Consider the following 57,671-nt stretch of genomic DNA (forward strand, 5'->3'; position numbering starts at 1 on the left):
TCAGCCGAGCGAGCCGCAGCCTTGCCCGACTGGCTGCACACCTACAACCATCACCGCAGCCACACCGCACTCGGCGGACAACCCCCGATCACCCGGGTCGCCGTCAGCAACCGTGCTGGGCACTACAGCTAGGCGAGCACCGCGCAGTCCTGTCGGGGACGGCGCAGTGCGTCCGCCAGCACGGTGACGGGGCGGGGACGGCCCAGGTGGAAGCCCTGGCCGTGGCGGACGCCCAGGCCCTGCAGGGCGGCGTGCTCCCGGGCGTGCTCGATCCCCTCGGCGACCAGGGTGGCGCCGATGCGGTCGGCGAAGAGCACGAGGCTGCTCACGAGGGAGGCCCGGGCGGGGTCGGTGTCGACGCCCCCCACCAGGGCACGGTCCAGCTTGATGACGTCCGGGGCGAGGTTGAGGATGTGCTGCAGGGACGCGAACCCGGAGCCGGCGTCGTCGACCGCGAGGCGGACCCCCGACCAGCGCAGCCGGTTCAACGGAGCGGCCAGGACGTCGTAGTCGGCGACCGGGACGTGCTCGGTCAGCTCGATCACCAGCCGCTCGGTGGGACCAGAGGTGATCAACTCGACCAGCCGCGGTGACGCGAGAGTCGCCGGGGAGGCGTTGAGCGACAGGTACAGGTCCGGAGGCAGCCGGTCCAGGGTGGCCACGGCCCGCTCGATGGCCGCGAGCTCGAGCTCCGCCCCGAGTCCGACGGCGGTGGCGTCGGCGAACCACGCCTCCGGCCCCTGCCGGACGTGGGCGGGGAAGCGGGACAGGGCCTCCGCGCCCACCGCCTGCCCGGTGGTCAGGTCCACGATCGGCTGGACCACCACGCTGGGCCCACCGTCGCGGAGCACCTGCTCCACCCGCTCCCGCCGTGCGCGGGCGACCTGCTGCCCCGCCAGGACGGCGGCGTGCTCCTCGGTGACGTCGCGGATGGAGGAGACGACGTACTCGACCTCACCGGAGGGCGCCAGCACCGGGTCGGTGTTCAGCGACAGCCACCTGAGCTCCCCCCCGACGTGGACGCCGACGACGCGGCCGCGGATGCCCACGCCGGCGTGGACGGTGGCGGCGGTCGGCCGCTGGTCGGCCGGCCACGGGGTGCCGTCGGGCCGCAGCGCCGACCGCAGCTCGTGGAGCGCCTGACCGTGCAACTGGTCCGCGGTGAGACCGAGGACGCGGCGTGCCGCTGAGTTGCTGGTGATCACGCGACCCTCGGGATCCTGCAGCAGCACGCCTTCGACGATGTTGTCGAGCAGGGTGGCCTGGAGGCGCTCCAGCCGCGAGGTCTCCGCCAGCAGCCGCCGCAACTGCTCGGCGTCCGCATCCGCCCCGGGTCGCACCGCGCGGAACCTCCTCACCGCTCCCCCTCCGGACGAGCCGTCGACGGCCCCACCGGCTCGCGGACGGGTCCACGGGCGCGGCGGGACGAGACAGGGACGGCCGACACGATCACCTGACCGTCATCGGCTCCACCGCACGGCACCTGGAGCCTCGCCAACCCCCAGGGGTGACGGTCGGCCGGGCCCGGGGAGGAGCCGAGACGCGACGCGGCCCCGGGGTCGGAACCCCGGGGCCGCGTCGTCGTGCCGGTGGGCAAGGGGGGAGTTGAACCCCCACGTCCTCTCGGACACACGGACCTGAACCGTGCGCGTCTGCCATTCCGCCACTTGCCCTGGCGAGGAAGAACCCTAGCAGCACCTCTGCGGACACCCGAGGAGGGGGGCACCCCCGCCCCGCGCCGACGCGCCGCGCCCGGGGCGTCGGGAGGTCACCGGCCGGTCCGCCGCCGCGCACCCGGCTACGATCAACGATGGCAGATCGGGACGTCCGCGCGAGCGCAAGGGAGCGACTGTGGGTGTGCTGCAGCGCTTCGAGCGGCGGCTGGAGGGGATGGTCGGGCTGGCCTTCGCCCGGCTCTTCAAGGGCAAGGTGCACCCGGCGGAGATCGCCAAGGCCCTGACCCGCGAGGCCGACGAGCAGCGCAGCGTCATGGGCGAGGGCCGGGTGCTGGCGCCCAACGTCTACGACGTCCGGCTGGGCCCGACCGACTACGACCACCTCGCCGAGTGGTCCGAGCAGCTGGCCGCCCAGCTCGCCGACATGGTCTCCGAGCACATCGACGCCGAGGGCTACCAGGTCTTCGACGCCGTCCAGGTGCGGCTGGAGCGCGACGAGGCGCTGCCCACCGGCGTCTTCGAGGTCAGCTCGCACGTCGCCGACCCCGCGCGTCCCGGCAGCCGCGCCGACGACGTCCCCACGCCGCTGCCCACCGGCGGCGTCCCGCCGCTGCCCCCGCTGCAGGGACGGATGGCCACCGACACCGGCCGGCAGCAGCCGTCGTCGGTGGTCGGGCGGGCCGGCACCCGGCCCGGTGTCACCCACGTCCTGCTGGTCGACGGCCCGGGCACCCGGCACGAGCTGACCACCGGCCGCAACGTCATCGGCCGCGGCACCGACGCCGACATCCGGCTGCCGGACACCGGGGTGAGCCGCAGGCACGTCGACGTCGTCCTCGACGGGGCCACCGCGATCGCCGAGGACCTCGGCTCCACCAACGGCACCCTGGTCAACGGCCGCCGGATCACCCGGCAGCCGCTGTCGGACGGCGACGTGATCCGCATCGGCCACTCGGTGCTGGTGTACCGGCAGGACGGCGCGTGAAGCAGGTTCTGCGATGACCGCCGAGATCGTGTTGCAGATCTTCCGCTTCGGCTTCCTGCTGCTGCTGTGGCTGTTCATCTTCGCCGCGTTCCGGGTGGTGCGCGCCGACTTGTTCGGCGGCCGGGCCGGCCGGGTGGCGTCGGTGCCCCCGCGCGCGGCCGCCGGCAAGAAGAGGAACCGCGGGCCCAAGACCCTGGTCGTCACCGCCGGGCCGCTCTCCGGCACCAAGATCACCCTGGGTGAGCAGCCGATCCTCATCGGCCGGGCCGACGACTCCACCCTCGTGCTCACCGACGACTTCGCCAGCTCCCGCCACGCCCGGCTCACCAACCGCGGCGGCCAGTGGTACGTCGAGGACCTCGGCTCCACCAACGGCACCTACCTCGACCAGCAGCGCGTGCAGGGCCCGCTGCTGATCGCCCCCGGTCAGCCGATCCGGATCGGCCAGACGGCCCTGGAGCTGCGTTCATGACCCTCGTGCTGCGCTACGCGGCCCGGTCCGACCGCGGCCTGGTCCGCGGCAACAACCAGGACTCGGTGTACGCCGGTCCCCGGCTGCTCGCCGTCGCCGACGGCATGGGCGGGCACGCCGCCGGCGACGTCGCCAGCAAGGTCGTCATCGCCGCCCTGGAGCACCTGGACGACGACGCCCCGTCCGGCGACATGCTGCAGGCGATGCGGGAGGCCGTCTTCGACGGCAGCGAGCACCTGCGCGAGGTGATCCGCGAGTCCCCGCAGCTGGAGGGCATGGGGACGACGCTGACCGCCGTCCTGTTCGCCGGTGGCCGGCTGGCCCTGTGCCACATCGGCGACTCCCGCGCCTACCTGCTGCGCGACGGCGTGCTCACCCAGATCACCCACGACGACACGTTCGTGCAGACGCTGATCGACGACGGCCGGATCACGCCGGAGGAGGCCAACCACCACCCCCAGCGCTCCCTGCTGCTGCGCGCGCTGAACGGGCAGGAGGTCGACCCCTACCTGTCGATGCGCGAGGCGCGCGCCGGCGACCGCTACCTGCTGTGCTCCGACGGCCTGTCCGGCGTCGTGAGCGAGGAGACCCTCGCCGCCGCCCTGCTCGACCCCGACCCCCAGGCGACCGCCGACCGGCTCATCGAGCTGGCGTTGCGCAGCGGCGGGCCGGACAACATCACCGTCATCGTCGCCGACGTCGTCGAGGACGGCGGGCACGGCACCGCGCCGGTGGACCCCGTGGTCGACGGCGCGGCCGGCGACAACATCGGTCAGCGCGAGGTCGACCCCCGATCGGCGGCCGGGCGCGCGGCGCTGCACGATCCGCCCCCGACGCCGCCGACGCCGTCCGGCGCGGGCGCCGGCATGGTCGCGGCTCCACCACCGGGACGCCGCCGGCGCCGGCTGCTGTGGGGCCTGGGCGCGCTGCTGCTGGGGGCCGCGGTGCTGGTCGGCGTGTACCTGTGGCTGCTGTCGAACTGGTTCGTCGGCGTCGAGGACACCTCCGCCGGCGAGCGGGTCACCGTCTTCCGCGGCATCGACACCGCCCTGCTCGGCGTCGACCTCAACCGCGTGGCCGACGTGACCGACCTGGCCGTCGGTGACCTCCCCCAGGCCAATGCGAGCAAGGTCCGCCGGGGCATCGAGGCCACCGACGGCGACCACGCCGACCGGATCGTCGCGATGCTGCGCGCGCAGCGGCTGCCCGTGTGCCCGAGCGAGGACGACAGCAGCCGGTCCCTGCCCACCCCCACCCCCACTCCGACCCCGGCTCCCGACGGCGTCCCGGCACCCGGCGGGCTCGTGCCGCCGGCCGTCCCGGCGGAGACGACCCCCGAGGCCACCGTGTCCGAGCGGTCGACGCCGGCGCCCGAGCCCGGAGTGGACTGCCGGGAGGCGAAGTGACGACCGGCCCCTCCACGGACCCCCGTGCGAACGCGGCGGGTGCGGCCCCGCCGAAGCGGCGGAACACCGAGCTGGCACTGCTGGCCTTCGCCGTCGTCATCACGCTCGTCGCGCAGGGCATCGTCGACCTGACCATCACCGGGTCACTGCGCCCGGAGCTGCTCACCTTCGGCGGGTGGTTCACCGCGCTGTGGGCCGTCGTGCACGTCGTCGTCCGCCGGTGGGCGCCCTACGCCGACCCGCTGCTGCTGCCCGCGGTGGCGCTGCTGACCGGCCTCGGGCTGTCGGTCATCCACCGCCTGGACCTCGCCGCCGAGCAGATCGACAGCAGCACCACGCGCGAGGACGCCCCCGTCCAGCTGGTCTGGGCCACCCTCGGCATCGTCCTGTTCGTCACCGTCCTGGTGGTGCTGCGCGACCACCGGGTGCTCTCCCGGTTCGCCTACACGCTGGCCCTGGTCGGCCTGGTGCTCCTCGCGATCCCCGCGGTGCTGCCCTCCTCGATGTCGGAGGTCAACGGCGCCAAGATCTGGATCCGGCTCGCGGGCTTCAGCATCCAGCCCGGTGAGTTCGCCAAGATCTGCCTGATCGTCTTCTTCGCCGCCTACCTGGTCGACAAGCGCGACGTCCTCGCGCTGGCCAGCCGCCGGGTGGCCGGCCTGGAGCTGCCCCGCGCCCGCGACCTCGGGCCGGTGCTGGTGGCCTGGGCGCTGTCGATCCTCGTGCTGGTCTTCGAGCGCGACCTGGGCAGCTCGCTGCTGCTGTTCGGCATCTTCGTGGTGATGCTCTACGTCGCCACCGAGCGCGCCAGCTGGCTGCTCATCGGCCTCGGCCTGTTCGCCGGCGCCGCGCTCATCGCCTACTCGGTGTTCACCCACGTCCAGTCCCGCGTCGACGTCTGGCTGAGCCCCTTCGAGTACCGGGACGGCTCCGGCTACCAGCTCGTGCAGTCGCTGTTCGGGCTCGGCACCGGCGGCCTGTTCGGCGCCGGCCTCGGCGGCGGACGCCCGGACCAGGTGCCGGTCGCCAAGAGCGACTTCATCGCCGCGGCCATCGGCGAGGAGCTCGGGCTCTTCGGCCTCGTCGCGGTGATCATCGTCTACCTGGTCCTGGTCGAGCGCGGGCTGCGCACCTCGCTGATCGTCCGCGACGCCTTCGGCAAGCTGCTCGCCGCGGGCCTGTCCTTCGCCATCGCCTGGCAGGTGTTCGTCGTCCTCGGCGGGGTGACCGGCCTGCTGCCGCTGACCGGCCTCACCACCCCGTTCCTCGCCTACGGCGGGTCCTCGCTGGTGGCCAACTTCGTGCTGGTCGCCGTCCTGGTGCGGATCAGTGACGCCGCCCGCCGTCCGGCCGCCCCCGCCGGGCCGCCGAAGCCGGCGCTGGGCGACGCGCCCACCGAGGTGGTGACGCCGTGAACGCACCCCTGCGCCGGGTCGCCATCAGCGTGCTCGTGCTGTTCACGCTGCTGATCATCAACGTCAACTACATCCAGGTGGTCCGCTCCGACGAGTTGCGCACCGACCCGGGCAACACCCGGGTGCTGTCGGAGGAGTACGACCGCGAGCGCGGCTCGATCGTCGTCGCGGGCACCGAGATCGCCACCTCGGTGGCCACCGACGACCGGCTGACCTATCTGCGGCAGTACCCGCAGGGGGAGCTGTACGCGCCGGTCACCGGCTACTACTCGCTGGTCTACGGCAACGCCCAGACCGAGCGGTCGATGAACGACTTCCTCGCCGGCAACGACGCCCGCCTGTTCGCCCGGCGGCTCGCCGACCTGTTCACCGGCCGCGACCCCTCCGGCGGCGACGTCGTCCTCACCCTCGACCCCGCCGTCCAGGAGGCCGCGATGGCCGGCCTCGAGGGCGTGACCGGCGCGGTCGTCGCCCTGGACCCCTCCACCGGCGCGGTGCTGGGCATGGCCAGCACGCCGACGTACGACCCGAACCTGCTCTCCAGCCACGACCCGCAGGCGATCCGGGACTACTGGGCGCAACTCAACGACGCCGACCGCGATCCCCGGCTGAACCGGGCGATCGGCGACAACTACCCGCCGGGGTCGGTGTTCAAGGTGGTCGTCTCGGCGGCCGCGCTGGCCACCGGGGAGTACACGCCGGACACCGTGATCCCGGCGCCGGACACGCTGACCCTGCCCGGCACCAACACCGAGCTGGAGAACTTCGGCGGCTCCCGCTGCAGCAGCACCGGCGAGCAGCCGCTGATCGACGCGCTGACCATCTCCTGCAACACCGCCTTCGCCCAGCTCGGCATCGACCTCGGCGAGGACCGGGTGCGCGAGATGGCCGAGGCGTTCGGGATGGACGGCGAGCGGCGGGAGATCCCGCTGACCGTGGAAGCCAGCACCATCGGCGACCCGGAGAACGACGCGCAGCTCGGCGTGAGCTCGATCGGCCAGCAGGACGTGGTGGTGACCCCGCTGCAGGCGGCGATGATCGCCGCCGCGGTGGCCAACGACGGCACGCTCATGCAGCCGTACCTGGTCGACCAGCTGCGCGCCCCCGACCTCAGCGTCATCGACGAGACCGACCCGGAGGAGCTGAGCCAGCCGGTCACCCCCGAGGTGGCCGGCCAGCTGACCGAGATGATGGAGAGCGTCGTCGCCAACGGCTCCGGCCGGGCCGCCCGCATCCCCGGCGTCACCGTCGCCGGCAAGACCGGGACGGCGGAGAACGCCGGCCCCGACCACAACTGGTTCGTCGGGTTCGCCCCGGCCGACGACCCGCAGATCGCCGTCGCGGTCTTCGTGGCCAACGGCGGGGGTACGGGTGGGGACGTGTCCGCCCCCATCGCCCGTGAGGTCATGCAGGCCCACCTGGACGGGCAGGGCGGCTGATGGCCCTGTCCACCGGCACGATCCTCGCCGGCCGCTACGAGATCACCGCCCCGATCGCGACCGGCGGGATGGGCGAGGTGTGGCGGGCCCGCGACCGGGTGCTCGACCGCGTCGTCGCCGCCAAGGTGCTGCGCAGCGAGTTCACCGGCGACCCCAGCTTCGTGGCGCGGTTCCGCAACGAGGCGCGGCACACCGCGGCGCTGAGCCACCCGAACATCGCCTCGGTCTACGACTACGGCGAGACCGACGACGAGCGCGGCGGCCAGCTGGCGTTCCTCGTCATGGAGCTGGTCGAGGGCAAGCCGCTGGTGACGATCCTCCACGAGGAGGGCAAGCTCCCGGTCGACTGGACGCTGCACGTGCTGGGCCAGTCCGCCGACGGCCTGTCGGCGGCGCACAAGGCCGGCGTCGTGCACCGCGACATCAAGCCGGGCAACCTGATCGTCCGGCCCGACGGCGTCGTCAAGCTGACCGACTTCGGCATCGCCCGCGCCCGGGACGCCACACCGCTGACCCGCACCGGCATGGTCGTCGGCACCGCCCAGTACCTCTCCCCCGAGCAGGCCCAGGGCTTCGAGGTCACCGCCGCCTCCGACGTCTACTCCCTCGGTGTGGTCGGGTACGAGTGCCTGACCGGCGGCCGCCCCTTCGACGGCACCTCCCAGGTGGCCGTGGCCCTGGCGCACATCAACCGCCCGCCGCCGCCGCTGCCGGGCCACGTGCCGGCCGCGGTGCGGCTGCTGATCGAGCGGGCCCTGGCCAAGGACCCCGCCGACCGGTTCCCCGACGGCGGTGCGTTCGCCGCCGCCATCCGCTCGGTGGCCGCGGGGAGCGGCCTGTCGGCTCCCGGGTCCGGCGGTCCGGCCACACCGGCCGCAGGGCGTCCGCGCCCCGGGCCCGTCGCCGCGGTCCCCGTTCCCGCGCCGGCGGAGCCCGCGACGGCCCAGACCGAGCTCGTCACCGACGTGTCCGACAGCCGCACCCAGGTGCTCGGCGCCGCCTCTGCCGGCGGCACCGGCGGCCCGGGGACGGCGCCGGGGACCATGCCGCCGCTGCGGCGACCGGCCGAGGACGACGGCACCTGGGACGGGCCCCGCCACGCGGAGCCGTCCCGCGGCCGCAACCGGTGGGTGTGGGTGGTCGCCAGCCTGCTGCTGCTCGCGCTGCTCGGTGGCGGCACCTGGTTCCTGCTCTCCGGCGACGGCGACCCCTCGGCGGCCGACCCGCAGCAGACCAGCGCACCGGCCACCAGCACCTCCACGGCGGCGGGCACGTTCACCGTCAACACCGACGAGTTCATCGGGCAGAACGTCGACGACGTCGAGGAGTACCTGGTCGGCAACGGCCTGCAGGTCAGCCAGCGCGAGGCGACCGCCGCGCAGGTGACCGCGCCGGGCCGGGCCTTCGACGCCGACGACGTCGTCGCCTCCGAACCGGCCAACGAGGCCGTGCCCCTGGGCACCGTCGTCACGCTGTACTACGCACCCGACGACTACGCGCCCGACACCACCGACGAGAGCGACCCGAGCGAGACCCAGCCCCAGCCGACGACGGCGGTGCCCACCACGACGACACCCAGCCGGACGACCACGGCGCCCGGCAACACGTCGAGCAGCAGTCAGGGCAACGGCCAGGGGAACGGCAACGGCGGCAATCCGGGGGAGAACCAGGACCCGGGCGGTGAGCGGGACGGGGACGAGGGGGATGAGGCGCCCGCCAACCCGCCGGGCGGGAACCTCCCGGGAGACCCAGCACCGACGGCGACCGAGCCTTCCGTTCCCGCGACCGGGACGGGGAACGCCCAGCCGGCACCGGGCGCCGCGGGTGCGACGGAGTGATCCCGCTCCCCCGCGGCTCCCGGATCGGGGTCGTCCCAGCGGTTAGGCTCCCCGCCGGCCCACCCGTCCGCCGCGTCCGCCCGTTGCCCGACTCCCCCTGGACGCCGGACCGCACCGCCCGAGAGGACCCCCGATGACCACGCCGCAGGTGCTCGGAGAGCGCTACGAGATCGGCGGGGTGCTCGGCCGCGGAGGCATGGCCGAGGTGCACCGGGGCCGTGACCTGCGGCTGGGCCGCGAGGTGGCCGTCAAGGTGCTGCGCAGCGACCTGGCCCGCGACCCGTCGTTCCAGGTCCGCTTCCGGCGCGAGGCACAGGCCGCGGCCTCGCTGAACCACCCGGCGATCGTCGCGGTCTACGACACCGGCGAGGACCGCTCGCCCAGCGGCGCCACCCCGTACATCGTCATGGAGTACGTCGAGGGCCAGACCCTGCGTGACGTGCTGCGCAGCGAGGGGGTGCTCTCCCCCGAGCGGGCCATGAGCCTGTCCGCCGACATCTGCGGGGCCCTGGACTTCAGCCACCGCAACGGCATCGTGCACCGCGACGTGAAGCCCGGGAACGTGATGATCACGCCGCAGGGCTCGGTCAAGGTCATGGACTTCGGCATCGCGCGCGCGGTCTCCGACTCCGCCGCCACGATGACCTCGACCGCCGCGGTCATCGGCACCGCCCAGTACCTCTCCCCCGAGCAGGCCCGCGGTGAGGGCGTCGACGCCCGTTCCGACGTCTACTCGGTCGGCTGCCTGCTCTACGAGCTGGTCACCGGCGCGCCGCCGTTCACCGGCGACTCCCCGGTCGCGGTGGCCTACCAGCACGTCCGCGAGGACCCCCGCCTGCCGTCGTCGATCAACCCGGCGATACCGCCGGAGCTCGACGCGATCCTGCTCAAGGCGATGAGCAAGAACCCGGCCAACCGCTACCAGTCGGCCGCGGACATGCGCAACGACCTGCTCCGTGCACTGGCCGGCCAGCGGGTCGAGGCCACGCCGGTCATGAACGACGCCGAGAAGACCACCATCCTCGGCGCGCCCCCCGGCTACGGCGGCGGCGACTGGGACGAGGGCGACGACGAGGCGGCCCGGAAGCGGAAGCGCACGCGGGTGGTCATCGCCGTCGTCGCCGCCGTCCTGCTGCTCGGCGGCGTGATCACCGCGGCCCTGCTGCTCAACTCCGGCGACGACCCGGAGACCCCGGCCGCCCAGCAGGTCGCCGTGCCCACCCTGGTCGACCTGCCGCGGGCCGACGCGGAGGCCGCCATCACCGACGCCGGCCTGGTCGTGGGCGACGTGACCACCGAGATCACCAACGACGACTCCCAGGTGGGCAACGTCGTCTCCAGCACCCCCGCCAGCGGTGCGCGGGTCGACGAGGGCAGCGAGGTCGACCTCGTCGTCGGCGCGGCCCCGGACAGCGTCGCCGTCCCGCCGGTGGTCAACCTGGACGAGGACGACGCGCGGACCGCCCTGGAGAACGCCGGTTTCACGGGGAACGTCAACCGCGACGCCGTCGACTCCCTCGAGCCGGAGGGCATCGTCGTCCTCGTCGACCCCGAGCAGGGCACCCAGGTGCCGCCGGACACGACGATCACGCTGTCGGTGTCCGACGGGGACGCCGAGGTGCGCGACGTGGTGGGCCAGCAGCAGGACGCCGCCGTCCAGGCCCTGCGCGGGGACGGGTTCACCAACGTCCGGCCGGAGCAGGTCGAGGACGAGCAGCCCGCCGGCACCGTCGTCGCCATGTCGCCGGCGGCGGGCAGCCAGGCGACCGCGGACACCGAGATCACCCTGCGGGTCTCCAGCGGCCCCGCGGAGCCGGAGACGGTCACCGTGCCGAACGTCGTCGACCAGCAGCAGTCGGCGGCGACCAGTGCGCTGCAGGGGCTCGGACTGGTCGTGAACGTGGTCCAGCAGGACGCTCCCGACCCGGCCGACGTCGGCCTGGTGATCGCCCAGAGCCCGTCGGCCGACGCCGAGGTGGAGCCGGGCTCGACGGTGACCATCACCGTCGGCCGGGCGCCCCAGGGCGGCGGCGGCACCGGTGACGGCACCGGTGGCGGCGGCTGAGCCACGAACCGACCGCACCGACGGCGAAGGGCCCCTCCCGAGCGGGAGGGGCCCTTCGCCGTGTCGGGGGACTCAGGCGGGGGTGGCGACCGTCGTGAGCCGGCGCACGGCCGCGGCGGCCGCCTCGACCGCGGCGGGGTCGGGGGCCATCCCGCAGGTCTCCAGCCACGTGGCGAGCATCCGGTGCCCGCCCTCGGTGAGCACCGACTCGGGGTGGAACTGCACGCCCTCGATGGGCAGCTCCCGGTGGCGCAGGGCCATCACGATCCCCGACGGCGTCTCCCCGGTCACCTCGAGCTCGTCGGGCACCGTGGCGCGCTCGACGGCCAGCGAGTGGTACCGGGTGGCGGTGAACGGCGAGGGCAGCCCGGCGAGGACGCCGGCGCCGGTGTGCACCACCTGGCTGGTCTTGCCGTGCAGCAGCTCCGGCGCCCGCACCACCTCGGCACCGAAGGCCTCGGCGATCGCCTGGTGGCCCAGGCACACCCCGAGGACGGGCGTGCCGGCGTCCGCGGCGGCCCGCACCATGGGCACCGTCACCCCGGCGCCGGACGGCGTCCCGGGGCCGGGGGAGAGCAGCACCCCGGCGACGTCGAGGTCGGCGAGCTCGTCGACGGTGACGGCGTCGTTGCGGCGGACGATGCAGCGCACGCCCAGCTGACCCAGGTACTGGACCAGGTTGTAGACGAAGCTGTCGAAGTTGTCGACGACGAGGACGGGGCGGTTCACGCTCCCTGTGTACCAGGCAGACCCCGTGCTCCCCACCACTCGCGGACTGGCAGCGGGACCCCGCACGGGGCCTCACTCAGTCCTCGGTGGCGGTGGCGTGCTCCATGGCCAGCGTGCCCTCGTAGGCCGGCACCGTCAGAGACGGGCGGTCGCGCACGTCGAAGCCGAGGCCGAAGTCCTCGACCGCCTGCTGGAACACCGCCACCTGCGGCGAGGCGGCCAGCTGGGCGCGGATCGCGGTGGTGTCCCCGACCGCGGTGACCACGAACGGGGGCGAGTACGTGCGGCCCTCCAGGAGCAGCACGTTGCCGACGCAGCGGACGGCGCTGGTGGCGATCAGCCGCCGGTCCATGATCGCGACGCCGTCGGCCCCGGCGGCCCACACCGCGTTCACCACCGCCTGCACGTCGGACTGGTGGATGACCACGTCGTCCGGGCGGGCGCCGATCGGCAGCGAGCCGTCCGGCCGGCGGGGCGCGTCGTCCAGGACGATCTCCACACCGCGGCCGCTGAGCGCGACCAGGCCCGCCGACAGCTCGGCGCCGTCGTCCTGGGCCTGGGCGGCGGCCACCGCGCCGTCCCGGGAGGCGGCCTGGTCGGTCAGCGCCTGCGTCTGGTCGCGCAGCGCCGCCAGCTGCTGCTGCTGGGCCCGGAGGACCTCCTCCCGGGCCCCGATCAGCGCCGACAGCTCGGTGACCTCCCCGCCGCGCAGGTCGGTGCCGCCGGCGGTCTGGCTGGAGGTGGCGAACAGCAGCCCGGCGAGGAGCGCCACGACGGGCACCAGCGCCGCCCACGCGGCGCCACGGCGGTGCCCCGGACGGGTCAGGGTGCGGGCTCCGGCCACGGTCGCAGCTTAGGCTGGAGTTCTGTCACGGCCGGCAGCGACGAACCGGCCCCGGAGGGAGTTCGCACGGTGCCCAAGTCCAAGGTGCGCAAGAAGTCGGTCTACACGCCGCCGCAGGGCACGCTGCAAGCCGGGACGCCGGCCGCACGGGCCGCCACGCCCAGCCCCCGCTGGTACGCGCCGCTGATGGTCGTCCTCATGCTGCTGGGGCTCCTGTGGATCGTCGTCTTCTACGTCGCCGGCGACCGGATCGGCGTGATGAACGGCCTCGGGCCGTGGAACTTCGCCATCGGGTTCGGCCTCATGGTCGCCGGCCTGGTGATGTCGATGCGCTGGCGCTGAAGAAGGACCCCCTCCTCCCCACCCCTGGCACGCTCGGGGCGGGCCCGGGGAGGGGGCCGCACGACCCTCACGAGGCCCTCGTCCCCACCCGGGGACGGGGGCCGTTGTCATGTGAGCGCCCGAACACCCACCGTGTTGTTCACAGGTGCCGCTGTGCACAGCCGATCGCTGCGTCCACAGGTCGACAAAGCGCGATACCCCCAGAGTTGTCCACCGTGTGTGGAGAACGGATGTTCGATCGAACTCCGCTGACCTGCGGTTTCCCCACGGGTGAGGCGGATGTGACGCGAAGGGCACCCGAGTAACTACATGCCTGTGACTCCATCCCCAGCTGTGCACACAGCTGTGGACGAATCGACTTGGCGGCAGGCTCAGGGCGGCGGCCGCACCGCGTCCCTACCCAGCGCCCGGCACTCCGACACGCGATCTGACCACGGGAGATGTCCCGGTCTCCCCGTTCCTCCACAGAGACGGCGACGGCCCCCGGTCCGCAGGGGGACCGGGGGCCGTCGTGGGGAACTGTGGATCAGGCGTCGATCAGCTCCAGGATCGTCGCGTTCGCCATCCCGCCGCCCTCGCACATCGTCTGCAGGCCGTAGCGGGTGCCCGTGGCCAGCATGCTGTGGACGAGCGTGGTCATGATGCGGGCGCCGGAGCCGCCGAGCGGGTGGCCGAGCGCGATCGCGCCGCCCCGGGGGTTGACCCGGTCCAGGTCGGCCCCGGTCTCCACCTGCCAGGCCAGCGGCACCGGCGCGAACGCCTCGTTCACCTCGAACAGGCCGATGTCGTCGATCGACAGCCCGGAGCGCTGCAGCACCTTGTGGGTGGCCGGGATCGGCGCGGTGAGCATGATGACCGGGTCGTCGCCGGCCATGACCGTGGTGTGCACGCGGACCAGCGGGCGCAGGCCGAGCTCGCGGGCCTTCTCCGAGGTGGTCACCAGCAGCGCGGCCGAGCCGTCGGAGATCTGGCTGGCGTTGCCCGCGCTGATGACGCCGTCGGCCTTGAAGGGGGTCTTCAGCGACGCCAGCCTCTCCAGCGTGCCCCCCGGCCGCACGCCCTCGTCGGCCCGCACCACGGTGCCGTCGGGGGTGGTGACCGGCGCGATCTCCTCGTCGAAGGCGCCGTCGGCCTGGGCCTTGGCGGCCTTCTCGTGGGAGGCGAGGGAGAACTCGTCGAGCCGGGTGCGGGAGAAGCCCCACCGCTCGGCGATCATCTCGGCGCCGACGCCCTGGTTGGGGGCCACGCCGTAGCGCTCCATGAACCGCGGGCCGAGGGGACGGCCGGCCGTGCCGTCGCCCACCGAGGAACCCATCGGCACCCGGCTCATCGACTCCACACCACCGGCGACGACGACGTCGGCCTGGCCGCTGACGACGCTGGCCGCCGCGAAGGCCACCGCCTGCTGGCTGGAGCCGCACTGCCGGTCGATGGTCGTGCCGGGCACCGTCTCGGGCCAGCCCGCGGCCAGCGCCGCGTTGCGGGCCACGTTGTACGTCTGCTCGCCGATCTGGCTCACGCAGCCCCAGATGACGTCGTCGACCACGGCCGGGTCGATGCCGGTGCGTGCCACCAGCGCCTCCAGCACGTGCGCTGAGAGGTCGACGGCGTGCACACCGGACAACCCCCCGCCCCGCTTGCCCACCGGGGTCCGCACGGCGGCACAGATGACGGCATCTCGCATGACCACTCCTCGTCGACGTGGGCGGCGTCACGCCCCTCCGGCGATGGTAGGACGTCCACGCACCCGCTCCGAAGGCCCGGCTGGGAGGCTGGACGGGTGCAGTGGTCCACACGGCCGGCGGAGACCGTCGCCCTCGCCGTCGCGGGGGTGGTGCTGGCCGTGCTCGCCGTGCTGCTGGACCCGGTGGGCCGGGTGCTGGTCGGCGCGGCCGCCGTCCTGCTGCTGCTCCTGGCGCTGCGCGACCGCGTGCTGCGGCCGCGGCTGGCCACCGATCCCGACGGGCTCCTCGTCCGCCGGCTGACCGGCACGCTGGAGCTGCCGTGGGCGCTGCTGCGGGTGCGGGTGCGCGAGACCCGGCGTTGGGGCGTGCGGTCGCGGCTGCTGGAGCTGGACACCGCCGTCGGCGCGGACGACGACGGGGTGCTCGTCCTGCTCGGGCGCCGCGACCTCGGCACCGACCCGGAGGACGTCGCCCGCGCCCTGCTCGAGCTGCCGCCGGCCGGCGCCGAGGCCGGCGGCCGCTAGCCCAGGACGGCGATGGTCGGCACGGTCAGCGCCACCACGACCAGGGCCGCGGCCAGGAGCATGAGCCCCAGCACCTGCAGCTCGGTCCGCCGGCGGGCCAGGACGACGATGCCGGTGGCGGCGAACCCGGCGACCAGCCCGCCGAGGTGGCCGAGCAGGGAGACGCCGGGCAGGAAGCTGATGACCACGTTGATCGCCAGCAGCGTGAGCAGGCCCCGCAGGTCCTGCCTGCGGGCGATCATCACGACCGCCAGGCCGCCCAGCAGGCCGTAGATGGCCGCCGAGGCGCCGGCGACCGCCCGCCCCGGGTCGCCGAACAGCTGCAGCGCCACCGCCCCGCCGAGCAGCGAGACGAGGTAGACGACGAGGTAGCGCCAGCGGCCGAGCTGCCGCTCCAGCTCCGAGCCGAACACCAGCAGCGCGAGCATGTTCAGCGCCAGGTGGACGAGCCCGATGTGCAGGAACGCAGCGGTGAGCAGCCGCCAGTCCTCCCCCAGCTGGACCAGGATCGGGATCTGCGCCAGCCGGGCGAACAGGGGCGAGAACTGGTTGTCCAGTGGGTTGGCCCCGACGAGACCCGCGGAGACCGCCGTCGCGACGAACATGGCCACGTTGAGCCCGATGAGGCTCACGGTGACCAGCCCGAACCGGCGGCTCGCCCGGCGCAGCAGGGGCGCCTGGCGGGGCCGGCGCACGTCGGCCTGCCCGTCGCGGACGCACTGGGGGCACTGGAACCCGACCGAGGCCGGGGTCATGCACTCCGGGCAGATCGGCCGTCCGCAGCGCGTGCAGGAGATGCGGGTCGGCCGGTCGGGGTGCCGGTAGCAGGTGGTCGTCGGGGGCGCCGGCTGCGGCTGGCCGGCGCCCCCGTCGTCGGGTCCGGTGGTCAGCTGCGCTGCACCTCGACCGACTGCAGGACGACGTCCTCGACCGGCCGGTCACCGCGGGCGGTGGGCACCTTGGCGATGCGGTCGACGACGTCGCGGCTGGCCTGGTCGGCCACCTCGCCGAAGATCGTGTGCTTGCCGGTCAGCCACGTGGTCGGGGCGACCGTGATGAAGAACTGGGAGCCGTTGGTGCCGGGGCCGGCGTTGGCCATGGCCAGCAGGTACGGCTTGGTGAAGGCCAGCTCGGGGTGGATCTCGTCGCCGAACTTGTAGCCGGGGCCACCGATGCCCTGACCGAGCGGGTCGCCGCCCTGGATCATGAAGCCGTCGATGATCCGGTGGAAGACGGTGCCGTCGTAGAGCCGGTCGGTCGTCTTCTCGCGGGTCTGCGGGTGGGTCCACTCCCGGCGGCCCTCGGCGAGGTCGGCGAAGTTCGCGACCGTCTTCGGGGCGTGGTCGGGGAACAGGTCCACGGTGATGTCGCCGTGGTTGGTGTGCAGCACGGCGCGGCGTGCGGGAGTCGATTCGGTCACGACGCCCACTCTCCCACTGGTCCGCTCCCCGCGGACCGCGGGGAGCGGACCGTGGCCCCGTGCAGGGCCCCGCCGCGGGCCCGCGAGTGGCGGGCACGGGGGTCCTCCTACATGCGCAGCACCTCGGCGACGTCGAGGTTGCGGAAGGACGCCTCGCCCTCGGTGGCCTCCTGCATCCGCTTGGCGAACTCGGCGGTCACCGGGTGCTCGGAGTTCCGCATCGCCGAGGCGTGGTCGGGGAAGGCCACGATCTCGACGTAGGTGTCGAGCCGGTCGCGGTCGGCGGCCACGATGCCCCACCGGGCGGTCGCCTCCCGGCCCATGCGCTCCCGCCACTGCTCGGCCAGCCGGCGGAACTCGTCGAGGCCGCGGGCGCGGAACTCGATGAACTGGAGGAACGAGCCCTGCTCGGCCAGCAGGGCCTCCTCGTCGCGCATCGCGGCACGGATCCCGTCGCGCAGCTCGGCGTCGTCGGTGTGCCCGTGCGCGCTGACCGCGTGGGCGACCGCGAGCTCGAGGACCTCGTCCTCCTCGCCCGAGATCTGGACGGTGCAGTCGTAGTCGCTCGGCACCGTCCGGCAGTCGATCGTCTTCCGCGCCATGGCTGCTCCTCGTCGCGAGCCCTGGCCCGCCCGGCCGGTGGGCCACGAGCGGGGCCGACAGTGACGCCGCACAGGCGCGGCGTCCAGTGACGGAGGTCCCTGCGGCCGTGGACGACCCGGGGCGGCGTCGTCGGCGTTCCGGCGTCGGCCGCTCCGGGGAGGCTCCCGTGACGTCGCTGCCCGGATCCTGGCGATCACGGTTCCCGTCGGGCTGCGGATGGCGTTCTCCGCGGGCGACGGCGCACGGGGGGCCGGACCGGACCCGGAGCCGGCCGGCGCGGCGCCGGCGGGCGTCCGTGACGCGGTGACCTCCGGCCGGCCGGCGGGGCCGGGAGCGTGGAGACGAGGGGAATCGAACCCCTAACCCCCGCCTTGCAAAGGCGGTGCTCTGCCAATTGAGCTACGTCCCCGGGACGGGGCGGGTGCCCCGGTGGGTCAGCGTGCGGTGGGGGTGCTGACCGCCTGCGGGCCGCGGGTGGCCTCGGCCCACAGGTCGGCCTCGGTCCGGCCGGCGGACCGCTTGCGGACGAGGGCCAGGGCCGCTGCCCCGGCTGCCGCCAGCGCCAGCTTCTTCAGCACGCGGTGTACCTCCTCGACGGGAGTTCCCCGGCTCCGCCCTGCGGAGTGGGCCGGCCCGTCCGGAGGACGGGCCGGGTGGCGCGCTGGGCGCCGGGACACGGGTGGGCCTGGGAGGACTTGAACCTCCGGCCTCATCCTTATCAGGGATGCGCTCTAACCGCCTGAGCTACAGGCCCGTGAACCTCGAACAGCGTACCTGGCCCGTCCGAGGCGGTCGGAGGGGGGTCGGCCCCCCTCCGCTCAGTCGCGTTCGGACAGGGTGACCTCGAGGCCGCCGACCAGGTCCGAGCACATGTTGTAGATGAACGCCGCGACCGTGCACAGCGCGGTCATGAGCACGATGTTGATCGCGCCGATGACCGCCGCCCCGCCGAACACGATGCCCGGGGTGATGACCTCGGTGCTGCCGTCGGCGCCGGAGGCGGTACCGAGCTGGCCGAAGAGGTCGTTGAGCGTGTCGAAGACGCCGAGGCCGGAGAGCACGCCGTACAGGACGCCGACGGCGACCATCCAGATGAAGAACATCGCGATGGACAGCACCAGTGAGATCTTCAGCGCCGACCAGGTGTCGATGTGCCGCAACTGCAGCCGGGCACGGCGCGGGCCGCGGGCCGGCTTCTGCTTGCCCGGCTTGCCGGCGGACCCCGTGGCGGGGGCCGCCGTCGCGGCAGCCGGGGCGGCCTTCGTCGCGACGACGCCGGTGCCGGCGCCCGTGGCCGGAGCCGGCGCGGCGGCCGGGGGCTCGGTGGCGTCCGGCGTGGCGGGCGGGACGGTGACCGGAGCCGATGCGACCGGTGCGGTGCCGTCGGCCGGGGAGACCCGCTGGGTGCCCGTGCCGGGTGCGGAGGGGGCGGCCGTGGCCGGGGACCCCCCGTCGGCGGCGGGCTGCTGGCCGGTCGGCGCCTTCGTCGACGCGGTGGCGCCCCCAGGCCGGGACCCGGTGCGCACCGAACCCTGCGTCCGGTCGCTCATGCGAGTCTCCCGTTCCCCAGCGGCCCTCGCCGCTCCCTCGTACCCGAGTGTCCCGGCTCGCGGCCAGGGGCGCCCGGGCGCCGGTCAGATCTGTGGTGGTGTGACCGGAGGAGGAGCGGCACACCGGCCCGCGGGCCCGGCCGCCGCGCCCCCTCCGTCATCACGTCCAGACTAGGCGGCTGGCTCGTCGTTGTCCGTCGTCCGCGCGATCGCCACGATCGACACGTCTTCCGGCAAGTTCATGAGCTTGACACCCATGGTGGCGCGGTCCTTGTTGTGCCGCACCCCGTTGACCGGCGTCCGGATCACCCCGCCGCCGGAGGTGATCGCGTACAGCTCGTCGCCCAGCCGCACCGCCAGGGCACCGACGAGGGAGCCCTTGCGCGCCTTGGGGTCGGCGGTGAGCACGCCCTTCCCGCCGCGGCCCTGGTTCGGGTAGTTCTCGATTCCGGTCCGCTTGGCGAAACCGCGCTCGGTGGCGACGAGGACGTCGACGCCCTCCTCGACCACGATCATCGACAGCAGCTGGTCGTCGGGGGCCAGCGAGATGCCCCGGACGCCCTCGGTCGCCCGCCCCATCGGCCGCAGCGCGGCGTCGTCGGCCTTGAACCGGATCGACATCGCCTTGCGGGTGACCAGCAGCAGGTCCTGCTCGGGGTCGATCAGCGCGGCGCCGACCAGCTCGTCGCCGTCGCGCAGGTTGATGGCGATCACGCCGCCGCTGCGCGGGGAGTCGAAGTCGGTCAGCCGGGTCTTCTTCACCTGCCCGTTGGCGGTGGCGAGCACCAGGTACGGGGCGACCGAGTAGTCCTTGATCTGCATGACCTGGGCGATCCGCTCGTCGGGCTGGAACGCCAGGATGTTGGCCACGTGCGCGCCGCGGGCGGTGCGGTTGGCCTCGGGCAGCTCGTAGGCCTTGGCCCGGTAGACCCGGCCCTTGTTGGTGAAGAACAGGATCCAGTCGTGGGTGGAGCCCACGAAGAAGTGGTCGACGATGTCGTCCTGCTTCAGGGCCGCACCCATGACGCCCTTGCCGCCACGCCGCTGCGACCGGTAGAGGTCGCTCTTGGTCCGCTTGGCGTAGCCGGTGCGGGTGATGGTGACGACGACCTCCTCCTCGGCGATGAGGTCCTCCATGGAGACGTCGCCGTCGTTGGCCACGAACTTCGTGCGCCGGTCGTCGCCGTACTTCTCCACGATCTCGGCGAGCTCGTCACGGATGATCTGCCGCTGCCGCTCGGGGGAGTCGAGGATCGCCTGCAGGTCGGCGATGCGGGCCTCGAGCTCGGCCAGCTCGTCGAGGATCCGCTGCCGCTCCAGGGCCGCCAGCCGGCGCAGCTGCATGTCGAGGATCGCGGTGGCCTGGATCTCGTCGATGTCGAGGAGGTCCATGAGGCCACCGCGGGCGGCGTCGGCCGACGGGCTGTTGCGGATCAGCGCGATGACCGCGTCGAGCTGGTCGAGGGCCTTGGCCAGACCGCGCAGGATGTGCGCGCGCTCCTCGGCCTTGCGCAGCCGGTAGCGGGTCCGCCGCTGGATGACCTCGACCTGGTGGGCCACGTAGTAGCGGATCAGCTCGTCCAGGCGCAGCGTCCGCGGGACGCCGTCGACGATGGAGAGCATGTTGCAGCCGAACGTGGTCTGCAGCTGGGTGTGCTTGTAGAGGTTGTTCAGCACGACCTTGGCGACGGCGTCCCGGCGCAGGGTGATGACCAGGCGGCGGCCGACGCGGTCGGAGGACTCGTCGGCGATCTCGCTGATGCCCTGCAGCCGGCCGTCCTTGACCGCCTCGGCGATCGCCTCGGCCAGGTTGTCGGGGTTCACCTGGTAGGGCAGCTCGGTGACGACCAGCTGCACCCTGCCCTTGGCGTCCTCCTCGACGGTGACGACCGCGCGCATGCGCACCGAGCCGCGGCCGGTGCGGTAGGCGTCCTCGATCCCCTCCCGGCCGACGATCAGGCCGGCGGTCGGGAAGTCGGGACCGGGGATGCGCTGCATGCAGGCGGTGAGCGCCTCCTCCGGCTCCGCGTCCGGGTGGTCGAGCATCCAGAACACCGCCTCCGCGACCTCGCGGAGGTTGTGCGGCGGCATGTTGGTGGCCATGCCGACGGCGATGCCGGCCGAGCCGTTGATCAGCAGGTTCGGGATGCGCCCCGGCAGGACCAGCGGCTCCTGGTTCTTGCCGTCGTAGTTGGGCTGGAAGTCGACGGTCTCCTCGTCGATGTTGGCCAGCATCTCCATGGCCAGCGGCGTCAGCCGGGCCTCGGTGTAGCGCATGGCCGCGGCCGGGTCGTTGCCCGGGGAGCCGAAGTTGCCCTGCCCGTCGATGAGCGGGTAGCGCATCGACCACGGCTGGGCCAGCCGGACGAGGGCGTCGTAGATCGCCGAGTCGCCGTGGGGGTGGTAGTTACCCATGACCTCGCCGACGACGCGGGCGCACTTGACGTAGCCGCGGTCGGGGCGGAAGCCCTGGTCGTACATCGCGTACAGCACGCGCCGGTGCACGGGCTTGAGGCCGTCACGGACCTCCGGCAGCGCGCGGCCGACGATGACCGACATCGCGTAGTCGATGTAGCTGCGCTGCATCTCCTGCTGGAGGTCGACCGGCTCGATGCGGTCGCGGGCAGGGGTCTCGGTCACGTTTCAGGTCCTCATGGGTCGGTGCGAAGGATGTGGAGTCCGCGCGGTGGCCCCGTCCAGAGGCTCGCCGCGAGCATGCGAGCGGTGAGGGGGACGGGGTCCTTCTTCAGACGTCGAGGAAGCGGACGTCCTTGGCGTTGCGGGTGATGAAGCTGCGGCGGGCCTCGACGTCCTCGCCCATGAGCACGCTGAACAGCTCGTCGGCGGTCGCGGCGTCCTCGAGGGTGACCTGCAGCAGGATGCGCGTCTCCGGGTTCATCGTGGTGTCCCACAGCTCGGTCGCGTTCATCTCGCCGAGGCCCTTGAAGCGCTGGATCGCGTCGTCCTTGGGCAGCTTGCGGCCGGCCTCGGCACCGGCCTTGAGGACGGCGTCGCGCTCCTTGTCGCTGTAGACGTACTCGTCCCCGATCTTGCCGCCCCACTTGATCTTGTACAGCGGCGGCTGGGCCAGGTAGACGTAGCCGGCCTCGACCAGCGGCCGCATGAAGCGGAACAGCAGGGTCAGCAGCAGGGTGCGGATGTGCTGGCCGTCGACGTCGGCGTCGGCCATCAGCACGATCTTGTGGTACCGCAGCTTCGAGACGTCGAACTCGTCGTGGATGCCGGTGCCGAAGGCGGTGATCATCGACTGGACCTCGGTGTTCTTGAGGACCCGGTCGATGCGCGCCTTCTCGACGTTGATGATCTTGCCGCGGATCGGCAGGATCGCCTGGAACATCGAGTCGCGGCCGGACTTCGCCGAACCACCGGCGGAGTCACCCTCGACGATGTAGATCTCCGAGGCCCGCGGGTCGGTGGAGCGGCAGTCGGCCAGCTTGCCCGGCAGCGAGTTGTTGCTCAGCAGGTTCTTGCGGGCCAGCTTGCGGGCGTCCTGCGCCGCACGCCGGGCCCGGGCCGCCGACGAGGCCTTGTTGATGATCGTCTTGGCCTCGGTCGGGTTGGCCTCGAACCAGTGCGCGATCTGCTCGTTGCAGACCTTCTGGACGAAGCCCTTGACCTCAGTGTTGCCGAGCTTGGTCTTCGTCTGGCCCTCGAACTGCGGGTCGCCGATCTTCACCGAGACGATGGCGGCCAGGCCCTCGCGGATGTCCTCACCCGTGAGCTTGTCGTCCTTGGCCTTGAAGAGCTTCTTCTCCTCGGCGTACCGGTTGACGATCGAGGTCAGCGCGGTGCGGAAGCCCTCCTCGTGGGTGCCGCCCTCGTGCGTGTTGATCGTGTTCGCGAAGGAGTAGACCGACTCGGAGTACGCGTCGGACCACTGCATCGCGACGTCGACGCTCATCCGCATGTCGTTCTTGCCGGTGCCCTCGGCGCCGAAGCTGATGATCGACCGGTGGATCGGCGTCTTCTTGGCGTTGATGTGCTTGACGTAGTCCTCGAGGCCGCCGTCGTAGCGGTAGGTGATCTCGGTGGCCTCGAACGCCTTCGCCTCGGCGCCCGGCTCGGGGGCGGCCTCGGCGAGGGTGACCTCCTCGGCCATGCCGGTCTCGGCCTTGCCGTGACCGGGCCGCTCGTCGCGCAGCACGATGGTCAGGCCCTTGTTGAGGAAGGCCATCTCCTGCAGCCGGCGGCTGATCGTGTCGAACGAGTAGGTCGTCGTCTCGAAGATGTCGCCGTCGGCCCAGAACGTCGTGGTGGTGCCGCGCCCCTTGGTGGGGCCCACCTTCTCGAGCGGGCCCGGCTTGGCCATGTCGTAGTGCTGGTACCACTCGAAGCCGTCCCGCTTGATGCGGACGTCGAGCTTCGTGGACAGCGCGTTGACGACGGTGACGCCGACGCCGTGCAGGCCGCCGGAGACCGCGTAGCTCTTGCCGTCGAACTTGCCGCCGGCGTGCAGCACGGTGAGGACGACCTCGACCGTGGGGCGCTTCTCGACCGGGTGCATGTCGACCGGGATGCCACGGCCGTTGTCCTCCACCCGGACGCCGCCGTCGGCGAGCAGGGTGACCTTCACGGTGTCGCAGTGGCCGGCGAGGGCCTCGTCGACGGAGTTGTCGACGACCTCCCACACCATGTGGTGCAGACCCCGCTCACCGGTGGAGCCGATGTACATGCCGGGGCGCTTGCGCACGGCCTCGAGGCCCTCGAGCACCGTGATCGAGCTGCCGGAGTACGCGTTGTCAGTCTGGGGTCGAGCGACCACGTGGGGCCCTTCTGTCGCGCAACCGGCGCACGGCTCCCCGGCCTCGCGGGCGGGGGGCTGGACGCGGACGGCGTCGCGCCCTGAGGGCGCAGAACGACGCTGAGCCGGTTGCTGGCGGTTTCTCGTTCCCAGGATACCGGGTGGTACGACAGGAATGCCGCCGTCCACGCCCTGAGGCGGTTCCTGCGCCACTCGCGGTTCGTTCGCCACCCCCGATGGTGGGTCCCGGGGTCGACATGCCGTCCCCGGCTGTCTGGTGACCCGACGGCGCGGCCCCCTGCAGTGCCCCCGCCGCCGGCCCCGTCCAGGGCCCCGCTCCTGGCGCGGCGTGGGTGGGGCGGAGGGGGGCGGGGGTCCCGTCTCTCAGTTGACGGGGCCGCCCTTGGTGAACCGGTCGGGGTCCAGCAACGGGACGGCGGGGCCGGTCCGGCGGTTGATGAGCACCGTGACGCCCCAGAGGACGACGCCGATGACCAGCAGCACCCCGGCGATCCGGTACTGCTCGGCGGGCCGGCCGGCCCACGGCGTGGCGAGGAAACCGCAGGCCAGGGCCCCGACGACGGGCAGCACGGTGGGAGTGCGGAAGTGGTCCTCGTCCACCTCGTCCTTGCGCAGCACCAGGACGGCGACGTTGACGACGGTGAAGACGACCAGCAGCAGCAGCGCCGTCGTCCCGCCGAGGGCCGGCACGGCGCCGACGAAGGTGATGAGGCCGAAGGCGAGCGCGGTGGTGAACAGGATCGCGGTCGTGGGGGTGCGCCGCCGCGGGTGCACCCGGCCCAGCAGCGGGGGCAGCACGTGCTGGCGGCTCATCCCGTAGACCAGCCGGCTGGCCATGAGCATGTTGATCAGCGCCGAGTTGGCGACGGCGAACATGGTGATGACGCCGAAGATGCCGATCGGGAAGCCGGGGGCGCCGGCCTGGACGACCTGCAGCAGCGGCGTGTCGCCCTCGCTGAGGTCGTCGGCCGGCACCAGCGCGATCGCCGAGATCGACACCAGCACGTAGATGAGCCCGGTCAGGCACAGGCCGGCGAGCAGCACCTTGGGGAAGATCCGCCGCGGGTGCTTGCACTCCTCGGCCATGTTGACCGAGTCCTCGAACCCGACCATCGCGAAGAAGGCCAGCCCGGTCGCCGCGATGACCCCGCCGAGCACCGAGCGCTCCCCGGTGTCGAACTCGGTCACGCGCGAGAAGTCGCCCTCCCCGATGCCCAGCGCCCAGACGCCGACCCCGATGACGATCAGCAGGCCGGAGAGCTCCACGCAGGTCAGCACCACGTTGGCCTTGACGCTCTCCCCCACGCCGCGGTGGTTGACCAGGGCGACCAGCGCCATGAACCCCAGGCCGATGAGGGTGATCCCGATGCCGTCCTCGATGTCGAGGCCCAGGACGCTCGCCGCGTTCGCGCTGAACGCCCGGGCGGCGGTGGACGCCGACGTGATGCCGGAGCTCATGACCGCGAAGGCGACCAGGAACGTGACGAAGTGGATGCCGAACGCCTTGTGCGTGTAGAGCGCCGCACCGGCCGCCTGCGGGTACTTGGTCACGAGCTCCAGGTAGCTGAAGGCGGTGACCAGCGCCACCAGGAACGCGACGAGGAACGGCAGCCACACGACACCGCCCACCTGGGCGGCGACCTGCCCGGTCAGCGCGTAGATCCCGGTGCCGAGGATGTCGCCGACGATGAACAGCAGCAGCAAGCCGGGCCCCATGACCCGCTTGAGGGTGGGCTGACCGTCCTCGGTCCGGTCGCGTGCCTCGGTGGTGTCGGCCATGAGGGGCCTCCTGCTCGGCCGGTTGTGGGTGGCGACCGCCGTTGGTCCAGGTGCTGTCGATCGTGGCGGGTGGCGGTCCCGCCCGCGACCCGAGCACGGCGCCCCGGGACGGCCGACACTCGGGGCATGGCCGAGTCCGACGCCGCGAAGACCTGCCTCGTCACCGGGGCCACCGGCTACATCGGGGGCCGGCTGGTGCCCGAGCTGCTCGCCGCCGGCCACCGGGTGCGGGTCATGACGCGCTCGCCGGAGCGGCTGCGCGACCACCCGTGGGCCGGCCGGGTGGAGGTGGCCCGCGCCGACGCCGGGGACGCCGAGGCGGTCGCGGCCGCCTGCGCCGGGGTCGACGTCGTCTACTACCTGGTCCACGCGCTGGGCAGCGGCCGGGAGTTCGAGGAGACCGACCGGCGGACGGCGGGGGTCGTGGCGCGTGCCGCCCGGGCGGCCGGGGTGGGCCGGCTGGTCTACCTGGGCGGGCTCGAGCCGGCCGACGAGGAGCTGTCCCCGCACCTGCGCTCGCGCGCGGAGGTGGCGCGGATCCTGCTCGACTCCGGCGTCCCGACCGTCGTCCTGCGGGCCGCGGTGGTGCTCGGCTCGGGCTCGGCGTCGTTCGAGATGCTGCGGTACCTGACCGAGCGGCTGCCGGTGATGGTCACGCCGCGGTGGGTGCACAGCCGCATCCAGCCGATCGCGATCCGCGACGTGCTGCGCTACCTGGTCGGCTGCGCCACCCTGCCGGCCGACGTCCACCGGTGCTTCGACATCGGCGGGCCCGACGTCATGGACTACGCCGCGATGATGCAGCGGTTCGCGGCCGTGGCCGGGCTGCCGCGGCGGCGGATCCTGCCGGTGCCGCTGTTCACCCCGTCGCTGTCCAGCCACTGGGTCGGGCTGGTCACGCCGGTGCCGGCCGGCATCGCCCGTCCGCTGGTGGAGTCCCTGCGCAACACCGTGGTCTGCCGCGAGCACGACATCGCGGCCTACGTCCCGGACCCGGCCGAGGGGCTGCTCGGCTTCGACGAGGCGGTGCGGCTGGCCATCCAGCGGGTCCGGGAGGCCGCGGTGGACACCCGCTGGTCCTCGGCGTCGGTGCCCGGGGCGCCGTCGGACCCGCTGCCCACCGACCCCGACTGGGCCGGTGGCAGCCTCTACGTCGACGAGCGCACCCGCGCGACCGACGCCGCGCCGTCCGCCCTGTGGCGGGTGGTCGAGGGGATCGGCGGCGAGAACGGCTGGTACTCGTTCCCCCTCGCCTGGGAGGTCCGCGGCTGGCTGGACCGGGCGGTCGGCGGGGTGGGACTGCGCCGGGGACGGCGCTCGCCGTCGCGGCTCTACGTCGGCGACGCCCTGGACTTCTGGCGGGTCGAGGAGATCGAGCCCGGCCGGCTGCTGCGGCTGCGCGCCGAGATGCGGGTGCCCGGGCTGGCCTGGCTGGAGTTCCACGTGGAACAGGAGGGCGGGCGCACCCGGCTGCGGCAGAAGGCCACCTTCAAGCCGAACGGGTTGTTCGGGCACGTGTACTGGTGGGCACTCGTGCCGTTCCACGGCTTCGTGTTCGGCGGCATGCTGCGCAACGTCTGCCGGGAGGCCGAGGCGCTCGGCGAGGCGCGCGCCGCGGCCTGAGCAGGTGCGCTGAGGCGGAGGTGCGCGGCCGGGAACCGGGCCTCGGCGCACCCGCTCGGCATGGCGCCGGCTACACGAGCAGCTGGGCGGCGGCGAGCTCGCGGTAGAGCGGGCTGGAGTCGACCAGCTCGGCGTGCGTGCCCCGGGCGACCACACGGCCGCCGTCGAGCACCACGATCTGGTCGCTGTCCAGCACCGTCGACAGCCGGTGGGCCACGACGAGCAGCGCGCGGTCCTCGGCCGCCGCGGCGAGGGTCTGCCGCAGCAGCTGCTCGTTGCGGGCGTCGAGGCTGGCGGTCGGCTCGTCGAGCAGCAGCAGCGCCGGCCGGGCCAGCAGCGAGCGGGCGATCGCCAGCCGCTGCCGCTCCCCACCCGAGAGCAGCACGCCCTCGTCCCCCACCGGGACGTCGAGCCCGCGCGGCGAGCGCTGCACCACGTCGGTGAGCCCGACGTCGGCCAGCACCGCCCACAGCTCCGGGTCGGTGGCGTCCGGGGCGGCCAGCAGCAGGTTGTCGCGCACCGAGCCGGCCAGCACCGGGGCCTCCTGCTCGACGTAGCCCAGCCGCGCCCGCAGCCCGGCCCGTGGCAGGTCGCGCACGTCGGTGCCGGCCCACCGGATCGCCCCACCGGTCAGCGGGTAGAAGCCCTCGACCAGCGCCAGCACCGTCGACTTGCCCGCGCCCGACGGCCCGACCAGCGCCACCCGGCTGCCGGCCGGCACCGCCAGCGACACCCCGCGCAGCACCTCGGTGCCGTCCGCGTAGGCGAAGGAGACGTCGTCCAGCTCGAGCAGCGGCACCTCCCGGGACGGCGGCCCCGGCGGGACCGCGACGGCGGCACCGCCCCGCTCCGGCCGGGCGTCCTCCTCCGGCGCCAGGCCGAGCACCTCCTGGATGCGGGCGAGCGCGCCCAGGCCGGTCTGCAGCTGGGTCCACGCCCCGATCGCCTGGCCCAGCGGCATGACCAGCAGGAACAGGTACAGGACGAACGCGACCAGGTCGGCGACGGCGATCGAGCCCGCGGCCACCCGGTATCCGCCGAGCCCCAGGACGGCGAGGAACGCACCCTGGACCGCGATCGAGCCCGCCGGGGAGACCAGCGCCTCCAGCCGGGCCACCCGCACCCCGGCCGCGTGGGCCCGGCCCGCGCCGGCGCCGACGACGTCGACCTCGCGGGTGGTGGCGCCGCTCGCACGGATGGTGCGGACCGCCGACAGGGCCCGCTCCACCGCGGCGCTCATCGCGCCGACCTCCTCCTGCGCCTGCCGCGACAGCCGGCGCACGCCCCGGGTCACCGAGGCGACGACGGCCACGCCGACGGCGACCGCGACGACGGTGACCAGCAGCAGCCAGCCGTCGACCAGCGCCATCGCCACGAGGGCACCGACGCCGACCACGACCGACCCGGCGATGTCGACGACGCCGGAGGTGACGGTGGCGCGCAGGAGCGTGGTGTCCGCTCCCACCCGCGACATGAGGTCCCCGGTGCGCCGCCGGTCGTACTCGGCGATCGGCAGCCGCAGCAGCCGGTCGGCCACCGTCCGGCGGGTGGTGAGCACCACGCCCTCGGCGGTGCGCTGGAGCAGGTACTGCTGGAACGCCGACAGCGCCGAGGCGGCCACGAGGACGAGGACCAGCGTGACCACCGCGGGCAGCAGCGCCCGGCCGGCCCCGACCGCCTCGATGACCCGCGCCACCAGCGCCGGCTGGGCCAGCGCGCCGGCGGCCGCCACCAGGGACAGCGCGGCGGCGCCGAGCAGCGGTCCGCGGTGCGGGCGCAGCAGTGGGAGCAGCTCCCGCACCCCCGCCGCCGGGGCCGCCACCTGGCCGGGATCGGCGGCGGCTCCCGTGGCCGGATCGGCGGCCGGTTCCGCGCCGGGAGCGGCGGCCTGCGCGGCGCCGGCGGCGTCGCTCACGAGCCGGCGGTGAGGGCGCCGACGATCGCGGTCAGCAGGCGTGCGTGGTGCTCGATGAGCTCGGGCCGGTGGCCGTCGGGCCGGATCGCGGCGACGAAGCCGCCCTCCCAGGCGGCGCCCTGACCGGGCGACGTCCAGAACTCGTCACCGTCGTCGGTGTTGAGCAGCAGGCCGCGCACCGTCGCGTCCGCCACCAGCCGGCGGGTCACCGGACCGTCCTCGGCGGCCAGCAGCACCCACCGCGCGTCGAACTCCGGGTCGCCGCTCGGCACCTGCACCAGGCCGCCGGTGCGGTGCTTCCAGAAGCGGGCGGGCGAGAGCCGCAGCGACGGGACGGGGACGAGCACCGGCGCGGCGGTGACCGCGTACTCCGGCACCGCGTACCGGCCCGAGGCGTACAGGACGTCGAACGCGACGAGCTCGGTGGAGCCGTAGCGGCCGCGCATCACCCCGGCCGGCCGGTGGTCCTTGGTCGCCCGGACCGGCGCGGAGGCGACCAGCCCGGCGAGGGCGGCGTCCTCGGGGCCGGTGCCGTCGGAGATCGCCCAGCCGTGCTGGACCGCCCAGCCCTGCGCACCGACCGGATCGCCCTGGTAGGCGAAGACCCGTTCCACCTCGCCGGGCTGCCGCGGCCGCCGGCTGCCGAACAGGCCCCCGCGCGCCGGCTGGTCCACCGGTGGCGGACCCCACGGCGTCCGGTCGTCGTCCGGCGGGACGGGGGCGGAGGCGCCGGAGGGAGCCGGCCGGGCCGGCTCCGCGGCCGGCAGGTCCCAGCCCGGCGGCTGCCAGGGGGCGCCGTCGTCCGGCGACTGCGCGGGACCGTCGGCCGGCCGCCCGGGGGACCGTGCGGCGTCCCCCTCGCCCAGGTGGGACGGCTCCCGCCAGCCGCTGCCGTCGTCGTGCCGGTCGTCGAAGCCGTCGCGGTCGCGCGGGCTGCTCATCGCTGCATCGTCCTCCCGGAGCGGCCCGCCTCGGACCGGCTCCTATCCGTACGTGTCCCGGGGCCCCCGCCCGCGGACCGACCGCGGGCCCTTCTTCCAGCTCGGGGCCGTCGGTCCGACAACGCGCAGGCGGGTCACGACGTCCCCGCCCACCGAGGCGCGCAGCCGGCCGAGGATCGTCGGGGCGAGCAGCCGCAGCTGGGTCGCCCACGCGGTGGACTCGGCGACGACCAGCAGCTCACCCTCCGTGAGGGTCTGCGGGGTGCAGTGCGCGGCGATGTCCGGCCCGACCAGCGCCGACCAGCGGCCGAAGACGGCGCCGACCTTGGTGTGGGCGCTCCAGTCCTGCGCGGTGACCAGCGAGTCGACCAGCCGGCCCAGCGGCTGCGGGTCGTCGTCCCCCGGCCGGGGGCCGGTCCAGGCCCGGCGCGGCCCGGCGATCCGCCGCCGCGTCGGGCGAGGCCGGGCGGCCGAGGCAGCGCGCGCGGCCTCCAGCGCCGCGCGGGCGATGTCGCTGGGCCGGGACGGCGGGTCAGCGGTCACCGGACCTCCTCCTCGAGCACCGCGGCGTCCACGGCCCCATCCTCGGCGGCCCCGGCGGCCAGCGGAACCACCTGCCCACCGGCGACCTGCACGACCGTGCCGCGCAGCTCGGCAGGGACGTCGTCGAGCACCGCGGCGGTGATGAGCGTCTGCTCCGCGGACCGGGCGACCGCGGCCAGCGCCGCACGCCGGTCGGCGTCCAGGGTGGCGAAGACGTCGTCCAGCACGAGCACCGGCTCCTCGCCGTCGGCCCGCAGCAGCTCGAAGCAGCCGAGCTTGAGGGCCAGCGCCAGCGACCAGGACTCCCCGTGGCTGGCGAACCCCTTGGCCGGCAGGGTGCCGAGGGAGAGGACGAGGTCGTCGCGGTGCGGCCCGACCAGGGTCATCCCCCGGTCCACCTCCTCGCCGCGCCGCTCGGCGACCCGCTCCCGCAGCGCCGTGCTGAGCTCGGCCGCGTCGGGCAGCCGCGCCCCCTCGGCCGGCGGGGTGCCGTCACCGGCCAGCGGCACGGTGCTGGCGTAGCCCAGCGCCGCCACCGCGGCGTCGGCCCCGGCCACCCCGGCGTAGGCGCGGGCCACGTGCGGACCGAGATCGGCGACCAGCCGCAGGCGGGCAGCCAGCAGCTGACCCCCGAGGTCGATCAGGTGACCGTCCCAGACGTCGAGGGTCGCGAGGGCGTTGCCGCGGGCCAGCCGCGCGGTCTTGAGCAGGGCGTTGCGCTGCTTGAGCACCCGGTCGTAGTCACTGCGCACACCGGCCAGCCGCGGCGTCCGGCTGACCAGCAGGTCGTCGAGGAACCGGCGCCGCTCGGCGGGGTCGCCCCGGACCAGCACGAGGTCCTCCGGGGCGAACAGGACCGACTTGACCAGGCCCAGCAGCTCGCGTGGCCGGGGCAGCGGCGCCCGGTTGACCCGGACGCGGTTGGCCCGGCCGGGGTTGATCTCGATCTCGACGAGCAGTTCACGGTCCTCGCGGCGCAGCGCCGCGCGCACCACCGCCTGCGCGGCGCCCTGGCGGACCAGGGGTGCGTCCGAGGAGACCCGGTGGCTGCTCATCGTGGCCAGGTAGCCGACCGCCTCGACCAGGTTGGTCTTGCCCTCGCCGTTGCGGCCGACGACGACCGTCGGCCCGGGGCGCAGGGCGAGGTCCACGCGGTCCCAGTTGCGGAACGAGCCGAGCTGCAGGTGGCGCAGGTACACCTCAGCGTCCCCGTGGTGAGGCGCTGGAACGGCCCCCCTGCAGGGCCCCGCCGCGAGCCTGCGAGTGGTGGGGGGCAGGGGGGTCCTCTCTCATGCCGGGCGCTCGGCCTCCTGCGCCTGCACCGCGTGCACGGCGTGCCCGCCGAACTGCTGGCGCAGCGCGGCGACGGCCTTCATCGTCGGCGAGTCCTCCTGGCGCGAGGAGAAGCGGGCGAACAGCGAGGCGGCGATCGTCGGCATGGGGACGGCGTTCTCGATGGCCTGCTCGACGGTCCAGCGGCCCTCGCCGGAGTCCTCCGCGTAGCCCTTGATGCGGTCGAGCTCCGGGTCCTCATCCAGGGCGCGGACCAGCAGGTCCAGCAGCCAGGAGCGGATGACGGTGCCCTGGGTCCAGGACTTGACCACGCCGGGGACGTCCTCGATGAGGTCGACGGCGGCCAGCAGCTCGTAGCCCTCGCCGTAGGCCTGCATCATCGCGTACTCGATGCCGTTGTGGACCATCTTCGAGAAGTGGCCGGCGCCCACCGGGCCGGCGTGCACGAAGCCCGCGCCCGGCAGCTCCTGGCCCGACGCGTCCTTCGGCGCCGGCGGCTTGAGGGCGTCGAAGACCGGCTGCACCTTGGCGACGTCGTCCTTCGTGCCGCCGACCATCAGCGCGTAGCCGTTCTCCAGACCCCACACCCCACCGGAGACGCCGGCGTCGACGTAGCCGATGCCCTTCTCGCGGCACAGCACGTCGTGGACCTGGTCGTCGGTGTACTTCGAGTTGCCGCCGTCGACGATCACGTCGCCGGGGCTCAGCAGCTCGGCCAGTTCCTTCACCGTCGCCTTGGTGGGCTCACCCGCCGGCACCATCACCCACACCACGCGCGGTGCCGACAGCGCCTCCACCAGGGCGGGCAGGCTGTCGACGTCCCGCCTGTCCGGGTGGTGGTCGAAGCCGACGACCTCGTGGCCGGCGCGGCGCAGCCGCTCGCGCATGTTGCCGCCCATCTTGCCCAGCCCGATCAGCCCCAGCTGCACGACGACGTCCTCTCCTCGAGATAGAAGGACCCTCCTGCCCCCCACCACTCGCAGGCTCGTGGCGGGACCCTGCAGGAGAGCCTGCCTCGGCACCGGCCGGGGCGCGACTGGTTCCTCAGCCGGGCAGGCGCACCGGCATGATCAGGTAGCGGTAGCTGCCGGGGCGCTCGGCCGCCGCGGCGGCGCCGTCGTCGTCGGCCGCCGGCTCCTCCACCCCGGAGAGGACGGCGGGCTTGAGCGGGCTGGTGAAGTCCATCCGCGCCCGCGGCGTGTGCACCGCGGCCAGCCCGTCGAGCAGGAACGTCGGGTTGAAGCCGATGGTCAGCGGCTCGCCGTCGAACTCGACGTCGCAGCGCTCCTCGGCCTGCCCCTCGTCGTCACTGCCGCCGGCCCGCAGGGTGACCTGACCCGGCGTGAACTCGCAGCGCAGCGGCGTGCCCCGCTCGGCGACGAGGGCGACGCGCTTGGCGGCGTCGGTGAACAGGCCCACCGGGAGCACCGCGTTGGCGTGCGACTCGTTGGGCATGATCGCGCGGTACTTGACGAACTCGGCGTCCAGCAGCCGCGTCGTGGTCTGCCGGTCCTTGCCCGAGAGGCCGAGGATGCCCTCCCCCGAGCTGCCCGAGGACAGCGACAGGGTGATCTCCGGGCCGCTGGTCAGCGTCTTCGCCGCGTCGGCCAGCGTGCGGGCGGGGACGAGCACCGCCGCGGACAGCCCCGGGGACTCCGGGCGCCAGGCGAACTCACGGACCGCCAGCCGGTAGCGGTCGGTCGCCGCGAGGGTGACCAGGTCGTCGTCGATCTCCAGCCGGACGCCGGTGAGCATCGGCAGGGTGTCGTCGCGGCCGGCGGCGACGGCGACCTGCCCGACCGCCTCGGCGAAGACGTCGCTGTCCACCACACCGGCCGAGGACGGCATCGACGGCAGGGAGGGGTAGTCCTCCACCGGCAGCGTCGGCAGGCTGAACCGCGCGTTGCCACAGGCGATGGACAGCCGCGGCCCCTCGGCGGTGATGTCGACCGGGTGCGGCGGCAGCGCCCGGGTGATCTCCGCCAGCAGCCGGCCGGGCACGAGGGTGCGGCCGCTCTCGGTGGCCTGCACGTCGACCTCCGCGCGCGCGGAGACCTCGTAGTCGAACCCGCTCACCGACAGCTGGCTGCCGTCGACCTCGAGCAGGATGCCGGCCAGCACCGGCACCGACGGCCGGGGCGGCAGGCTGCGCGCCGTCCATGCGACGGCATCGGCGAGCACCTCACGTGCCACCCGGAACTTCATGACCTGATCCACCCCAGCTCTGTCCGTGCTGCTCCTACTGCGGTGCTCATCGTGCCTTGTACTCCTGACTTGCGGGTGACCGCTGCCCCGATCAGGTGCGCTCCAGCCCCTGCAGACCCTGCTTCCCCACCCTGAATGTGGTTCGAGAACTCATCGAGAGAACTCCCTCATCCTCGTCATCACTGGTGTGGAAGCTGGGGATCGAGCACTTCTGCCCAGGTCAGGGCCGAAGTCGACATGTTGGCCGACTGTGGGTGCAGCAGCGTCATCTGTTGTCGACACGTGGACATCTCGACGACTGTGCACACCGACCGTCGTCTCTCCACCTGCTGTCCCCTGGTTCCCCCAGTGCCCGTCCCCAGGTGCTGTGCACGACGCCGGCCCCACCGACGCGGCCGATCCGGGACCTGACGGAGGCCGGTCGCATACCAGCAGGTCAAGGACGTGCGGGTGACGGGAGGACGACGAACCGACGACGGCACGCCCACGGACCGGCGTCACGACGCGTGAGGTCCTCCCTACGAGATACCCCCAGACTGTGCACATCCCTGGGGACAGCTCGTCGACGAGTCGACCGGCGCCCGGCCGGTCACCGCGGCATCCCGGGCGCAGACGTGCCCTGACGCCATGCACACGCTTGTGCACAGGTGTGGAGAAGTCGACCGTGCTGACCGTCGTGACACGGCGGTCCTCCGGACCGCACCGCGGCCAACGAGGGTTCCCGGCCGCCGTGGAGCCCCACCCGTGTCCTGGCCGGGAGACCCCTCCGGGCCTCCGCGACCGGTCCACTCCCCGCCGGCTGCCGTTCCCGGCCCGGTGCCCGGCTCACCACGGCCAGCGGCCTCACCCGGCGCCCCTCACCCGGCGTCCCCGGCCGCGCCCGAGCGGCCTCCGACCGGCGGCGGTCCCCGGCGGGGTTACTGGCGGGCGCGGCTCTTGATGCGGGCGGTCAGCTCGGTGACCTGGGTGTACGTGGCCCGGCGCTCGCTCATCAGGTTGGTGATCTTCTTCACCGCGTGCATGACCGTGGTGTGGTCCTTGCCGCCGAAGGAGGCACCGATCCGCGGCAGGGACAGCTCGGTGAGCTCCCGGCACAGGTACATCGCGATCTGCCGGGCGTTGACCAGCGTGCGGCTGCGGTTGGAGCCCTGCAGCTCCTCCATCGTCACGGAGAAGTACTCCGCGGTCGCGGCCATGATGATCGCCGCGGTGATCTGCGGGCCCTGCTCGTCGCTGATGAGGTCCTTGAGCACCAGCTCGGCCAGCGGCAGGTCCACCTGCTGCTTGTTCAGCGACGCGAACGCCGTCACCCGGATCAGCGCGCCCTCGAGCTCGCGGATGTTGGTCTGCACCTTGCTGGCGATGAACTCCAGCACCGGGTCGGGCACCTGGAGCCGCTCGCCGTAGGCCTTCTTCCGCAGGATCGCGATGCGGGTCTCCAGGTCCGGCGCCTGGACGTCGGTGATGAGGCCCCACTCGAAGCGGGTCCGCAGCCGGTCCTCCAGCGTGGTCAGCTTCTTCGGCGCCCGGTCGGAGGTGATGACGATCTGCTTGCTGGCGTTGTGCAGCGTGTTGAAGGTGTGGAAGAACTCCTCCTGCGTCCGCTCGGCACGCTCCAGGAACTGGATGTCGTCGATGAGCAGGAAGTCGATGTCCCGGTAGCGACGGCGGAAGTCCTCGGCCCGGCCGGAGTGCACCAGGTTGATGAACTCGTTGGTGAACTCCTCGGTGCTCACGTACCGCACCCGCACGTTGGGGAACATCCGCGCCGCGTAGTGCCCGATCGCGTGCAGCAGGTGGGTCTTGCCCAGCCCGGAGTCGCCGTAGATGAACAGCGGGTTGTAGGCCCGCGCCGGTGCCTCGGCCACCGCGACCGCCGCGGCGTGGGCGAACCGGTTGCTGTTGCCGATGACGAAACTGTCGAAGACGTACTTGGGGTTCAGCCCCGGGTCCTGGGCACCGGCCGGCGCGCGACGGTCCCCGAACAGCGGGACGGCGTCGCCTCCGCGCCCACCCGCTCCGCGGCCCTCACCGCGGCGGCCGCGACCGCTCGCCGACGGTGCGTCGTCGTCCCGGCCGGTGGGCTCGAGGTCGAAGGGCAGGACGGCGGCGCCGTCCTCGTCCACGTCCCCGCCGCCCCAGTCACGGTCGGCACCCCGGGTGCCGCGGCCGGCGGCCCGGCGCGTCGGGGGGCTCCAGTCGGTGGCCGGCCGGTCCTCCTCGTCCCGCTCGGGCGCGGGCCGCTCCGGGAGACCGGGGCGCTCGGCCGCGTCGCGCTCCCAGGTCAGGGGGCGCGTGACGTCGGCCCGGACGCCGAAGGCGCTGCGCCCGTCGTCGGTGCGGTCGCGGGTCTCGCGGTCCTCCTCGGCGCGCTGGGCCTCGACGGCGGACCACGGCCGCCGGGTCGGGACCTCCGGGCGCGGCTCCTCCTCGGGCTGGGCCGGGGTGTCCTCCACCTGGACGGCGACGCGGATGTCGCGACCGAGCTGCTCGGACAGCGCCTCGGCCAGCACCCGCCGCATGCGCGACTCGAGCACGGTCTGGGTGAACTCGTTGGGCGCCGACAGCACCGCGGTGTCCTCGAACACCCCGACCGGCCGGGTCAGGTTCAGCATCGCGTTCTGCTGCGGGGACAGACTCGTCGCCAGCCGCTCGCGGATCTGGTCCCAGACCGTCGCCAGGTCCACCGTGGCATCGGCCATGACCGTGTCCTCCCCAAACCGTGTGTTCGTCGCCACTGCCGCGGGGTGCGCACCGCCGCGCCCGATCCCTCGGCAGTTCCCCGCTGTGGACAGCCGGACACACGGTGTCCACACCGTCGTCCACAGGCTGTGCACGGTCGACGACGCGCTCGTCGGGCATCCGCTCGCGCGGGCCGGTCAGGGACGTCGTCGCTGGTCGGGGAGGGGGTCGAGAGGTTGTTCGAGGAGCGCGGTGGTCGGTCGACCCAGCGGGGCGGCCCCGGTACCGGACGCGGTTGTCCGGTGTGGAGCGACGGCGACGCTAACAGCCTCGTCCACAGCCGGGCAACGAGACCGGCGGCGCCGCGCGGCGCGGCGCGGGGCGTGTCGCCGGGAACCCGCGGCGCGCCGTTCGCTCCCACCGCCGCGTCTGGGGGAGCCTGGGGAGTCCGTGTCCGGACGGCCCTCCGGCACCGGGGAATCCTCGGCTATGCTGGCGGGAGTCTGTGGACGGGGAGCCGGTCCTGCCGAGCTCCAACCGTCCCTCCGCGCGTGCCTGCCCGCCGGCCGGTGCGCACCGTCGATGTCGTGTAGTGGGAGTACCTCGTGAGCAAGCGCACGTTCCAGCCGAACAACCGCCGCCGGTCCAAGACCCACGGCTTCCGGCTGCGTATGCGCACCCGCGCGGGCCGGGCGATCATCGCCGGCCGTCGGCGCAAGGGTCGCGAGAAGCTCTCCGCCTGAGGTGCTGCCCGCGCAGGCACGCCTGCGCCGGCGTCCGGAGTTCACCGCGGTCGTCCGGTCCGGTCGGCGTGCCGGACGGCCGACCATGGTGCTCCACTACCTCCCCGAACGGCCCGTGACTCCGGCCGCCGGCACCGCCGGCGAGACCGGCGGTCCACGGGCCGGCTTCGTGGTGGGCAAGGCCGTGGGCAACTCCGTGGTCCGGCACCGCGTGACGCGCCGGCTGCGGGCGGTCGTCCTGGGCGAGCTGCACCGGCTGCCCGCAGCGGCCGACCTCGTCGTCCGCGCCCGTCCCGAGGCGGCGACCGCGAGCTCGGTCGACCTGCGCCGGGACCTCGCGGCCGGTCTGGACCGCCTCCTCGGCTCCCGGACCCGCACCTCGTGAGCGGCGCCGCGGTCCCTTCCGGTTCCTCCCCCGCTGCCTCGCGCGGGCGGGGACCGGTGGGCCGCGCCCTGCTGGGCGCGGTGCGCTTCTACCAACGCGCGGTCAGCCCGGCGCTGCCGCCGCGCTGCCGGTTCGCCCCCACGTGCAGCGCCTACGCCGTCGAGGCGATCGAGGTCCACGGCGCCGCCCGCGGCAGCTGGCTGGCACTGCGCCGCCTGCTCAAGTGCGCGCCCTGGCACCCCGGGGGCTTCGACCCCGTTCCCCCGGTGAGCACCCCACCACCCGGAACCGACCGAGCCACCCCGCCGGCCCCCGCCCGGGCCCCGCAGGAGGAGTCCCCCCTTGCTTGACTGGCTGTACACCGCCATCTCGTGGGTCATGGCCCGGTGGCACTCGTTGTGGGACGCCGTCTTCGGTGACCCCCCGGCCGGGACGGGCCTGTCCGGGCTGGCCTGGGCGCTGTCGATCGTCTTCCTGGTCGTCACGATCCGGGTGCTGCTGTTCCCGCTGTTCGTCAAGCAGATCAAGTCGCAGCGGGCGATGCAGGAGATCCAGCCGGAGATCCAGAAGCTGCGCAAGCAGTACGGCAGCGACAAGCAGGGCTTCAGCCAGGCGATGATGGCGCTGCAGAAGGAGCGCGGGGTCAACCCGCTGGCCGGGTGCCTGCCGATCCTCCCGCAGATCCCGGTCTTCCTCTCGCTGTTCCACGTGCTGCGCCGGCTCGCCCCCGGTGCGCCGGGCCTCTACGGCTGGAGCGACCAGCTCACCGACGAGGCCGCGCGGGCGCCGTTCTTCGGGGCGCCCATCTCCTCCTCGTTCGACATGTCCGGGGAGAAGGAAGCGGCGATCCTCGCGCTGCCCGGGGTCACCTACACCAGCATCCGGGTCGTCGCCTTCATCCTCATCGTCATCATGTGCGTGACGACGTACGTGACGCAGCGCCAGACGATGAAGCGCTCCGGCCCGGTCGAGGGTCAGGCCGCCACGGTGCAGAAGCTGCTGCTCTACGGCATGCCGATCAGCCTCTTCGTCACCGGCTTCTTCTTCCCCATCGGCGTCCTCCTCTACTGGTTCACCAACAACCTGTGGACGCTGGGGCAGCAGTACTTCATCCTCCGCAAGATGCCGCCGCCCGGCTCCCCCGCGGCGCTGGCCAAGGCGGCCGCCGACAAGCCCGCTGTCGACCCGAAGACCCTCGCGCCGAAGCCCGGGGCCAAGCCGGTCCGGCCGAAGCCCGGCCGTCCCGCGGCGCCGTCGTCCACGGTGGACCCGGCCAACCCGACCGGCGACACCACGCCGTCGGACACCACGCCGTCCGGTACCGCGTCGTCCGACGGCGCGAGCGGGTCGTCGGCGGCCTCGTCCAACGGCCAGGCGCCCGGCGGCAAGGGTTCGACCAGCAGGCCACGCGGGACCACCGCCGGCCGCGGCGGCAGCCCGGGCCCGGCCAACCGGGGCAAGCGCAAGCGCCGCTGACGGCGCGCACCGGCGTCCGCGCGGGCGCCGTCCGGCTCCGGCCGGCCACCGACCACCGGGGAAGCCCGGATGACCGACCACGGGAGGAGACGCCATGAGCGCCCCGCAGAACCCCACAGACACGTCCGTGACCGCTGAGGCGACGTCGGGTGCGGTCCTCAGCCCCGTGCCCGGCGACGCCGGACCGGCCCAGCCGGACCTGCCCGACCCGGACGCCGACAGCGCCGACGCCGTCGTCGACCCGGCGGACACAGACGACGAGGACGGCGGGGACGACCTGCTCGTGCGCGAGGGCGACGTCGCGGGGGACTACCTGGAGCGGCTGCTCGACATCCTCGACGTGGACGGGGACATCGACCTCGACGTGGAGGGCGACCGCGCCTCGGTCGCGATCGTCGGCGGGGAGCTGCAGGACCTCGTCGGTGCGGACGGCTCGGTGCTGGAGGCCCTGCAGGAGCTGACCCGGCTGGCCGTGGCGCAGTCCACCGGCGTGCGCAGCCGGCTCATGCTCGACATCAGCGGGTTCCGGGCCAAGCGCCGCGCCGACCTGACCACCCTGGCCGCCGAGGCGGCCCGCCGGGTGGCGCAGAGCCGGCAGCCGGAGCGGCTGGCGGCGATGAACCCGTTCGAGCGCAAGGTCGTCCACGACGTCATCGCCGGCGTCGCCGGTGTGCACAGCGAGTCGGAGGGCGAGGAGCCCAACCGCCGCGTCGTGGTGCTGCCGGATCGGTGAGTGCCCCCGCCGACGTCCCGGCCGTCCCACCGGCCCCACCCGTAGCGCGGGCGGTGTTCGGGGACGCCGTCGCCGACGCCGAGCGCTACGTGGCCCGGCTGGCCACCGACGGCGTCACCCGCGGGCTGATCGGCCCGCGCGAGGTGCCGCGGTTGTGGGAGCGGCACGTGCTCAACAGCGCCGCCGTCGCCGAGGCGGTCCCCTCCGGGGCCCGGGTGGTGGACGTCGGTAGCGGTGCCGGCCTGCCCGGTGTCCCGCTGGCGCTGGCCCGGCCGGACCTCCAGCTCACGCTGGTGGAGCCCATGGCCCGCCGGGTGGAGTTCCTCGAGGAGGTCGTCGCCGAGCTGCAGGCCCCGTGGCGGGTGGTCCGCGGGCGGGCCGAGGAGCGCTCCGTGCGCACCGCCGTCGGGCCGGTCGACGTGGTCACCGCCCGGGCGGTGGCGGCGCTCCCCCGCCTGGTGTCGTGGTGCCGCGGGCTGATGCGGCCGGGCACGCTGCTGGTCGCCCTGGTGGGTGCGCGGGCGGTGGAGGAGCTGCCTGCCCTGGTGCCCGAGCTCGAGGCCGCCGGGATGCGGGAGATCCACGCTCGGGCTGTCGGTGCGGAGCTGGGCGACGCTGCCACTACCGTGGTGGTCATGACGCGTGGGCCACGGTGACTTCTGCCGCCTGTTCCACGTGGAACCCGTACATCTCCCCGAGCCCGTTCCACGTGAAACGGATCGGCAGGAAGGACCCGAGATGACCGACCCGGGCCAGCGGCTGCGGAGCAGCCTCGCCGCCGACCAGGGGGCCAGCTCCGGAGCGGACTTCGACAGCCCCATCGCCATGGAGGCCCTGCGGGCCACTCGAGTGCTGCACGCGGCCAACCAGGAGCCCTTCCCCAAGCCGGGGCGGATCCGGGTCATCACCATCGCCAACCAGAAGGGCGGCGTCGGCAAGACGACGTCGGCGGTGAACCTGGGCGTGGCGCTCGCGCTCTACGGCCTGCGGACGCTGGTGATCGACCTCGACCCGCAGGGCAACACGAGCACCGCCCTGGGCGTCGAGCACACCGTCGGGACGCCGTCGGTCTACGACGCCCTGGTGGGTGACAGCTCGCTGTCGGAGGTGGTCCACCCGACCACGGCCAGCCCGCTGCTGCTCTGCGTGCCCGCCACCATCGACCTCGCCGGCGCGGAGATCGAGCTGGTCTCCGTCGTCGCCCGCGAGTACCGGCTGCGCCGGGCGATCGAGGCCTACCTCGTCGCCCTGCCGGCCGAGCAGCGGCCGCACTACGTCCTGGTGGACTGCCCGCCGTCTCTCGGGCTGCTCACGCTCAACGCGCTGGTGGCCGGCGACGAGGTGCTCATCCCGATCCAGTGCGAGTACTACGCGCTGGAGGGGCTGGGGCAGCTGCTCAACAACATCGACCTGGTGCGCCAGCACCTCAACCCGGGCATCGCCGTCCGCACCATCCTGCTGACGATGTACGACGCGCGGACCAAGCTCGCCGACCAGGTCGCGGAGGAGGTCCGCAGCCACTTCGGGGACCTGGTGCTCGACGCGGTGATCCCCCGCAACGTGCGCGTGTCCGAGGCGCCGGGCTACGGCCAGTCGGTGCTCACCTACGACCCCGGCTCCCGCGGCTCGACGAGCTACGTCGAGGCCGCCCGTGAGCTGGCCGAGCGGGGCGTCTCGTTGCCGCCGCTCGCCTCGCGCACGGGCCCCGGGATGCCCGCCGTCCCCCCGCCGCCGCTGGGTGCGGCATTCCCCGACACCGACGCGGCCGCCGTGCCCGTCCCCCCTTCTTCTCCTGAGGAGCGAGCATGACCAAGCGCGGTGGCCTGGGCCGGGGGCTCGCGGCACTGATCCCCACCAGCGCCCCGCCCGTCGAGCAGCCGACGCTGCCGGGCGCGCAGCCCGAGGACGGTGCGGCCGCGGCCCCCGCGCCGGCGGCCGAGGCGCCGTCCGCTCCGCCGGTGCACCTGCTGCCGCCGGCGGCCCAGGCGGCCGAGACCGTGGCCCGGCAGCGGGAGGAGGCAGCGGTCGGCGTCCCCGGGGCGCAGCTGCGCGAGGTCGCCGTCGGCGAGGTCGTGCCCAACCCCAAGCAGCCCCGCCAGGTCTTCGACGACGAGGCGCTGGAGGAGCTCACCTACTCGGTCCGGGAGTTCGGCCTCCTGCAGCCGATCGTGGTGCGCGAGCGCACCGAGGGCGGCTACGAGCTCATCATGGGCGAGCGGCGGCTGCGGGCCGCCCGCGCCGCCGAGCTGGACACCGTGCCGGCCATCGTCCGCGACACCACGGACGACGCCCTGCTCCGGGACGCCCTGCTGGAGAACATCCACCGCGTCCAGCTCAACCCGCTGGAGGAGGCCGCGGCCTACCAGCAGCTGCTGGAGGAGTTCGGCGCCACCCACGAGGAGCTGGCGCAGCGCATCGGCCGCAGCCGGTCGCAGGTCACCAACACCATCCGGCTGCTGAAGCTGCCGGTGAAGGTCCAGACGCGGGTCGCGGCCGGGGTCATCTCCGCCGGGCACGCCCGGGCGCTGCTCGGCCTGGCCGACGCCGAGGCCCAGGACGCGCTGGCCACCCGGATCGTCGCCGAGGGGCTGTCGGTGCGGGCCACCGAGGAGGCGGTCGCGATGGCCGCCGCCGAGCAGCCCTCGGCCAAGCGGCGCGCCCGGCGGTTCAGTGCCCCCGGGGTCGAGGACCTCGCCGGCCGGCTGTCGGACGCCTTCGAGACCAAGGTGAAGATCCAGATCGGCCGGGCTAAGGGCCGCATCGTCGTCGAGTTCGGGTCCGTCGACGACCTGCAGCGCATCATCGGCCAGATGGCGCCGGAGATCAGCGGCCGCCAGACCGAGGACTGAGGCCGCTCGGACGACGAAGGCCGGGTTACGTCACAGACGTAACCCGGCCTTCGCGCGTCGGCCCCTGGCCTGGTCCCGGGCACCCCCGCGCTGGCGAGCGAGGAGTCCCCCTCAGCGTTCGGTGGTCGCCCGGCGGGTCAGCAGCCGGGAGAGGACGTCGCCGAGCGAGTGCCCGGCCGCCTCCACCGCCATGGGGAACATCGACGTCTCGGTGAGCCCCGGGGAGACGTTCACCTCCAGGAAGTGCACCTCGCCGTCCGGGCTGACGATCGCATCGGTGCGGGACAGGTCGGCCAGGCCGAGCACCCGGTGCACCTGGACGGCGAGCGCCGCGGCCGCGGCCGCCACCTCGTCGGGCACCCGCGCCGGGGCGTGGTACTCGGTGAGGCCGGGGGTGTAGCGGGCCGTGTAGTCGAACACGCCCGACTCCGGCGCGATCTCCACCGCCGGCAGCGCCTCGGGCCCCTCCCCGAGGTCGACGACGGAGAGGGCGAGCTCCACGCCGTCGACGAACCGCTCGACGAGCACGGTGTCGCCGTAGGCGAAGCAGCTGACCATCGCGGCCGGGAGGTCCTCCACCCGGGTCACCTTCTGCGCCCCCAGCGCGGACCCGCCCGAGGCCGGCTTGACCATGAGCGGCAGGCCGAGCCGGGCCACGATGAGGTCCAGCACCGCGCCCGCGCCGAGCTCGCGGAACGTGCTGTGCGGCAGGGCCACCCAGTCCGGCGTCGTGACGCCCGCGGAGCGCACCACCGACTTCGCGGCGGGCTTGTCCCAGGCCAGCCGGCAGGCCGCGGCGGGCGACCCCACGTAGGGGACGCCGGCCAGGTCGAGCACCGCCCGCAGCGCGCCGTCCTCGCCGGTCGCCCCGTGCAGCGCGATGAACACCGCGTCGGCCGGGGCGGCGGCCAGTCCGGGCAGCAGCTCGGCGTCGGCGTCCCGGACCTCGGCGTCCACCCCGGCGCGGGTCAGCTCCTCCCACACCTGGGTGCCGGAGGAGAGGCTGACCTCGCGCTCGAAGTTCAGCCCACCGGCCAGGACGACGGCGCGCAGGGGGTGCGGTGCCGCCGCGGGCTCCGCGGCGGGTGCGGCCGACTCACTCATGCGCGTCCGTCCTCGTAGGTGTCGCTGTTGGCCGGGCCGACGATGTTCTCGGCCTCGTGGCTGCGGGTGGACCGGGTGACGGCCCGGAAGGAGCCGGTGTCCACGGCGCCGAAGGTGGAGTGCAGGTCCAGCTCGGCCTCGATGACGCGGGCCAGCCGGCGCACGCCCTCGCGGATCTGGTCCGGCTCGGGGTAGCAGTAGGACAGCCGCATGTACTCGCGCCCCGACCCGTCGGCGTAGAAGCCGATGCCCGGCACGTAGGCGACGTGCGCGTTCACCGCGCGCGGCTGCATCAGCTTGGCGTCCAGGCCGTGCGGCAGCTTGAGCCACACGTAGAACCCGCCGTCCGGCCTGGTCCAGGTCGTGCCCGAAGGCATCAGCTGCTCGAGGGACTCCAGCGTGGCGTCGCGGCGCTCGCGGTAGAGCTCGACGAAGTGCTTGATCTGCTCGCGCCATGGCTGGGTGTCCAGGTACCGCGCGACGGCGTACTGGGTGAGCGAGGGCGGGCAGAGCACCTGCGCCTCGGTGGCCAGCACCAGCTTCTCGCGCACGGCGAGCGGGGCGAGCACCCAGCCCACGCGCAGGCCCGGGGAGAACGTCTTGGAGAACGACCCGAGGTAGATGACCCGCCGGCTGTCGCGCGCCCGCAGCGCCCGCATCGGCTCCCGGTCGAAGCCGAGCAGCCCGTAGGGGTTGTCCTCGACGACGAGCAGGTCGTAGCGCTCGGCGATCTCCATGACCGCCTGGCGGCGCGGCTCGGACAGCGTCACCCCGGCCGGGTTGTGGTAGTTCGGCACCGTGTAGAGGAACTTCACCCGGTCGCCGTTGGCCCGGCACTCCAGCAGGGCCTGCTCCAGGGCCTCGGGGATCAGGCCGTCGTCGTCCATCGGGACGTGCCGGACCCGCGCCTCCGAGGCGTCGAAGACGCCGAGCGCGCCCACGTACGACGGCCCCTCGGCGAGGACGACGTCACCGGGGTCGCAGAAGACCCGGGTGACGAGGTCCAGCCCCTGCTGGGAGCCGACGGTGACCACGACCTCGCTGGGCGAGGCGTCGGTGATGCCCTCCAGCGCCATGACGTCGCAGATGCGCTCGCGCAGCCGCGGGTCGCCCTGACCGGAGCCGTACTGCAGGGTCTGCGCGCCCATGCCGGAGACCAGCTCGCCGATCATCGAGCCCACCGCGTCCAGCGGCAGCGCCGTGACCGCCGGCATGCCCCCGGCCAGCGAGACGACCTCGGGCCGGCTCACGACCGAGAACAGTGCCCGGATCTCCGAGGTCTTCATCCCGTGCGTGCGTGCTGCGTACCGGTCCGCCAGCGGGTCCAGCCGCGGATGGCGCGGAGCCGGGTGGGGGGTCACGCCGGGGCCCGGAGGCGTGCCGGGCGGGAGATTGGCCACCCGTCGAGTGTAGGGAGCCGCCCGCCGTTGCCTGCCGGGGACACGGCGGGCAGGACGGACCAGTCCGCTCACACCCTCCCGGGGAGGACGAAGGTGCCGGTCGGCGGGTCGGCCTCGGCGGGCAGGAACAGCCGCTGGACGGCGGCCAGGACGGCGCTGGCCACGGTGCTGCGCAGCCGGGCGTCGAGCAGCAGCAGCCGGTCCACCGGGTGGGAGAGGTAGCCGCAGTCGATGCGCACCGCGGGCATGCGGGTCATGCGCAGCAGGTCCCAGGTCTTGGGGTGCGAGCCGAGGTCGATCAGGCCGGTGCGGGCCACCACCTCGCGGCGCAGCAGGTTGGCGAACTGCTCCCCCACCGTGGACGACGCCCCGGACCCGGTGCCGTAGTAGTAGCTGGCCACGCCGCGGGCGTGCTCGGAGGCGTGCGCGTCGATGTGCAGGGAGAGGAAGAGGTCGGCGCGGGCGTCGTTGGCGAACGCCGTCCGGTCGGCCGGGTCGGGGTTCTGCTTCCGCCCGCGGGTCAGGTAGACGGTCGCCCCCGCGGCGGCGAGCCGGCCCTCGATGCGGGAGGCCAGGTCGAGGACGAGGTCGGCCTCGGTGGTCTCCCCCGCGGTGAACCCGGTGTCGGCCCCGCCGTGCCCGGGGTCGATGACGATCCGCCGTCCGATGAGGTGCGGTCCGCTCTCCACGAAGCTGGCGCTCTGCCGCAGCAGCTGCGGGCGGCCGCCGGTGACCTTGCGGCCGAGCTGGCGCAGCGCGCGCAGCGTCGCCGGCCCGCAGGTGCCGTCGGAGGTCAGCCCGTAGTCGCGCTGGAAGGCCCGCAGGCCGACCTCGGTCTCCGGCCCGAAGACGCCGTCCACCGGGCCGGCGTCGTAGCCGAGCTCGTGCAGCCGCTCCTGCAGGTTGGTGACGTCGTCCCCGCGGATGGGCCGCTCCGGGTCGTGGTGCAGCAGCCGGTCGCCCAGGGACCAGCGGGCCTCCGAGAGGGCCCGGTAGGTCTCCGCACCGACCCGGCCGTCGACCGAGAGGCCACGGACCTGTTGGAAGTGCCGGACGGCGAGCTCGGTGGCCGGGCCGTAGACCGCGTCCTCGAGCGACTCGTCCTCGGTGCCGCCGTCCCCGGAGGGCAGCAGGGCGAGCGCGCGCAGGGCGGCCTGCACGTCGGCCACGGCGGGGCCCCGGTCACCGGGGCCCAGGGGGTGCATGCGGCTGTCGGTTCCCATCGTGGGGTCGATTGTGGTCCCCGGCCGTGCGCCCGGCCTCCCGGGGGGCACCCGGACGCACGAGGGCCTCCCCGGCACACGGCCGGGGAGGCCCTCAGTGACGTGCTGGAACGGCCACCGTTCGGGGCCCCGCGCCGAGCGTGGAGGCGTGGGGGGATGGGGGTCCTCTGTCAGATGTAGTCGGCGAGGTCCGAGAGGATCGCGCCCTTCGGCTTGGCCCCGATGATGCTCTTCACCGGCTTGCCACCCTGGAAGACCGTCATCGTCGGGATCGACATGACCTGGTAGTCACGGGCGATCTGCGGGTTCTCGTCGATGTTCAGCTTGGCGATCGTCAGCTTGTCGCCGTGCTCGGCGGCGATCTCCTCGAGGACCGGAGCGACCATCTTGCACGGGCCGCACCACTCCGCCCAGAAGTCGACGAGCACGGGCTTGTCGCTGCCCAGCACGTCGTCGGCGAAGCTGGCGTCGGTGACCGTCACGGTGTTGCCTGCCATGGTCGTTCTCCTCGTGGTTCGTGGCTGTGGTGTGGGCCTGGCAGGGGTAACCGACCGGACCGGCCGTCTATGCCCCGGCCTGGTGGGTGCCCCGCATCACCCGGCGGCGAACGGGCTCAGCGCTCGCCGAAGGACTCGGCGAGGTACCGCTCGGCGTCGATCGCGGCCGAGGCGCCGGTGCCGGCCGAGGTGATGGCCTGCCGGTAGATGTGGTCGACGACGTCGCCGCAGGCGAAGACACCGTCGATGTTGGTCCGGGTGGTCGGGTGCTCGACCTGGATGTAGCCCTCGTCGTCCAGCTTCAGCTGGCCGGCGAAGATCTCGCTGCGCGGGTCGTGGCCGATCGCCACGAAGACGCCGGTGACCGGGACGGTCTCGGTGCCGCCGCTCTCCACGTCGGTGAGCTGGACGCCGGAGACGGTCTCCTCACCGAGGACGTCGGTGACCTGCTTGCCGAGCGCCCAGCGGATCTTCTCGTTCTCCTGGGCGCGCTGCTGCATGATCTTCGAGGCGCGCAGCTCCTGACGCCGGTGCACCACGGTGACGGTCTTGGCGAAGCGGGTGAGGAAGGTGGCCTCCTCCATCGCCGAGTCGCCGCCGCCGACCACGATGATGTCCTGGTCGCGGAAGAAGAAGCCGTCGCAGGTGGCGCAGGCGGAGACGCCGCGGCCGAGCAGGCGGGCCTCGTTGTCCAGGCCCAGGTACCGGTACTTCGAGCCGGTGGCGACGATGACGGCGTGCGCCCGGTGGACCTCGTCGCCGACCTTGACGATCTTCGGCTCGGCGGTCAGGTCGACCTCGCTGACGTCCCGCGCGACGAGCTCGGCGCCGAAGCGCTCGGCCTGCTGGCGCATGTCCATCATCAGCTGGGGGCCCTGGATGCCCTCGGCGAAGCCGGGGAAGTTCTCGACCTCGGTGGTGGTCATCAGCGCGCCACCGAACTGGGAGCCCTCGAACACCAGGGGGTGGAGGTTGGCGCGGGCGGCGTAGACGGCGGCGGTGTAGCCGGCCGGGCCCGACCCGATGATGATCAGGTCACGGATGCCGTCATGCTCCGCCGGCGGGATCGCGGGGTTCCCGTCGGTGGTCACGGCGGGGCCGGGGGTCGGGTGGTCTGAGGTCACGGGCGGCACAACGTGGATGGTAGAAGCCGCATTCCCCCGTGAGCAGCGGCGCATTCCAGGGGGCGGAAAACCCGACCGGGCGCGAGTCAGTCGGCCGGCTGGGGCGCGACCTCGGCGATGTCGGCGGAGAAGCCGTCGTCCGAGGGCACCAGGCCGGTGACCCACACCAGCAGGTAGCGGGTGGTGACCGGCTCGTCGAACGCGAGGTCCGTGGTCTCCTCCAGCTCGCCGGAGGCGACGACGTCGAAGCCGTCCAGGCCGTCGTCGGGCCGCTCGCCGGCCCGCACCTCGACGGTCGCCCCGGGGGTGTTCGTGGTGAGCGCGACACCGGCCAGTGCCTGCTCCGACCCGAGGTCGTAGACGACGCCGACGCCGTCCTTGAGGTTGCCGAAGGCCGGTGAGCCGCGGTAGGTCAGCGTCGACCACGCGGTCGCGGGGTCCCCGTCGAAGGACAGCGGGATCTCGTCGACGTTCTCCGGCTCGCCGTCGCCGCCGGGGTCGAGCACGGTGCCCTCGACGATCGTGGCGGGCGGGCCCTCCGCGGGGGTGGGGGCCGCGTCGTCCTCGGGCGGGGCGCTGCTGACCGGCGGGGGCGACGTGGTGTCCTCCGCGTCGACCGAGCCGGCCACCGACAGCACGCTGGAGCCGAACCACCAGGCCAGCGCGACCACGATCGCCAGGGCGGCCAGCGGCAGCCCGATGACGAGCAGCCGCCGGCGCGCGGGCGAGCGCTCGTGGTCGTCCTCCGGCTCCGGCGTCACCTCGTCGTAGCCGTGGTCGTCGTCCTCGTACACCCCGAAGCCGGAGGCCAGGGGCAGCAGGTCCTCGTCGGCGTCGACCGGGTGCGGTGCCGGCACCGGCGGGCGGCCCTGGGCGTCCAGGCGGCGCGGAGCGCCCGGCCCGGTGGTGTTCATCGTGGGCGCGGGGTCGTCGGTGGCGTCGTCCTCCCGGCGCTCCCGCAGCCGGCGCAGCCACCCGCTGTCGCTCTCGTCGGCGCCGCGCACCGGCTCGGAGACGTGACCGCGGGGCCGCTCGGCGAGCAGCGCGGCCATCGCCGCCACACTCGACAGACCGCCGCCGGGCTCGGTGGAGCGGGCGCGGCGCACCAGGGCGGCCAGGTCGGGCGCCATGCCCGGACGCGGCCCGGGCTGCGGCTCCTCGCCGGGGCGGCGGCCGGTCAGGCAGTACTCGAGCAGCTCGCCGAGCGCCGCGATGTCGCCCTGCAGGGTGCCGCTGGCGGCGGGCACGGCCCGCAGCCCGACCAGGCCGTTGGGCCGCAGGACGACGGTCTCGGGGGTGAGCCCGCCGACGGCCAGCCCGACGCGGTGCGCCTCGGCCACGCCCTCGGCGAGCCGGCGCAGCACGGTGCGGGCCTCGCGCTCGGGCATCGGGCCCCCGGCCAGCCGCTCGGCGAGGGTCTGCCCCTCGATCCACTCGTTGACGACGTAGGCCGAGCCACCGGGGGCGGTGCCGCCGCTGCCCTCCGCCGCGTCGTACACCATCGCGAGGGCCGGGGTGGCCAGGCCGCCGGCGGTGAGGGCGCGGGTGATCCAGTCGCGCGCGGCCAGGCCGCCGGGGGTGTGCACCCGGATGGCGACGTCGCGGTTGAGGATGCGGTCCTTGGCGCGCCAGCAGCGGATGACGCCGGTGGCGGTGTTCTCCGCGGGCCCGACCTCGTCGAGCGGGCGGTACCGGTCGGGGAGGCCGGTGGTCGTGGACGTCATCGACGCAGCCGACCCCCACTCCCATCCCGGCCGGCGGCTGGGTTGCCCCGGCGAGGGCGTCGCCGGGGTGTTCACCCGCGCCCCAGCCGTGCCCTGACGGCGGCCAGGGGCTCACGGACCTCGGGAACTCGGGCGAGCACCAGCCCTGCCAGGGCCACGACGCCGATCACCACGGTACCGACCAGCAGGGTGCCGAGCGACCCCGCCACCGACGAGCCGAGGGCGTCCTCGGTCACCAGCACCGCGCCCCACCCGAGCAGGCCTGCCACGGCGGAGGCGGCGGCGATGCGCAGCACGGGGCCCAGGGTGGCGCGGCCGTGCAGGGCTCCCAGCCGCCGGTGCAGCGCCACGTGGCCCAGCACCCAGCCGGCCACGTAGGTGATGCTCGTGACCAGCATCAGCCCGGCCACGACGTGCTCGGGGCCGACGACGACCGGGACGAGCAGCAGCAGCGGCACCCGCACGGCCACCATGCCCAGCTGGATGAGCGTCGGCGTCCGGGCGTCCTTCATGGCGTAGAAGACCCGCAGCTGCAGCAGCGTGACCGCCATGGGCAGCAGGCCGAAGGCGCCGACGGCCAGCGCCGTCCCGATGGCCTGCGCCTCCTCGACGCTGGTGTTGCCCCGGGCGAAGGCCACCGTCGCGAGGGCCGGCCCGAGCACGGTGAGGGCGGCGGTGACCGGCAGCAGGCCGAGGGCCGACAGGCGCGTGCCGAGGCCGAGGTCCTGCACCACGCCGGGGACGTCGGCCCGTGCGGCCGCCCGGCTCATCCGCGGCAGCAGCGCGGTCAGCAGGGCCACGCCGATGATCCCGTAGGGCATGTGGAACAGCAGGCTGGCGATGGCGAAGGCGCTGGAGCCCAGTCCGTCCGCGCGGCCGGCCGCGTTGGCGATGCGGGTGGCGACGGCGACGCCGACCGCGCTCACCGCGCTGTACCCGATCACCCACAGGCCGAGCGAGCCGGCCTCGCGCAGGCCGGTGTTCCGCAGCCCCCAGCGCGGTCGCAGCGGCACACCGGCCCGGCCGAGCAGCGGCAGCAGCACCAGTGCCTGCGCGGCGATGCCGAGCGTCGTGCCGCCGCCGAGCAGCCACACCTGCGCGGGCGTGATGGTCGCCGGGGTGAGGTCGCCCGGGCCGGTGGCGGCGACGAAGAGGACGCCGGTGGCGATGACCACGACGTTGTTGAGCACCGGGGCCCAGGCCGGCGGCCCGAACACCCCGCGGGAGTTGAGGATCGCCTGCGCCAGCGCCCCCACGCCGTAGAACACGATCTCCACCAGCAGGATCCGCGCCAGCCAGTTGGCCAGCCGGACCTGCTCCGGGTCGCCCTGGATGCCGTAGAGCGCCGTGAGGGCCGGTGCGATCACGATGGCCAGCGCCGTCACGACCACCAGCCCGGCGACGGCGACCGTGGCCAGCCGCTGGGCGTACGCCGTGCCGCCGTCCCGGTCGCGCTCCTGGGCGTGCACGAGCAGCGGCACGATCACCGAGGTCAGGACGCCGCCGAGCAGCAGCTCGTAGACGATGTTGGGCAGCGTGTTCGCGGTGTTGTAGGCGTCGTTGACCAGCCCGACGCCCAGCGCGGCGGCGAGCACCATCGTGCGCAGCAGGCCGGTGACCCGGGAGACGAGCGTGGCCACGGCCATGGTCCCGGCGGCGCGAAGGATGCCGCGGCTGGCGCCGGGCGCCCCCTCCCGGGCGTCGAGGTCCTCGTCGGACTCGTCGACCGGGCGCGGCACCGCGGGCAGCACCGGGATGAGCTGGGTGTCGTCGGGCCCGGGTACCCAGCGTCCCGGGCGCGGCCGCGGGGGCGGCACGGGGGGCAGCGGCCGCGCCCAGGACCCCGGAGGCGCCTCCGGCCGCACGGGGGACGCCGTGGGCGCGGACGTGCGCGGGTACGGCGGCGGGGGCAGCGGGAGCGCGGGCGGCGTGCCGGGACCGGGAACCGGTGGCGGGCCGGCCGCCCGGTCGGACCGGTCCGCGCCCGACCGGGTCGCCGGGGGGACCGGTGGCAGCGGGATCCGGCGCCGGCGCTCCTCCACGGGCCGCTCGTCGCGGCCGGCGGCGGTCACACCGGGCTCCGCGTCGGGGGCAGGGGCTGGGGCTGCTCGACCGGCTCGGCGGTGCCCCGCCGGCGGCGGAGCACGAACAGCACCAGGCGGCGGAGGAACAGCAGACCCAGCAGCGCGGCGGCGCCGATCGTGATGAACAGCGAGATCGACCCGTACGCGGTGCTCTTCACCTGCAGCTCCACCGGGTCGCCCAGCGGGCCGCCGTCCGGCGTGATGAGCGTGGCGACGACGCCGAAGCGCCCCGACTGGCGCACCTCGGCCGGCACCGGCAGCGTCGTCCGCTGGCCGGGGTTGAGCACCTGTTCGCCGATGTCGCCGACGGTGAGGGCCGCGTTGCCCCGCGGCTGCACCCGGAGCAACACCCGGACGGCGAACGGCAGGTCGTTGCGGACGGTGAGCACCAGCGGGGCGTCGCCCGAGGCGAGGCTGTAGGTGCCTTCGGCCGGGGAGAGCAGGGTGACCCGCTCCCGCAGCCGGCCGAGCGTGGCCAGCAGGTCCGCGGCGCCGGCGTCGAAGCCCGCGGGGTCGTCGCGCCACGCGGCGGACACGGCCCGGGCGACCGCGGCGTCGTAGGGCGCCAGGACGGTGCCGGGGTCGTCGACCACCGCGCCGGCGAGGTCGTCGCGGATGCCGATCGCCGTGACGACGTCGGCCAGGCCCGCGGGCTCCAGCCCGCCCGGTGCGTCCGGGGAGGCCAGCTCGCCGGTGGCCGCCGACGGCCCGTCGCCGAGCTGGGACACCGTCGCCGGCCGCAGCCAGGGCAGCTGGGCGGCGGCGGCCATCATCGCCGCGGCGCCGCCGGGGTCGGGGTCGACCTCGCGGGTCGGGGCCACCAGCACCGTCTGCCCGGCCGGGTCGCTCCCGCCCCGCAGCGCCAGCAGGGACAGCTCGGCGAGGTAGCGCTGCTCCGCGACCCGGGCGCCGCCGGTCGACCGGGACGCCGCGCCGACCAGCCCGCTGAGGGCGCTGTCGGCGACGAGGGCGTCGACCTCGCCGCCGTCCACGGGGACCGCCGTCCGGGCCGCGGCGCCGCCGCCGTCCAGCCCGAGCGCCGCGGTGCCGTCGGTGAGGCCGTCCGGCGAGAGCACCAGCTCCCGTACCCCGCCGGCCTGCAGCGTGGCCACCGTGTCGGGGCGCACCGACCCGCCCACGGCCCACGCCAGGTCGGTGCGGGGCTCGACGCCCAGGGCGTCGCGGAGGATCTCCGCGCCGGCGCCGGTCGGGTCGTCGTCCGCCTCCGGGGGTGTGCTGCCGTCGGTGGGAGCGGCCGGGGTCGAGGCGTCGGGGTCGTCCTGCGCCGTCCCCTGCGGGGTGCCCGGCAGGCTGCGGATGACCACGCCCGGCAGGCCGGCGGCGGTGAGGGCGTCGGCGTCGACGTCGCCGTAGGGCAGCGCCACCACCGGGTGGTCGACGGCGACGGTCCGCAGCCGGTCGAGGAACTCGGCGGCGTCCTCGGTGCCCTGTCCGGCGTCGTCCTGCCCGGCCACGTCGTAGGGACCGGCGGCCATGAGCTCCAGCTCCTCGACCAGCGCGGGGTCGACGGCGAGGGTCACCCGCACCACCGGGGTGGGGTCCCCGCCCTCGGGCGCTGCGGTCTCGGGCAGCCGCTCGACGGCGGACAGCACCCGGTCCAGCCGGCCGCCGTCCTCGACGGCGTCGGCCAGGCCGTCGTCGGCGAACCCGCCGTCGGCGTCGCGGTGGGTGTGCTCCACCAGCGGCCACAGCCAGGCGACGCCGGTGGCCGCGGCCGGCTGCGCCGGGGGCTGCACGAGGAAGGTGGACAGCTCCCCCAGCCGGCGGCGCTCGCCGTCGGCCGCGGCGCCGTTGAGGTTGAGCAGCACCGGGTAGACGCCGTCTCGCGCGATCTGCAGCTCGGCGACGGTGGTGGTGAGCGCGAAGGCGACCGACCCGCCGGGGGCCAGCTCCCCGGGGACGGGCTGGAACGGCGTGGCGACGTCGGTCATCGGGTCGCGGTCGGCGTCGGTGGCCTGCAGCTCGGCGCGGCTCTCGAGCAGGTCGCCGCGCTGCAGACGGACCTCCAGGCCGGTGAACGTCTCGCTGCCGGTGTTGGTCAGCGTGCCGGCGATGGTGACGACGGCGTCGGGGGCCAGCGTCCGCGGGTCGATGCGGGTGGCCTCCAGCTGGACCGGCCGGGCGGCGTCGTCCTCGCTCACCGGCGAGGGCTCGCCGGGTGTGGCCGCGGCCGCCGGCAGCGGGCCGAGCCCGACGAGGGGGGCGGCCAGGAACCCCACCAGGACGGCGCAGAGCGGCGCCGCCCGGCCGCAGGTGCGGCCCCGGTGCGGCGCGGGAGGGGTGCGGAAGGGTCGCCGACCGCTCACGCGCTGTCGGCGAGGAGTGCCGGTGCCCGCTCGACGAGGGCGCGCTCGTCGGCGTAGGCCAGCCGGTCACCGAGCTCGTCGAGGGGGACCCAGGCGACCTCGGTCACCTCGATGTCGGCGTCGGACAGGGCTCCTCCGATGGCGCGGAGCAGGAAGTGGTGCACGGTCTTGTGCACGCGGCGGCCGTCGGCGACGAACCAGAAGTCGATGATGCCCAGCGGGGCGACGACCTCGCCGACGATGCCGGTCTCCTCGGCGACCTCGCGGACGGCGGTGTCCTCCGGGGTCTCGCCCTCCTCGATGTGGCCCTTGGGCAGCGACCACAGGAGCCGGCCGCGGCGGTCGGTGCGGCCGATGAGCGCCGCTCGCGGCCCCGTGACGGGGTCGTCAGCGACCACCAGGCCCCCGGCGGAGGTCTCGTCGACCCGGCGCAACCGGCGGCCGGGGCGCCCTCGACCACCCGTCCCAGCCATGCCAGGAGGGTAGCGCGCGCCACGGCACTACCCTGGATCGTCGTGTCCGGTCAGCCCGCAAGTCGTCCCCCGGTCGTCGAACCGGTGCCGCCCGCCGTCCAGGAGACCGTGCGGGAGCTGGTCGACGTCTCCCCCGTGCTGACCCGGCTCGGCGAGCGCTTCACCGCGGCCGGCTTCGAGGTGCACCTCGTCGGCGGCTCGGTGCGCGACGCGCTGCTGGCGGCCGGTTCCGGCGGCCCGCGCGTCCCCGGTGACCTCGATCTGACCACCGACGCCCGCCCCGAGCAGGTGCTCGAGCTGGTGCGCGGCCTGGCCAGTTCCACGTGGAACACCGGCATCGCGTTCGGCACGGTCGGCGTGGAGGTGTCCGGCGTCCGGCTGGAGATCACGACGTACCGGGCCGACCGGTACGACCGGGAGTCGCGCAACCCGGAGGTCGCCTGGGGCACCTCGCTGGTCGACGACCTCGCCCGGCGCGACTTCACGGTCAACGCCATGGCGGTCTCCCTCGGCCCCGACCGCACCGTCACCGACCCCTACGGCGGGCTCGGTGACCTGCTGGCGCGCCGGCTGCGCACCCCGGGTGCCGCCGTCGACTCCTTCGCCGACGACCCGCTGCGGATGCTGCGCGCCGTCCGCTTCGTCGCCCAGCTCGGGCTGACGCCGGACGACGACGTGCTCGCGGCGATGACGTCGCTCGCCGGCGAGCTGGCCCGGATCACACCGGAGCGGGTGCAGGTGGAGCTGTCCAAGACGCTGCTGCAGGACGCCCCGCGGACGGCGCTGGAGCTGTTCGTCTCGACCGGGCTGGCCGACGTCGTCCTCCCGGAGCTGTCTGCGCTGCGCATGGAGATCGACGAGCACCACCAGCACAAGGACGTCTACAGCCACTCGCTGACCGTGCTCGACCAGGCGATCGCACTGGAGCGGGCCGACGCGTCGGTGACCGAGCCGGACCTCGTGCTGCGGCTGGCCGCCCTCCTGCACGACATCGGCAAGCCGGCCACCCGCCGTCACGAGGCGCGGGGGCGGGTGTCGTTCCACCACCACGAGGTGGTCGGCGCCAAGCTGGTGCGCAAGCGGCTGATGGCGCTGCGGTACTCGAAGGAGATCGTCGAGGCCGTCTCCCGGCTGACCTTCCTGCACCTGCGCTTCCACGGCTACGGCCGCGGCGAGTGGACCGACTCCGCCGTGCGCCGGTACGTCACCGACGCCGGCGACCTGCTCCCCCGGCTGCACAAGCTGGTGCGCTCGGACTGCACGACCCGCAACAAGCGGCGGGCGGCGGCGCTGTCGGCCACCTACGACTCGCTCGAGCAGCGGATCGCCGAGCTGTCGGCGGCCGAGGACCTCGCCCGCGTGCGCCCGGACCTCGACGGCAACGCGATCATGGAGATCCTCGGCATCCCGCCCGGCCGCGAGGTCGGCGAGGCGTGGAAGCACCTCAAGGAGCTGCGGCTGGAGCGCGGGCCGCTCGACCGCGACGAGGCCGAGGCCGAACTCCGCGCCTGGTGGGCCGCCCGCGCTGTGTAGCGGAGGCTGAGGGCGCAGGAATCCTCGCTCTCCAGCCTCCGCTGTGGACGGTGGAAGCGAGGCGGGCCCCATCTGGTCCAGCCTGCGCGGGTGCACCTCCCGCCGATCGACCACCGAGGTCAACAGGTCGCGCCCCGGAAGCTGCTGCTGGTGCGTGGCATCAGCGCCTACCGGATGCGGACCGCCGTCGCGTCGGGTCGCTGGCAGGAACCGCTCCCGGGTGTCCTCGTCAGTCACTCCGGGCCCCTCACCCGGACGGAGCGGTGGCACGCGGCGCTGCTGTTCGCGGGGGAGGCTGCGGTGCTGTCCCATCGCAGCGCCCTGCTGGCGTGGGGCGCTCGCATCGAGGAACCGTCGCGAGCGGTGCGCGTCGCCGGCGTTCGAGGTGACTACGCCTCACTGCCGGAGGGTGGCCTGGTGGAGGTCACCACACCCCACGGGCAGCACCTGCGGTCGAGGGGCTTCGTGGTCGTCCACCAGAGTCGTCGTCCCGTGGCCGAGGGGTTCGTCGTCGACCGGCTCCCGGTGGCACCCGCGGCGCGGGCTGCCGTCGACGTCGCCATCACCTCGCGCCGCCGGGCCGACGTCGACCACGTCGTGGCGGACGTCCTCCAGCGCGGCCTGTGCACGGTGCGGGAGCTCGAGGACGAGGCGGCCGCGCTCGCCCGGCGGATGACACCCTGGCTCCAGGCCGCGATCGCCGACGCGCGGCGGGGGATGCGGTCGGTGGGTGAGGCTGATCTCCGCCGGGCCGTCGTCGCAGCGCAGGTCCCCGAGCCGGAGTGGAACGCGGCGGTCGAGACGCCGCTGGGTACGTACTTCGTCGACGCGTACTGGCGGCGCCACCGGGTGGCCGCCGAGGCCGACGGGGCGGCATTCCACCTGAGCGCTCCGGACTGGGCTGCAGACCTCCGGCGGCAGAACGCCCTCCAGGCTGCCCGCGTGACGCTCTTGCGCTTCCCGGTCCGGCGCCTCCGCGCGGAGCCACTCGCCTGCGGGCTGGAACTGGCTCCCCTCGTCGCCTGAGCGGAGGCTGAGAACGCAGGAAACCTCGCTCCTCAGCCTCCGCCGGCCCTCCGGCTGAGGACGGCGGTGAGGGCGTAGATCGCGCCGACGGCGACCACGAGGCCGGCGGAGACGCCCGACGCGGGCAGCAGGAAGGCCGCCGTCACCAGCGCGACCACGTAGCTGACGTTGACCAGCGTGTCGTAGACGGAGAAGACCCGGCCGCGGAAGTCG

50 protein-coding genes, 3 tRNA genes and 1 pseudogene (1 of these 54 running past the window's edge) are annotated in these 57,671 nt (G+C 74.2%); 21 read left to right on the forward strand and 33 right to left on the reverse strand.

The window, feature by feature from the left end:
• A partial coding sequence (locus ACI78Q_RS02935) for an integrase core domain-containing protein (protein WP_456922068.1) occupies positions 1-132 on the forward strand: 132 nt, incomplete at its 5' end.
• Here ACI78Q_RS02935 and ACI78Q_RS02940 read toward each other — a convergent pair.
• Both ACI78Q_RS02940 and ACI78Q_RS02945 read right to left on the reverse strand, forming a co-directional pair.
• Positions 129-1,340: an EAL domain-containing protein gene (locus ACI78Q_RS02940; RefSeq protein WP_456921825.1), complete on the reverse strand. Its 1,212-nt coding sequence runs from the start codon at positions 1,338-1,340 to the stop codon at positions 129-131. The two genes, ACI78Q_RS02935 and ACI78Q_RS02940, sit on opposite strands and share 4 nt — an antisense overlap.
• 250 nt (positions 1,341-1,590) lie before the next feature.
• Positions 1,591-1,673 (reverse strand) — tRNA-Leu (locus ACI78Q_RS02945).
• Positions 1,674-1,851: 178 nt separating this feature from the next.
• On the opposite strand from ACI78Q_RS02945, the gene ACI78Q_RS02950 reads away from it, so the two are divergent.
• From ACI78Q_RS02950 to pknB, 7 genes are all read left to right on the forward strand, one after another.
• On the forward strand, positions 1,852-2,661 hold the full coding sequence (locus ACI78Q_RS02950; protein WP_456921826.1) for an FhaA domain-containing protein: 810 nt from the start codon (positions 1,852-1,854) through the stop codon (positions 2,659-2,661).
• Between the two features lie 13 nt (positions 2,662-2,674).
• Complete coding sequence (locus ACI78Q_RS02955) at positions 2,675-3,133, forward strand: FHA domain-containing protein FhaB/FipA (RefSeq protein ID WP_456921827.1); 459 nt, start codon at positions 2,675-2,677, stop codon at positions 3,131-3,133.
• Positions 3,130-4,539, forward strand: a complete 1,410-nt coding sequence (locus tag ACI78Q_RS02960; RefSeq protein ID WP_456921828.1) for a PP2C family protein-serine/threonine phosphatase — start codon at positions 3,130-3,132, stop codon at positions 4,537-4,539. The genes ACI78Q_RS02955 and ACI78Q_RS02960 overlap by 4 nt, the downstream gene beginning before the upstream one ends.
• Positions 4,536-5,954 carry an FtsW/RodA/SpoVE family cell cycle protein gene (locus ACI78Q_RS02965; protein ID WP_456921829.1) on the forward strand — a complete coding sequence of 473 codons (1,419 nt, stop codon included), beginning with the start codon at positions 4,536-4,538 and terminating at the stop codon, positions 5,952-5,954. The genes ACI78Q_RS02960 and ACI78Q_RS02965 overlap by 4 nt, the downstream gene beginning before the upstream one ends.
• Complete coding sequence (locus ACI78Q_RS02970; RefSeq protein WP_456921830.1) at positions 5,951-7,393, forward strand: peptidoglycan D,D-transpeptidase FtsI family protein; 1,443 nt, start codon at positions 5,951-5,953, stop codon at positions 7,391-7,393. The genes ACI78Q_RS02965 and ACI78Q_RS02970 overlap by 4 nt, the downstream gene beginning before the upstream one ends.
• Positions 7,393-9,231 carry a serine/threonine protein kinase gene (locus ACI78Q_RS02975; protein ID WP_456921831.1) on the forward strand — a complete coding sequence of 613 codons (1,839 nt, stop codon included), beginning with the start codon at positions 7,393-7,395 and terminating at the stop codon, positions 9,229-9,231. The genes ACI78Q_RS02970 and ACI78Q_RS02975 overlap by 1 nt, the downstream gene beginning before the upstream one ends.
• Before the next feature lie 133 nt (positions 9,232-9,364).
• A complete protein-coding gene (pknB, locus tag ACI78Q_RS02980; RefSeq protein WP_456921832.1) occupies positions 9,365-11,296 on the forward strand; it encodes a Stk1 family PASTA domain-containing Ser/Thr kinase in 1,932 nt (643 codons plus the stop codon).
• 72 nt (positions 11,297-11,368) lie between these two features.
• Here pknB and ACI78Q_RS02985 read toward each other — a convergent pair whose 3' ends face one another.
• Together ACI78Q_RS02985 and ACI78Q_RS02990 are read right to left on the reverse strand one after the other, a co-directional pair.
• Entirely contained in the window at positions 11,369-12,025 is a 657-nt protein-coding gene (locus tag ACI78Q_RS02985; protein ID WP_456921833.1) for an aminodeoxychorismate/anthranilate synthase component II, read from the reverse strand.
• A gap of 76 nt (positions 12,026-12,101) precedes the next feature.
• The gene (locus ACI78Q_RS02990; RefSeq protein ID WP_456921834.1) at positions 12,102-12,869 is read right to left on the reverse strand and encodes a DUF881 domain-containing protein; all 768 of its coding nucleotides are present in this window, start codon (positions 12,867-12,869) and stop codon (positions 12,102-12,104) included.
• A gap of 69 nt (positions 12,870-12,938) precedes the next feature.
• Here ACI78Q_RS02990 and crgA point away from each other — a divergent pair, with 69 nt between their 5' ends.
• Entirely contained in the window at positions 12,939-13,211 is a 273-nt protein-coding gene (gene crgA / locus ACI78Q_RS02995; protein ID WP_456921835.1) for a cell division protein CrgA, read from the forward strand.
• 526 nt (positions 13,212-13,737) lie between these two features.
• On the opposite strand, the gene ACI78Q_RS03000 is transcribed toward crgA, so the two are convergent.
• Positions 13,738-14,895 carry a thiolase family protein gene (locus tag ACI78Q_RS03000; RefSeq protein WP_456921836.1) on the reverse strand — a complete coding sequence of 386 codons (1,158 nt, stop codon included), beginning with the start codon at positions 14,893-14,895 and terminating at the stop codon, positions 13,738-13,740.
• Positions 14,896-14,991: 96 nt separating this feature from the next.
• On the opposite strand from ACI78Q_RS03000, the gene ACI78Q_RS03005 reads away from it, so the two are divergent.
• Positions 14,992-15,420 carry a PH domain-containing protein gene (locus ACI78Q_RS03005; RefSeq protein WP_456921837.1) on the forward strand — a complete coding sequence of 143 codons (429 nt, stop codon included), beginning with the start codon at positions 14,992-14,994 and terminating at the stop codon, positions 15,418-15,420.
• On the opposite strand, the gene ACI78Q_RS03010 is transcribed toward ACI78Q_RS03005, so the two are convergent.
• The 11 genes and pseudogenes from ACI78Q_RS03010 to ACI78Q_RS03060 form a co-directional block, all read right to left on the reverse strand.
• Positions 15,417-16,175, reverse strand: a complete 759-nt coding sequence (locus ACI78Q_RS03010) for a rhomboid family intramembrane serine protease (RefSeq protein ID WP_456921838.1) — start codon at positions 16,173-16,175, stop codon at positions 15,417-15,419. The genes ACI78Q_RS03005 and ACI78Q_RS03010 overlap by 4 nt on opposite strands.
• A gap of 6 nt (positions 16,176-16,181) precedes the next feature.
• Positions 16,182-16,310: pseudogene (locus tag ACI78Q_RS03015) on the reverse strand (hypothetical protein); the annotation flags it as partial.
• On the reverse strand, positions 16,307-16,840 hold the full coding sequence (locus ACI78Q_RS03020) for a peptidylprolyl isomerase (protein WP_456850887.1): 534 nt from the start codon (positions 16,838-16,840) through the stop codon (positions 16,307-16,309). The gene ACI78Q_RS03020 and the pseudogene ACI78Q_RS03015, both read right to left, overlap by 4 nt.
• Positions 16,841-16,947: 107 nt before the next feature.
• Positions 16,948-17,442, reverse strand: coding sequence for a DUF1059 domain-containing protein (locus ACI78Q_RS03025; protein ID WP_456921839.1), 495 nt, complete (start codon positions 17,440-17,442; stop codon positions 16,948-16,950).
• Between the two features lie 337 nt (positions 17,443-17,779).
• Positions 17,780-17,852: transfer RNA gene (locus tag ACI78Q_RS03030), tRNA-Ala, on the reverse strand.
• A gap of 25 nt (positions 17,853-17,877) precedes the next feature.
• The gene (locus tag ACI78Q_RS03035; protein WP_456921840.1) at positions 17,878-18,021 is read right to left on the reverse strand and encodes a DLW-39 family protein; all 144 of its coding nucleotides are present in this window, start codon (positions 18,019-18,021) and stop codon (positions 17,878-17,880) included.
• A gap of 102 nt (positions 18,022-18,123) precedes the next feature.
• A tRNA-Ile gene (locus ACI78Q_RS03040) sits at positions 18,124-18,197 on the reverse strand.
• Between the two features lie 64 nt (positions 18,198-18,261).
• Entirely contained in the window at positions 18,262-18,993 is a 732-nt protein-coding gene (locus ACI78Q_RS03045) for a DUF3566 domain-containing protein (RefSeq protein ID WP_456921841.1), read from the reverse strand.
• Between the two features lie 171 nt (positions 18,994-19,164).
• Positions 19,165-21,633, reverse strand: a complete 2,469-nt coding sequence (gene gyrA, locus ACI78Q_RS03050) for a DNA gyrase subunit A (protein ID WP_456921842.1) — start codon at positions 21,631-21,633, stop codon at positions 19,165-19,167.
• Between the two features lie 106 nt (positions 21,634-21,739).
• Positions 21,740-23,776 carry a DNA topoisomerase (ATP-hydrolyzing) subunit B gene (gene gyrB / locus ACI78Q_RS03055; protein ID WP_456921843.1) on the reverse strand — a complete coding sequence of 679 codons (2,037 nt, stop codon included), beginning with the start codon at positions 23,774-23,776 and terminating at the stop codon, positions 21,740-21,742.
• 363 nt (positions 23,777-24,139) lie between these two features.
• On the reverse strand, positions 24,140-25,555 hold the full coding sequence (locus ACI78Q_RS03060) for an APC family permease (RefSeq protein WP_456921844.1): 1,416 nt from the start codon (positions 25,553-25,555) through the stop codon (positions 24,140-24,142).
• Positions 25,556-25,681: 126 nt separating this feature from the next.
• On the opposite strand from ACI78Q_RS03060, the gene ACI78Q_RS03065 reads away from it, so the two are divergent.
• Positions 25,682-27,178 (forward strand): SDR family oxidoreductase, encoded by a 1,497-nt coding sequence (locus tag ACI78Q_RS03065; protein ID WP_456921845.1) that lies wholly within the window; start codon positions 25,682-25,684, stop codon positions 27,176-27,178.
• Between the two features lie 70 nt (positions 27,179-27,248).
• Here the strand turns inward: ACI78Q_RS03065 and ACI78Q_RS03070 are convergent, their stop codons facing one another.
• From ACI78Q_RS03070 to dnaA, 7 genes are all read right to left on the reverse strand, one after another.
• Positions 27,249-29,093, reverse strand: coding sequence for an ABC transporter ATP-binding protein (locus tag ACI78Q_RS03070; protein WP_456921846.1), 1,845 nt, complete (start codon positions 29,091-29,093; stop codon positions 27,249-27,251).
• Positions 29,090-30,034, reverse strand: coding sequence for a hypothetical protein (locus tag ACI78Q_RS03075; RefSeq protein ID WP_456921847.1), 945 nt, complete (start codon positions 30,032-30,034; stop codon positions 29,090-29,092). The genes ACI78Q_RS03070 and ACI78Q_RS03075 overlap by 4 nt, the downstream gene beginning before the upstream one ends.
• A 42-nt stretch (positions 30,035-30,076) precedes the next feature.
• Entirely contained in the window at positions 30,077-30,577 is a 501-nt protein-coding gene (locus tag ACI78Q_RS03080; protein WP_456921848.1) for a DUF721 domain-containing protein, read from the reverse strand.
• Positions 30,574-31,776 carry a DNA replication/repair protein RecF gene (gene recF, locus ACI78Q_RS03085; RefSeq protein WP_456921849.1) on the reverse strand — a complete coding sequence of 401 codons (1,203 nt, stop codon included), beginning with the start codon at positions 31,774-31,776 and terminating at the stop codon, positions 30,574-30,576. Before recF ends, ACI78Q_RS03080 begins: the two co-directional genes overlap by 4 nt.
• 90 nt (positions 31,777-31,866) lie before the next feature.
• Positions 31,867-32,799 carry a phosphogluconate dehydrogenase (NAD(+)-dependent, decarboxylating) gene (gene gnd, locus ACI78Q_RS03090; RefSeq protein ID WP_456921850.1) on the reverse strand — a complete coding sequence of 311 codons (933 nt, stop codon included), beginning with the start codon at positions 32,797-32,799 and terminating at the stop codon, positions 31,867-31,869.
• Positions 32,800-32,914: 115 nt separating this feature from the next.
• Complete coding sequence (gene dnaN, locus ACI78Q_RS03095) at positions 32,915-34,075, reverse strand: DNA polymerase III subunit beta (RefSeq protein ID WP_456921851.1); 1,161 nt, start codon at positions 34,073-34,075, stop codon at positions 32,915-32,917.
• Between the two features lie 917 nt (positions 34,076-34,992).
• Positions 34,993-36,777, reverse strand: a complete 1,785-nt coding sequence (dnaA, locus tag ACI78Q_RS03100) for a chromosomal replication initiator protein DnaA (RefSeq protein WP_456921852.1) — start codon at positions 36,775-36,777, stop codon at positions 34,993-34,995.
• A gap of 585 nt (positions 36,778-37,362) precedes the next feature.
• Between dnaA and rpmH the strand changes: the two genes are divergently transcribed.
• From rpmH to ACI78Q_RS03140, 8 genes are all read left to right on the forward strand, one after another.
• On the forward strand, positions 37,363-37,500 hold the full coding sequence (gene rpmH / locus ACI78Q_RS03105; RefSeq protein ID WP_089305879.1) for a 50S ribosomal protein L34: 138 nt from the start codon (positions 37,363-37,365) through the stop codon (positions 37,498-37,500).
• Between the two features lies 1 nt (position 37,501).
• Positions 37,502-37,885 carry a ribonuclease P protein component gene (gene rnpA, locus ACI78Q_RS03110; RefSeq protein ID WP_456921853.1) on the forward strand — a complete coding sequence of 128 codons (384 nt, stop codon included), beginning with the start codon at positions 37,502-37,504 and terminating at the stop codon, positions 37,883-37,885.
• A 56-nt stretch (positions 37,886-37,941) separates the two neighbouring features.
• Positions 37,942-38,235 (forward strand): membrane protein insertion efficiency factor YidD, encoded by a 294-nt coding sequence (yidD, locus tag ACI78Q_RS03115; RefSeq protein ID WP_456921854.1) that lies wholly within the window; start codon positions 37,942-37,944, stop codon positions 38,233-38,235.
• Complete coding sequence (gene yidC / locus ACI78Q_RS03120; RefSeq protein ID WP_456921855.1) at positions 38,228-39,361, forward strand: membrane protein insertase YidC; 1,134 nt, start codon at positions 38,228-38,230, stop codon at positions 39,359-39,361. Before yidD ends, yidC begins: the two co-directional genes overlap by 8 nt.
• A 94-nt stretch (positions 39,362-39,455) precedes the next feature.
• Positions 39,456-40,094: a Jag family protein gene (locus tag ACI78Q_RS03125; RefSeq protein WP_456921856.1), complete on the forward strand. Its 639-nt coding sequence runs from the start codon at positions 39,456-39,458 to the stop codon at positions 40,092-40,094.
• Positions 40,091-40,750, forward strand: coding sequence for a 16S rRNA (guanine(527)-N(7))-methyltransferase RsmG (rsmG, locus tag ACI78Q_RS03130; RefSeq protein ID WP_456921857.1), 660 nt, complete (start codon positions 40,091-40,093; stop codon positions 40,748-40,750). Before ACI78Q_RS03125 ends, rsmG begins: the two co-directional genes overlap by 4 nt.
• 82 nt (positions 40,751-40,832) lie before the next feature.
• On the forward strand, positions 40,833-41,903 hold the full coding sequence (locus ACI78Q_RS03135) for an AAA family ATPase (RefSeq protein WP_456921858.1): 1,071 nt from the start codon (positions 40,833-40,835) through the stop codon (positions 41,901-41,903).
• Entirely contained in the window at positions 41,900-42,943 is a 1,044-nt protein-coding gene (locus ACI78Q_RS03140; protein WP_456921859.1) for a ParB/RepB/Spo0J family partition protein, read from the forward strand. The genes ACI78Q_RS03135 and ACI78Q_RS03140 overlap by 4 nt, the downstream gene beginning before the upstream one ends.
• A 111-nt stretch (positions 42,944-43,054) precedes the next feature.
• Here the strand turns inward: ACI78Q_RS03140 and ACI78Q_RS03145 are convergent, their stop codons facing one another.
• The 9 genes from ACI78Q_RS03145 to ACI78Q_RS03185 all read right to left on the reverse strand — a co-directional run bounded on the left by ACI78Q_RS03145 (position 43,055) and on the right by ACI78Q_RS03185 (position 54,899).
• Positions 43,055-44,047, reverse strand: a complete 993-nt coding sequence (locus ACI78Q_RS03145; protein ID WP_456921860.1) for a D-alanine--D-alanine ligase family protein — start codon at positions 44,045-44,047, stop codon at positions 43,055-43,057.
• Complete coding sequence (locus tag ACI78Q_RS03150) at positions 44,044-45,447, reverse strand: aminotransferase-like domain-containing protein (protein WP_456921861.1); 1,404 nt, start codon at positions 45,445-45,447, stop codon at positions 44,044-44,046. The genes ACI78Q_RS03145 and ACI78Q_RS03150 overlap by 4 nt, the downstream gene beginning before the upstream one ends.
• 68 nt (positions 45,448-45,515) lie before the next feature.
• A complete protein-coding gene (locus tag ACI78Q_RS03155) occupies positions 45,516-46,670 on the reverse strand; it encodes an N-acetylmuramoyl-L-alanine amidase (protein ID WP_456921862.1) in 1,155 nt (384 codons plus the stop codon).
• Positions 46,671-46,840: 170 nt separating this feature from the next.
• On the reverse strand, positions 46,841-47,167 hold the full coding sequence (gene trxA, locus ACI78Q_RS03160; RefSeq protein ID WP_456850861.1) for a thioredoxin: 327 nt from the start codon (positions 47,165-47,167) through the stop codon (positions 46,841-46,843).
• A 116-nt stretch (positions 47,168-47,283) separates the two neighbouring features.
• Positions 47,284-48,258, reverse strand: coding sequence for a thioredoxin-disulfide reductase (gene trxB, locus ACI78Q_RS03165; protein ID WP_456921863.1), 975 nt, complete (start codon positions 48,256-48,258; stop codon positions 47,284-47,286).
• A 119-nt stretch (positions 48,259-48,377) separates the two neighbouring features.
• The gene (locus ACI78Q_RS03170) at positions 48,378-50,015 is read right to left on the reverse strand and encodes a protein kinase family protein (protein WP_456921864.1); all 1,638 of its coding nucleotides are present in this window, start codon (positions 50,013-50,015) and stop codon (positions 48,378-48,380) included.
• Positions 50,016-50,086: 71 nt separating this feature from the next.
• Positions 50,087-51,832, reverse strand: coding sequence for a murein biosynthesis integral membrane protein MurJ (gene murJ / locus ACI78Q_RS03175; protein WP_456921865.1), 1,746 nt, complete (start codon positions 51,830-51,832; stop codon positions 50,087-50,089).
• Between the two features lie 251 nt (positions 51,833-52,083).
• Entirely contained in the window at positions 52,084-54,426 is a 2,343-nt protein-coding gene (locus ACI78Q_RS03180; protein WP_456921866.1) for a DUF6049 family protein, read from the reverse strand.
• Positions 54,423-54,899, reverse strand: a complete 477-nt coding sequence (locus ACI78Q_RS03185) for an NUDIX hydrolase (RefSeq protein WP_456921867.1) — start codon at positions 54,897-54,899, stop codon at positions 54,423-54,425. Before ACI78Q_RS03185 ends, ACI78Q_RS03180 begins: the two co-directional genes overlap by 4 nt.
• Positions 54,900-54,941: 42 nt before the next feature.
• Here ACI78Q_RS03185 and ACI78Q_RS03190 point away from each other — a divergent pair, with 42 nt between their 5' ends.
• Both ACI78Q_RS03190 and ACI78Q_RS03195 read left to right on the forward strand, forming a co-directional pair.
• Positions 54,942-56,432 (forward strand): CCA tRNA nucleotidyltransferase, encoded by a 1,491-nt coding sequence (locus ACI78Q_RS03190; RefSeq protein WP_456921868.1) that lies wholly within the window; start codon positions 54,942-54,944, stop codon positions 56,430-56,432.
• A 90-nt stretch (positions 56,433-56,522) separates the two neighbouring features.
• Entirely contained in the window at positions 56,523-57,458 is a 936-nt protein-coding gene (locus tag ACI78Q_RS03195; protein WP_456921869.1) for a DUF559 domain-containing protein, read from the forward strand.
• A 32-nt stretch (positions 57,459-57,490) separates the two neighbouring features.
• Here the strand turns inward: ACI78Q_RS03195 and ACI78Q_RS03200 are convergent, their stop codons facing one another.
• Positions 57,491-57,671, reverse strand: the end of a protein-coding gene (locus ACI78Q_RS03200) for an MFS transporter (protein WP_456921870.1). Its footprint extends 1,088 nt past the window's final position; the window shows 181 of its 1,269 coding nt (coding positions 1,089-1,269); the start codon falls outside the window, past its right edge; it ends in the stop codon at positions 57,491-57,493.

It is taken from the genome of Geodermatophilus sp. SYSU D00705 (assembly GCF_054050135.1).

Excerpts from the sequence above, each read along its gene's own strand:
- ACI78Q_RS02955 (WP_456921827.1), top strand. The coding sequence starts at position 2,675 with ATGACCGCCGAGATCGTGTTGCAGATCTTCCGCTTCGGCTTCCTGCTG.
- ACI78Q_RS02960 (WP_456921828.1), top strand. The coding sequence starts at position 3,130 with ATGACCCTCGTGCTGCGCTACGCGGCCCGGTCCGACCGCGGCCTGGTC.
- ACI78Q_RS02975 (WP_456921831.1), top strand. The coding sequence starts at position 7,393 with ATGGCCCTGTCCACCGGCACGATCCTCGCCGGCCGCTACGAGATCACC.
- pknB (WP_456921832.1), top strand. The coding sequence starts at position 9,365 with ATGACCACGCCGCAGGTGCTCGGAGAGCGCTACGAGATCGGCGGGGTG.
- ACI78Q_RS03000 (WP_456921836.1), bottom strand. The coding sequence starts at position 14,895 with ATGCGAGATGCCGTCATCTGTGCCGCCGTGCGGACCCCGGTGGGCAAG.
- ACI78Q_RS03010 (WP_456921838.1), bottom strand. The coding sequence starts at position 16,175 with ATGACCCCGGCCTCGGTCGGGTTCCAGTGCCCCCAGTGCGTCCGCGAC.
- ACI78Q_RS03025 (WP_456921839.1), bottom strand. The coding sequence starts at position 17,442 with ATGGCGCGGAAGACGATCGACTGCCGGACGGTGCCGAGCGACTACGAC.
- ACI78Q_RS03045 (WP_456921841.1), bottom strand. The coding sequence starts at position 18,993 with ATGAGCGACCGGACGCAGGGTTCGGTGCGCACCGGGTCCCGGCCTGGG.
- ACI78Q_RS03060 (WP_456921844.1), bottom strand. The coding sequence starts at position 25,555 with ATGGCCGACACCACCGAGGCACGCGACCGGACCGAGGACGGTCAGCCC.
- ACI78Q_RS03065 (WP_456921845.1), top strand. The coding sequence starts at position 25,682 with ATGGCCGAGTCCGACGCCGCGAAGACCTGCCTCGTCACCGGGGCCACC.
- ACI78Q_RS03075 (WP_456921847.1), bottom strand. The coding sequence starts at position 30,034 with ATGAGCAGCCCGCGCGACCGCGACGGCTTCGACGACCGGCACGACGAC.
- dnaN (WP_456921851.1), bottom strand. The coding sequence starts at position 34,075 with ATGAAGTTCCGGGTGGCACGTGAGGTGCTCGCCGATGCCGTCGCATGG.
- dnaA (WP_456921852.1), bottom strand. The coding sequence starts at position 36,777 with ATGGCCGATGCCACGGTGGACCTGGCGACGGTCTGGGACCAGATCCGC.
- ACI78Q_RS03125 (WP_456921856.1), top strand. The coding sequence starts at position 39,456 with ATGAGCGCCCCGCAGAACCCCACAGACACGTCCGTGACCGCTGAGGCG.
- ACI78Q_RS03135 (WP_456921858.1), top strand. The coding sequence starts at position 40,833 with ATGACCGACCCGGGCCAGCGGCTGCGGAGCAGCCTCGCCGCCGACCAG.
- ACI78Q_RS03140 (WP_456921859.1), top strand. The coding sequence starts at position 41,900 with ATGACCAAGCGCGGTGGCCTGGGCCGGGGGCTCGCGGCACTGATCCCC.
- ACI78Q_RS03145 (WP_456921860.1), bottom strand. The coding sequence starts at position 44,047 with ATGAGTGAGTCGGCCGCACCCGCCGCGGAGCCCGCGGCGGCACCGCAC.
- ACI78Q_RS03155 (WP_456921862.1), bottom strand. The coding sequence starts at position 46,670 with ATGGGAACCGACAGCCGCATGCACCCCCTGGGCCCCGGTGACCGGGGC.
- trxA (WP_456850861.1), bottom strand. The coding sequence starts at position 47,167 with ATGGCAGGCAACACCGTGACGGTCACCGACGCCAGCTTCGCCGACGAC.
- ACI78Q_RS03170 (WP_456921864.1), bottom strand. The coding sequence starts at position 50,015 with ATGACGTCCACGACCACCGGCCTCCCCGACCGGTACCGCCCGCTCGAC.
- ACI78Q_RS03185 (WP_456921867.1), bottom strand. The coding sequence starts at position 54,899 with ATGGCTGGGACGGGTGGTCGAGGGCGCCCCGGCCGCCGGTTGCGCCGG.